Origin of the sequence: Calothrix sp. UHCC 0171, assembly GCF_034931845.1 — a bacterium.
Taxonomy (GTDB): domain Bacteria; phylum Cyanobacteriota; class Cyanobacteriia; order Cyanobacteriales; family Nostocaceae; genus Brunnivagina.
Window position 1 is genome coordinate 115,343 of sequence record NZ_JAYGHN010000002.1, and the last position, 57,671, is coordinate 173,013.

51 protein-coding genes, 2 tRNA genes and 1 other RNA gene (2 of these 54 running past the window's edge) are annotated in these 57,671 nt (G+C 38.8%); 26 read left to right on the forward strand and 28 right to left on the reverse strand.

Features of this window, described 5'->3' with window-relative positions; translation table 11 throughout:
- Both rfbA and VB733_RS02500 read left to right on the forward strand, forming a co-directional pair.
- On the forward strand, positions 1 to 16 hold the 3' portion of the coding sequence (rfbA, locus tag VB733_RS02495) for a glucose-1-phosphate thymidylyltransferase RfbA (RefSeq protein WP_323338534.1). The gene continues 863 nt to the left of window position 1, outside the view; 16 of the gene's 879 nt are visible here — the last part of the coding sequence; its start codon lies off the left edge, out of view; it ends in the stop codon at positions 14 to 16.
- 265 nt (positions 17 to 281) lie between these two features.
- Positions 282 to 752 carry a hypothetical protein gene (locus VB733_RS02500; RefSeq protein ID WP_323338535.1) on the forward strand — a complete coding sequence of 157 codons (471 nt, stop codon included), beginning with the start codon at positions 282 to 284 and terminating at the stop codon, positions 750 to 752.
- 156 nt (positions 753 to 908) lie between these two features.
- On the opposite strand, the gene VB733_RS02505 is transcribed toward VB733_RS02500, so the two are convergent.
- The 3 genes from VB733_RS02505 to VB733_RS02515 all read right to left on the reverse strand — a co-directional run bounded on the left by VB733_RS02505 (position 909) and on the right by VB733_RS02515 (position 4,812).
- Complete coding sequence (locus tag VB733_RS02505; protein ID WP_323338536.1) at positions 909 to 2,543, reverse strand: alpha-D-glucose phosphate-specific phosphoglucomutase; 1,635 nt, start codon at positions 2,541 to 2,543, stop codon at positions 909 to 911.
- 209 nt (positions 2,544 to 2,752) lie between these two features.
- A complete protein-coding gene (locus tag VB733_RS02510) occupies positions 2,753 to 3,745 on the reverse strand; it encodes an LD-carboxypeptidase (RefSeq protein WP_323338716.1) in 993 nt (330 codons plus the stop codon).
- Positions 3,746 to 4,110: 365 nt separating this feature from the next.
- Positions 4,111 to 4,812 carry a M23 family metallopeptidase gene (locus VB733_RS02515; protein ID WP_323338537.1) on the reverse strand — a complete coding sequence of 234 codons (702 nt, stop codon included), beginning with the start codon at positions 4,810 to 4,812 and terminating at the stop codon, positions 4,111 to 4,113.
- A 328-nt stretch (positions 4,813 to 5,140) separates the two neighbouring features.
- Here VB733_RS02515 and VB733_RS02520 point away from each other — a divergent pair, with 328 nt between their 5' ends.
- Positions 5,141 to 5,530, forward strand: coding sequence for a hypothetical protein (locus tag VB733_RS02520; protein WP_323338538.1), 390 nt, complete (start codon positions 5,141 to 5,143; stop codon positions 5,528 to 5,530).
- A 119-nt stretch (positions 5,531 to 5,649) separates the two neighbouring features.
- Here the strand turns inward: VB733_RS02520 and VB733_RS02525 are convergent, their stop codons facing one another.
- Complete coding sequence (locus VB733_RS02525; RefSeq protein ID WP_323338717.1) at positions 5,650 to 6,897, reverse strand: lipid-A-disaccharide synthase; 1,248 nt, start codon at positions 6,895 to 6,897, stop codon at positions 5,650 to 5,652.
- A 556-nt stretch (positions 6,898 to 7,453) separates the two neighbouring features.
- Between VB733_RS02525 and VB733_RS02530 the strand changes: the two genes are divergently transcribed.
- Positions 7,454 to 8,824: a (Fe-S)-binding protein gene (locus VB733_RS02530; protein ID WP_323338539.1), complete on the forward strand. Its 1,371-nt coding sequence runs from the start codon at positions 7,454 to 7,456 to the stop codon at positions 8,822 to 8,824.
- A gap of 62 nt (positions 8,825 to 8,886) precedes the next feature.
- On the opposite strand, the gene VB733_RS02535 is transcribed toward VB733_RS02530, so the two are convergent.
- Positions 8,887 to 9,726, reverse strand: a complete 840-nt coding sequence (locus VB733_RS02535) for a hypothetical protein (protein WP_323338540.1) — start codon at positions 9,724 to 9,726, stop codon at positions 8,887 to 8,889.
- A gap of 558 nt (positions 9,727 to 10,284) precedes the next feature.
- Between VB733_RS02535 and VB733_RS02540 the strand changes: the two genes are divergently transcribed.
- From VB733_RS02540 to VB733_RS02555, 4 genes are all read left to right on the forward strand, one after another.
- Positions 10,285 to 10,521, forward strand: a complete 237-nt coding sequence (locus VB733_RS02540; RefSeq protein ID WP_323338541.1) for an Asr1405/Asl0597 family protein — start codon at positions 10,285 to 10,287, stop codon at positions 10,519 to 10,521.
- 54 nt (positions 10,522 to 10,575) lie between these two features.
- Positions 10,576 to 11,226 (forward strand): (2Fe-2S) ferredoxin domain-containing protein, encoded by a 651-nt coding sequence (locus VB733_RS02545; protein WP_323338542.1) that lies wholly within the window; start codon positions 10,576 to 10,578, stop codon positions 11,224 to 11,226.
- A gap of 825 nt (positions 11,227 to 12,051) precedes the next feature.
- Positions 12,052 to 12,951, forward strand: coding sequence for a 2OG-Fe(II) oxygenase (locus VB733_RS02550; RefSeq protein ID WP_323338543.1), 900 nt, complete (start codon positions 12,052 to 12,054; stop codon positions 12,949 to 12,951).
- Between the two features lie 106 nt (positions 12,952 to 13,057).
- Positions 13,058 to 13,255, forward strand: a complete 198-nt coding sequence (locus VB733_RS02555; protein ID WP_323338544.1) for a hypothetical protein — start codon at positions 13,058 to 13,060, stop codon at positions 13,253 to 13,255.
- Positions 13,256 to 13,380: 125 nt separating this feature from the next.
- On the opposite strand, the gene VB733_RS02560 is transcribed toward VB733_RS02555, so the two are convergent.
- Complete coding sequence (locus VB733_RS02560; protein WP_323338546.1) at positions 13,381 to 14,343, reverse strand: DMT family transporter; 963 nt, start codon at positions 14,341 to 14,343, stop codon at positions 13,381 to 13,383.
- A 314-nt stretch (positions 14,344 to 14,657) separates the two neighbouring features.
- On the opposite strand from VB733_RS02560, the gene VB733_RS02565 reads away from it, so the two are divergent.
- Complete coding sequence (locus VB733_RS02565) at positions 14,658 to 15,008, forward strand: hypothetical protein (protein ID WP_323338547.1); 351 nt, start codon at positions 14,658 to 14,660, stop codon at positions 15,006 to 15,008.
- A 254-nt stretch (positions 15,009 to 15,262) separates the two neighbouring features.
- On the opposite strand, the gene VB733_RS02570 is transcribed toward VB733_RS02565, so the two are convergent.
- Positions 15,263 to 15,334, reverse strand: a tRNA-Thr gene (locus VB733_RS02570).
- 368 nt (positions 15,335 to 15,702) lie between these two features.
- Between VB733_RS02570 and argF the strand changes: the two genes are divergently transcribed.
- The 6 genes from argF (at position 15,703) to VB733_RS02600 (ending at position 22,586) form a co-directional block, all read left to right on the forward strand.
- Positions 15,703 to 16,623: an ornithine carbamoyltransferase gene (gene argF / locus VB733_RS02575; protein WP_323338548.1), complete on the forward strand. Its 921-nt coding sequence runs from the start codon at positions 15,703 to 15,705 to the stop codon at positions 16,621 to 16,623.
- 343 nt (positions 16,624 to 16,966) lie between these two features.
- Positions 16,967 to 17,572, forward strand: coding sequence for a transcriptional repressor LexA (gene lexA / locus VB733_RS02580; RefSeq protein ID WP_096611903.1), 606 nt, complete (start codon positions 16,967 to 16,969; stop codon positions 17,570 to 17,572).
- 171 nt (positions 17,573 to 17,743) lie between these two features.
- Positions 17,744 to 19,318 carry a DNA phosphorothioation system restriction enzyme gene (locus tag VB733_RS02585; RefSeq protein WP_323338549.1) on the forward strand — a complete coding sequence of 525 codons (1,575 nt, stop codon included), beginning with the start codon at positions 17,744 to 17,746 and terminating at the stop codon, positions 19,316 to 19,318.
- Positions 19,319 to 19,815: 497 nt separating this feature from the next.
- Complete coding sequence (locus tag VB733_RS02590; RefSeq protein WP_323338550.1) at positions 19,816 to 19,989, forward strand: hypothetical protein; 174 nt, start codon at positions 19,816 to 19,818, stop codon at positions 19,987 to 19,989.
- A complete protein-coding gene (locus VB733_RS02595; RefSeq protein WP_323338551.1) occupies positions 19,986 to 22,058 on the forward strand; it encodes an AAA family ATPase in 2,073 nt (690 codons plus the stop codon). The genes VB733_RS02590 and VB733_RS02595 overlap by 4 nt, the downstream gene beginning before the upstream one ends.
- 54 nt (positions 22,059 to 22,112) lie before the next feature.
- Positions 22,113 to 22,586 carry a DNA phosphorothioation-associated protein 4 gene (locus VB733_RS02600; RefSeq protein WP_323338552.1) on the forward strand — a complete coding sequence of 158 codons (474 nt, stop codon included), beginning with the start codon at positions 22,113 to 22,115 and terminating at the stop codon, positions 22,584 to 22,586.
- Between the two features lie 75 nt (positions 22,587 to 22,661).
- Here VB733_RS02600 and VB733_RS02605 read toward each other — a convergent pair whose 3' ends face one another.
- Positions 22,662 to 24,254: a DGQHR domain-containing protein gene (locus tag VB733_RS02605; RefSeq protein ID WP_323338553.1), complete on the reverse strand. Its 1,593-nt coding sequence runs from the start codon at positions 24,252 to 24,254 to the stop codon at positions 22,662 to 22,664.
- Between the two features lie 258 nt (positions 24,255 to 24,512).
- On the opposite strand from VB733_RS02605, the gene dndC reads away from it, so the two are divergent.
- The 3 genes from dndC (at position 24,513) to dndE (ending at position 28,857) form a co-directional block, all read left to right on the forward strand.
- The gene (dndC, locus tag VB733_RS02610) at positions 24,513 to 26,240 is read left to right on the forward strand and encodes a DNA phosphorothioation system sulfurtransferase DndC (RefSeq protein WP_323338554.1); all 1,728 of its coding nucleotides are present in this window, start codon (positions 24,513 to 24,515) and stop codon (positions 26,238 to 26,240) included.
- A gap of 191 nt (positions 26,241 to 26,431) precedes the next feature.
- Positions 26,432 to 28,423, forward strand: a complete 1,992-nt coding sequence (gene dndD / locus VB733_RS02615; protein WP_323338555.1) for a DNA sulfur modification protein DndD — start codon at positions 26,432 to 26,434, stop codon at positions 28,421 to 28,423.
- A gap of 41 nt (positions 28,424 to 28,464) precedes the next feature.
- Complete coding sequence (dndE, locus tag VB733_RS02620) at positions 28,465 to 28,857, forward strand: DNA sulfur modification protein DndE (protein ID WP_323338556.1); 393 nt, start codon at positions 28,465 to 28,467, stop codon at positions 28,855 to 28,857.
- Between the two features lie 196 nt (positions 28,858 to 29,053).
- Here dndE and VB733_RS02625 read toward each other — a convergent pair whose 3' ends face one another.
- Complete coding sequence (locus VB733_RS02625) at positions 29,054 to 29,536, reverse strand: hypothetical protein (RefSeq protein WP_323338557.1); 483 nt, start codon at positions 29,534 to 29,536, stop codon at positions 29,054 to 29,056.
- A 314-nt stretch (positions 29,537 to 29,850) separates the two neighbouring features.
- On the opposite strand from VB733_RS02625, the gene VB733_RS02630 reads away from it, so the two are divergent.
- Entirely contained in the window at positions 29,851 to 30,792 is a 942-nt protein-coding gene (locus tag VB733_RS02630; RefSeq protein WP_323338719.1) for an AAA family ATPase, read from the forward strand.
- Positions 30,793 to 30,934: 142 nt separating this feature from the next.
- Positions 30,935 to 31,693: a HEAT repeat domain-containing protein gene (locus VB733_RS02635; RefSeq protein ID WP_323338558.1), complete on the forward strand. Its 759-nt coding sequence runs from the start codon at positions 30,935 to 30,937 to the stop codon at positions 31,691 to 31,693.
- A 44-nt stretch (positions 31,694 to 31,737) separates the two neighbouring features.
- On the opposite strand, the gene VB733_RS27485 is transcribed toward VB733_RS02635, so the two are convergent.
- From VB733_RS27485 to VB733_RS02650, 4 genes are all read right to left on the reverse strand, one after another.
- The gene (locus VB733_RS27485; protein ID WP_416336285.1) at positions 31,738 to 31,812 is read right to left on the reverse strand and encodes a hypothetical protein; all 75 of its coding nucleotides are present in this window, start codon (positions 31,810 to 31,812) and stop codon (positions 31,738 to 31,740) included.
- Positions 31,813 to 31,937: 125 nt separating this feature from the next.
- On the reverse strand, positions 31,938 to 34,712 hold the full coding sequence (locus tag VB733_RS02640; protein ID WP_323338559.1) for a glycoside hydrolase family 10 protein: 2,775 nt from the start codon (positions 34,710 to 34,712) through the stop codon (positions 31,938 to 31,940).
- Between the two features lie 498 nt (positions 34,713 to 35,210).
- Entirely contained in the window at positions 35,211 to 36,551 is a 1,341-nt protein-coding gene (locus VB733_RS02645) for a TIGR03279 family radical SAM protein (RefSeq protein WP_323338560.1), read from the reverse strand.
- A gap of 133 nt (positions 36,552 to 36,684) precedes the next feature.
- Complete coding sequence (locus VB733_RS02650) at positions 36,685 to 37,578, reverse strand: undecaprenyl-diphosphate phosphatase (RefSeq protein ID WP_323338561.1); 894 nt, start codon at positions 37,576 to 37,578, stop codon at positions 36,685 to 36,687.
- Between the two features lie 522 nt (positions 37,579 to 38,100).
- On the opposite strand from VB733_RS02650, the gene VB733_RS02655 reads away from it, so the two are divergent.
- Positions 38,101 to 38,664 (forward strand): hypothetical protein, encoded by a 564-nt coding sequence (locus VB733_RS02655; RefSeq protein ID WP_323338562.1) that lies wholly within the window; start codon positions 38,101 to 38,103, stop codon positions 38,662 to 38,664.
- Positions 38,665 to 38,774: 110 nt separating this feature from the next.
- Here the strand turns inward: VB733_RS02655 and ssrS are convergent.
- The 3 genes from ssrS to VB733_RS02670 form a co-directional block, all read right to left on the reverse strand.
- Positions 38,775 to 38,959, reverse strand: a non-coding RNA gene (gene ssrS / locus VB733_RS02660) — 6S RNA.
- Between the two features lie 53 nt (positions 38,960 to 39,012).
- Entirely contained in the window at positions 39,013 to 40,227 is a 1,215-nt protein-coding gene (locus VB733_RS02665) for a 5-(carboxyamino)imidazole ribonucleotide synthase (protein WP_323338563.1), read from the reverse strand.
- Positions 40,224 to 40,727, reverse strand: a complete 504-nt coding sequence (locus tag VB733_RS02670; RefSeq protein WP_323338564.1) for a pentapeptide repeat-containing protein — start codon at positions 40,725 to 40,727, stop codon at positions 40,224 to 40,226. Before VB733_RS02670 ends, VB733_RS02665 begins: the two co-directional genes overlap by 4 nt.
- Before the next feature lie 115 nt (positions 40,728 to 40,842).
- Between VB733_RS02670 and VB733_RS02675 the strand changes: the two genes are divergently transcribed.
- Positions 40,843 to 40,998, forward strand: a complete 156-nt coding sequence (locus VB733_RS02675) for a hypothetical protein (RefSeq protein ID WP_323338565.1) — start codon at positions 40,843 to 40,845, stop codon at positions 40,996 to 40,998.
- Between the two features lie 751 nt (positions 40,999 to 41,749).
- Positions 41,750 to 42,070 (forward strand): hypothetical protein, encoded by a 321-nt coding sequence (locus VB733_RS02680; protein WP_323338720.1) that lies wholly within the window; start codon positions 41,750 to 41,752, stop codon positions 42,068 to 42,070.
- A gap of 13 nt (positions 42,071 to 42,083) precedes the next feature.
- Here the strand turns inward: VB733_RS02680 and VB733_RS02685 are convergent, their stop codons facing one another.
- The 9 genes from VB733_RS02685 to VB733_RS02725 all read right to left on the reverse strand — a co-directional run bounded on the left by VB733_RS02685 (position 42,084) and on the right by VB733_RS02725 (position 54,737).
- On the reverse strand, positions 42,084 to 43,826 hold the full coding sequence (locus VB733_RS02685; protein ID WP_323338566.1) for an alpha/beta hydrolase: 1,743 nt from the start codon (positions 43,824 to 43,826) through the stop codon (positions 42,084 to 42,086).
- 625 nt (positions 43,827 to 44,451) lie between these two features.
- Positions 44,452 to 45,528, reverse strand: coding sequence for a J domain-containing protein (locus tag VB733_RS02690; protein ID WP_323338567.1), 1,077 nt, complete (start codon positions 45,526 to 45,528; stop codon positions 44,452 to 44,454).
- A gap of 190 nt (positions 45,529 to 45,718) precedes the next feature.
- Entirely contained in the window at positions 45,719 to 46,753 is a 1,035-nt protein-coding gene (locus VB733_RS02695) for a zinc-dependent alcohol dehydrogenase (protein ID WP_323338568.1), read from the reverse strand.
- Between the two features lie 405 nt (positions 46,754 to 47,158).
- Positions 47,159 to 47,359: a zinc ribbon domain-containing protein gene (locus tag VB733_RS02700; protein WP_323338569.1), complete on the reverse strand. Its 201-nt coding sequence runs from the start codon at positions 47,357 to 47,359 to the stop codon at positions 47,159 to 47,161.
- Positions 47,360 to 47,464: 105 nt separating this feature from the next.
- Complete coding sequence (locus VB733_RS02705) at positions 47,465 to 48,532, reverse strand: glycosyltransferase family 4 protein (protein ID WP_323338570.1); 1,068 nt, start codon at positions 48,530 to 48,532, stop codon at positions 47,465 to 47,467.
- Between the two features lie 727 nt (positions 48,533 to 49,259).
- A complete protein-coding gene (locus tag VB733_RS02710) occupies positions 49,260 to 49,475 on the reverse strand; it encodes a Uma2 family endonuclease (RefSeq protein ID WP_323338721.1) in 216 nt (71 codons plus the stop codon).
- A 43-nt stretch (positions 49,476 to 49,518) separates the two neighbouring features.
- On the reverse strand, positions 49,519 to 52,599 hold the full coding sequence (locus VB733_RS02715; protein ID WP_323338571.1) for an NACHT domain-containing protein: 3,081 nt from the start codon (positions 52,597 to 52,599) through the stop codon (positions 49,519 to 49,521).
- 255 nt (positions 52,600 to 52,854) lie between these two features.
- Positions 52,855 to 53,886, reverse strand: coding sequence for a peptide chain release factor N(5)-glutamine methyltransferase (prmC, locus tag VB733_RS02720; protein ID WP_323338572.1), 1,032 nt, complete (start codon positions 53,884 to 53,886; stop codon positions 52,855 to 52,857).
- A 29-nt stretch (positions 53,887 to 53,915) separates the two neighbouring features.
- The gene (locus VB733_RS02725; RefSeq protein WP_323338573.1) at positions 53,916 to 54,737 is read right to left on the reverse strand and encodes a Tic22 family protein; all 822 of its coding nucleotides are present in this window, start codon (positions 54,735 to 54,737) and stop codon (positions 53,916 to 53,918) included.
- 162 nt (positions 54,738 to 54,899) lie between these two features.
- Between VB733_RS02725 and VB733_RS02730 the strand changes: the two genes are divergently transcribed.
- Entirely contained in the window at positions 54,900 to 55,088 is a 189-nt protein-coding gene (locus VB733_RS02730; RefSeq protein WP_323338574.1) for a hypothetical protein, read from the forward strand.
- 240 nt (positions 55,089 to 55,328) lie between these two features.
- Here VB733_RS02730 and VB733_RS02735 read toward each other — a convergent pair.
- A tRNA-Pro gene (locus VB733_RS02735) sits at positions 55,329 to 55,402 on the reverse strand.
- Positions 55,403 to 55,664: 262 nt separating this feature from the next.
- Positions 55,665 to 56,210, reverse strand: coding sequence for a GNAT family N-acetyltransferase (locus VB733_RS02740; protein WP_323338575.1), 546 nt, complete (start codon positions 56,208 to 56,210; stop codon positions 55,665 to 55,667).
- Positions 56,211 to 56,624: 414 nt separating this feature from the next.
- On the opposite strand from VB733_RS02740, the gene VB733_RS02745 reads away from it, so the two are divergent.
- Positions 56,625 to 57,344 carry a hypothetical protein gene (locus tag VB733_RS02745; RefSeq protein ID WP_096613467.1) on the forward strand — a complete coding sequence of 240 codons (720 nt, stop codon included), beginning with the start codon at positions 56,625 to 56,627 and terminating at the stop codon, positions 57,342 to 57,344.
- On the opposite strand, the gene VB733_RS02750 is transcribed toward VB733_RS02745, so the two are convergent.
- Positions 57,333 to 57,500 carry a hypothetical protein gene (locus VB733_RS02750; RefSeq protein WP_323338576.1) on the reverse strand — a complete coding sequence of 56 codons (168 nt, stop codon included), beginning with the start codon at positions 57,498 to 57,500 and terminating at the stop codon, positions 57,333 to 57,335. The genes VB733_RS02745 and VB733_RS02750 overlap by 12 nt on opposite strands.
- Before the next feature lie 21 nt (positions 57,501 to 57,521).
- Between VB733_RS02750 and VB733_RS02755 the strand changes: the two genes are divergently transcribed.
- On the forward strand, positions 57,522 to 57,671 hold the beginning of the coding sequence (locus VB733_RS02755) for an alpha/beta hydrolase (RefSeq protein WP_323338577.1). It continues 756 nt past the right edge of the window; only the first 150 of its 906 coding nucleotides appear in the window; its start codon is at positions 57,522 to 57,524; its stop codon lies beyond the right edge, outside the window.

Here is a 57,671-nt window from a genome sequence, read left to right on the forward strand (position 1 = left end):
TATTAAAAGTCAGTAAAGAAGACTTATCAACTTGGACGGATAGTCGCGTAGGGAGAAACCGGGTTTATCATCAAAAAGTCAGATGATGCTCGATACTTAAATCCAAGAAACCGGGTTTCTTTGGTTTTAAGGTTTACTTTATACATAACCTCTAACTGAACTATATTGCTTTATAAATAGGGTTTAAGTGATTAGGCGAACTTATATCTTCTGAAAACAATCACCCAAATACCTAAATCATCGGATACTATTGTTTGGGATTTAGTGGTGATAGGTTGCTAATGCTGGTATCAAATAAGTATATTATTATTCCTGTAAGCTTAAGTGTGACTTTGTTACTGACTAGTTGTAGCGAAAGTAAAGTTTCTCAATGCGAACGATTGATTAAAGAAGTGAAAGCAGGAACGGCACTTTTGGAGAATAATAAAGGCGCACAGGTGTCAACTAGCCTAAAACTGGCGCAAGACTTAGAGGAAGTTACAAAAACAGTTCGTGAGTTGAATCTAGGAGATGAAAAACTCAAGGAATATCAAAGCCGTATTGTCAAGGTTTTTAATACTCTCAGTCAAAATATTGGTAAAGCTGGTAAAGCACTTGGTTCTGCAAAAACAGCCCAGGCTTCGATTGCTGGACGTGAACGCATCCAAAAAGCACGGGAAAACATTGACTCAGCCCTGGAAACCGCAGCAAGTGCAGCTAAGGAATTTGATAATTCTGTGAACGGGTTGAATGATTATTGCAGCAAGCCATAATTTTAATACTGGTTCTCCAAGAATATTGCGACACCTGAATGCCCGTGTCCCGGCTTCACCTCGTCACATCCTCTCTAGGATTCTTTTGGACTTACGCCAAAAAATCCGGCTCATGCTATGGGCGTAAGTCCTGATTAAAGGTAAGTTCTCAACCCATCATGTAATCACAGTGGGTTTATCCATCCCTGTATTTTCGCGAATTTGGGCAATTTCATCAGCAATGCGAATCAAATCCCCCAATGCTACCTGTGTGTCCACATTTTGCTTCGCCACATCTGCTTCAAAACTTTCTAAATAAAGCCGTAATGTCGCACCTTGAGTACCTGTACCCGACAACCGGAAAACTATTCGTGAACCATCAGTAAAACCAATACGAATACCTTGATTTGTACTCACACTCCCATCTACGGGGTCTGTGTAGCTAAAGTTATCACTATATTCAACTTCGTAATTACCAAATTTCTTCCCTTTGAGGCTAGGCATTGCTTCTTGGACAAGCTTCACAAGTGTATTTGCCCGTTCCGAATCAACCTCTTCGTAGTCGTGGCGTGAGTAATAATTACGACCATAAATTTGCCAATGTTCCTTGACAATTTCTTCTACAGATTGCTGACGTGCTGCCAAGACATTTAACCAAAATAATACAGCCCAAAGTCCATCTTTTTCGCGGATGTGATTGGAACCCGTACCAAAACTTTCTTCACCGCAGAGAGTGGCTTTGTCTGCATCCAACAAATTACCGAAGAATTTCCATCCGGTGGGTGTTTCGTAGCAATCAATTCCCAATTTTGCTGCCACTCGATCTGCTGCTTGGCTAGTGGGCATCGATCGCGCAATTCCACTGAGTCCTTGGGCATAACCAGGAACAAGTTTTGCATTTGCCGCCAAGATGGCTAAACTGTCGCTGGGAGTCACAAAAAACTTGCGACCTAAAATCATATTGCGATCGCCATCTCCATCGGAGGCAGCACCGAAATCTGGCGCATATTCCCCAAACAGAATTTCGACTAAATCATGGGCATAGACTAAATTGGGGTCAGGATGTCCGCCACCAAAATCTTCTAAAGGTAAACCATTTTGTACGCATCCAACACCAGCACCGAGACGCTGCTCAAAAATGCCCTTCGCATAGGGACCAGTGACAGCGTGCATGGAGTCAATACACATTTTGAACTTACCACCTGTTACCAATTGGTGGATGCGATCGAAGTCAAATAAGGACTCCATCAAGTCTTGGTAATCCTGTACCGAATCGATCACCTCGACTACCATATTGCCGATTTTGCTCTCGCCTAATGTATCGAGATTGACATCGTTTGCTTCTAAAATTTTGTAACTATCAATTACCTGGCTGCGAGCGTAGATAGCTTCTGTCACCTTTTCTGGTGCAGGTCCACCATTACTAATATTATACTTAATCCCAAAATCCCCATTTGGTCCACCGGGGTTATGGCTGGCAGAAAGGATAATACCACCCAATGTTTTATATTTGCGGATAATACAGGAAGCCGCAGGAGTAGATAAAATCCCACGATGTCCGACTTTAACCCGGACAAAGCCGTTAGCAGCCGCCATCTTCAAGATAATTTGAATTGCCTGACGGTTGTAGTAACGACCATCACCACCGACAACTAAGGTTTGTCCCTGGCAGTTTTCCAATGAGTCAAAAATTGATTGGACAAAGTTTTCTAGATAATGGGGCTTTTGAAAAGCTGTCACTGATTTACGTAAACCAGAAGTACCTGGTTTTTGGTCACTAAAAGGAGTTGTGGCAACGGTAAGGATGTTCATAGGGTAATCAAAAAGTAGTAAAAAAGCGATCGCGTTTCGTTTTATGTTTTAGCCTGTTGGCAGACATTTCTGAAACCAAGGTGAAATACCAATAGGTAAAACACCCACTCTTAAACAGATACCCTATATTGGTCGATACTTAATATTTAATTTATTGATTAATAAAATTAACAACAACCTATTTTAATTTCGTAGCGACAGGTTAAAGTTCAATTCAGCATTAATAAACCTTTATCCCCATCCAATGTGGCTTTGATGCCCACAGGTAAGGCAGCGTTACAACCATCATGTCCAAAAGCCAAGTCGGAAACTATGGGAATATTTAAATTACCCAAACCTTCCCGCAAGACTTCTGCAATTGTAAAACTAGGGATATTTGCAGGTGCTTCGCATTGACTAAATCTACCCACTGCAATACCCCGCACTTTCCCTAAACATCCGCTCATTCGCCATTGCGTTAGCATTCTGTCAATCCGATAGGGTGCCTCGCCTACATCTTCAATTGCCAAAATGACATTTTCAAATTCAGGTTGATAGGGTGTACCGAGAAGATGGGTTGCCACCGTCAAATTTGCGGGTAATAAAACACCACTAACAACACCACTTCCCCAACCTTTACCCGAAAGTTCAGCCAGAGAACGTCCTTCAACCCAATCAAAAAGCCTTTGTATCGACCATTCCGGTTCTGCTGCTAGGGTAGTTAAAACTGGCGCATGAACCCCGGAAATTCCCACTTTGTAAAGACTCCACAGCAAAGCGGTGATATCGGAAAATCCAATTAACCATTTGGGTTGTAGGGAAGATGGGGAAAAATTATTGGGTATACTATTTCCCCACGTCCCCGCGTTCCCGCGTCCTTCCTGTTTCTCCTCTTCCCAATCCCAACTCCAATTTTCAAGAATTCGGGTACTACCAAAGCCACCACGGGCACATAAAATACCTTTGCATTCTGAATCTTGCCATGCGAATTTTAAGCGATCGCGTCTATCTTGGTCTTTTCCTGCTAAATATCCCCATCTGTCATCTATCTCTGGGATGACTTCAACTCGATAACCTCGATCACGCCAAATTTTGATACCCCGTTGAAAGGGTTCTAATTCCCGTAAAGTGCCACTGGGGGCAATAACTCGCAATAAATCCCCTGGTTGCAGTGGCGGGGGAATAATAATTTGGGATTGGGGGATTTGGGGTTGCGATCGCATGAAATTAATTGTCAAGCTAAAGTTTAAAGGTTAGAAGTGAAAAATAATAAGCATTTTAACCCTTCCTCTTCCCCTTTCCCCTCTAAGGAATCATGTAAAAATAAGTAGTGCAAGCCTCTCGCTTGCTATTTCCCAAAGGTGGGCTTTCTGTCCTCGGAGTTTTCCGTGAAGAACATCTCCCCGGAAACTCCTCTCCACACTACTTGTTCAATTTATTTTTACACGAATACTAAGGAACAGGAATTTAATAACTTACAATTCTGAACGAATATGAAATGGTGCGTGACGCTGCGCTAACAGCACCCTACTTTTGCACTTTATTTCATTCACATTCCTAACCATAGCGAAACTGTGAAAGCATTAATCTAATATCCGGAATCGCGAATAAATTTCGATTCTTCAATTTTGATTTGGGTTTGCTGTCTCTTGATTTGTGATGAAGACTGTCTCACGGCTGGCTGTTGCGCGAACATTGCCCTTAATACATATGCAGGATCGACATGATTGCCATTATATTTTAAACCCCAGTGTAAGTGAGGTCCCGTAGTCCGTCCGCTCATCCCAACGCGCCCAATCCTAACTCCGGCGGGGATTTTTTGACCCTCAACAAGTTGAATTGCCCCCCCACGGTCAATTAGATAACGTATACCATTGGCTGTTGCCATATTTCCTTCCATGTGACAGTAGGTATGCTGCCATTGTCCCGACTGAATTGTTACTTGTGTACCGCACGCACCACCATCAGCCACTTTGGTGACAACTCCTTCCCACCAATTACGAATGTAACTACCTCTTGGGGCTGCAATATCCAAACCACTATGGAATTCCCAACCGTTTCCCCCTGTTGCTGAAGGACGGTAGCCAAAGCCAGATGTGTATGCCTGAAAATTTTCTACAGGGAATGAAGCCGATTGCCAAGCAATACTTGTGGCGACTTGCTGGGTTTTCGCCTGTCGTCCTTTCGCCATTGCTGGTTGAAACACAAAACCAATCAGTATTGTCAGACTTAATCCTAATATAAATAAGTTGGCTACATTTTTCGCTAATTTTTGTCGCCGCTTACTCATCCTTAATAATTCCTTAAAACAATCACTACTGGTCTGACTTTTGCCTGTGTTAATACTAGTTTTATTCTTAACTGTGTATTAATTTTTTCTTAAACTTAACCGTCCATAGCTGCTAAATTCAAGTTTAATTGTATTTACAAAGTTAATACTAGGTATCTAATATATCAAATTCGTCGTAGATTAATAGCCATTATGATGAGACGAAAACAAAAGCATAATGTTTCAAAGTTGTTAAAATTGATGTGCATTTAGCTTTAGACTTTATTAAGCTATTGAAATAAAGCTTTGTGACTAAAGTATTTTAAAATCCTTTCATGACGATAAAGCCATGCTGACGGAGATATTCCCTTTTAGCTTTGAAATAGATAAGATTGCGATCGCAGGTACAACATTATGGTCTTTAGCCCTATATCTTGGTCTTTCCAGCCTCAGTGAAAAGATTATAGAGTTATTGAACCGTTGGTTTAATTTTGCCGAAGGTTTTCTCTACGTCAGCAAAGAGGAATTTGAAAAAACCCGCAAAGCTAGAGAGTCACAAAATGCTTTTTACGCTTCAGTTTTTAGTATTGTGCCGTTTTTGGCTGTGGGTGCATTGGTAAACTGGCTACTCGATTTAGGTTTAGGGGGTAGCTGGGGAATTAGTACGGGAATCCTTGCCTGTATGGGTTGTGGGGTGTATGAATTAGGAAGGAGAACAGCACAATCTGAGGAGGAATGAATTATATCAGGTTCGCCTGAATAATTACGACCAAGCTGCGCCACTGTGGCAGGACAAAAACTGACACCGTCAATTAGTCTCATGGGGTTTATTGGGTTCAAGGCTTGATAAATAGCCTTTTAAGACATCTTCATCACCTCTTCTTTCACAATATTTGCCAATTTCGTGGCTGCCCCAGTTTCACCGCGAACTTTGCGTAAGTCATCCCGTACTTGTGCTAATTTGGTGGGATTGTCTAAATAATCTAAAACTAAATCTGCGACTTCCTGTGGTTTGAGTTTTCCCACTAATTCCGGTACTATCTCTGCCTGTGCCCAAATATTAGGCCATGCTAATAAACCTTTTTTACGTAAAAACCACCAATTAATTAATTTTGCAAAGCTAGAACCAACACCAGGTAAATTCGCCAAAATACCGAGATAACCATCCCACGATCGCATGGCATCAAGTTGTTGTGTTGGTAATAAAACAACCATTGGCACACCAAGGGAACCAAGTTCCGCAGTATTTGCACCGACGGTCGTTAAGCAGATACTACACTGTGATAGTAAATCATGGGCAGGATGTTTTTGGTATAGTTCTACACGTAAGCCCTTGACTGTTTGCAGAATTTGGGTGTCATTTTCTGTAATTAACGAACCACCTTGAAAATCAAAATAATTAGCAACAGGATTGGTTGTCGGGTTCGCAAAACTCTCCAAAGTCGGTAAATCTAAAGTGGGTGCAACAGGGATTACAAAGCGAGTTTGAGGATATTTTACAGAAATATATTCAGCGATCGCAATTGTCAAGGGTACGCCCTGAGCTAATTTAGCAGCCTTGGAACCCGGTAAAATGCCAATAATTTCCCTTTCTCCTTTCCCTTCAACACTTTCCCCCAAATTTGCTTCTGCCATTAAATCACCCACAACCACAAATTTATCTTGATATTTGGGTGATACTTTGGCGGCAACTTCGGCTTTCATTACCCCAAAGCGATCGATTAAATTATGCCAGCGTGCATCCCATTCTGCATAAACTACGGTTTTATATCCCAGTCTTTTACCAATGACTACTGGGAAAAATTGATCGCCACCTAAGAATATAATTACGCCATGTTTTCTCCAATCCCAATTTTCGATAGTCTTTCCCCACAGTAAAAATGACCAGAAATATTCGGCACTTTGGACTCGATTTACTTCTGGATAAGCAAGAGCAATATTAGCTTCTTTACCACTAGCATTAGGACAAGGTGACAGCACAACGGATATGCGAATTTTTTCGCTATCATTACCTAAAATTTCCCGTAAAGCTTTGACAACAGGACGTACCCAAGTTGTAACTTCACCGGGACCATTTGAGAGAATAAGAATATCTATTGGAGTCATCTGATTTTGGATTTGGGTTTGGGTGTTAGGCATTGAATCATTACAAGCCTTTTTCCTTTGATATTATGACTTAAAAGTAGTACAAAAGTAGGGTGCTGTTAGCGGAGCATAATGCACTATTTCCAATCTGATAAATTGTAAATAAATTGTAAATGATTTGCAAAAAAAACTTCAATATTTTCCATAATTGTTTATTGATATCAACGAAAATAATTATTTTTGGAGATGAGGAGATTAGGAAACGAAAGTATAATTAACCGATAGTTAGACTGTAAATTATCCTATAGCTCTGACTCAAACTACAATCATTAACCTTGTCTTCTGCAACTAGCCGTAACTCAATTAGCTGGCATATCATCAAAATTTATAATGACAACCAAAAGATAAAACTTATAGCCGTAAACCGACATTTTTGAGTTGTTATAGTATACAATTTATATTAATTGGGGTCATATTTGAAACTGCTGGAATTATTTTTGTAATATGTATGGGCAGTTGTTGACCACTGTTTTTCAACTTTGTAAATATCAGGGCTAACTCAACACTTCCAAATTGTATGCAAATCTCAGATAATTCTCATAAAACTGCTGAAAATACTGCGGAAATTAAAAATTTAAAAGGCTTTGATGCCAACCATCCACCAGACCCAAAATTAATTGATAGCTGCGTACATTGTGGTTTTTGCCTCTCAACTTGTCCCAGTTACAGAGTTCTGGGTAAAGAAATGGATTCACCACGAGGACGTATCTATTTAATGGATGCAATCAATGAAGGTGAAATCGCCTTAAATGACTCTACAGCACAACATTTCGACTCTTGTTTGGGTTGTCTTGCTTGTGTGACAACTTGTCCTTCCGGCGTACAATATGACAAATTAATTTCTGCAACTCGCCATCAAGTAGAACGTAATTACCCCCGCAATTGGATCGATAAATTATTTCGTAAATTAATCTTCTCCCTATTTCCTTATCCCCAACTTTTACGTATTTTCCTCATCCCCTTATTTTTATATCAAAAATTAGGCTTACAAAAGCTCGTACGTGCAACTGGAATCCTGAAATTAATTTCACCTCGATTAGCGGCAATGGATTCAATCTTGCCAGAAATTACCTTCAAAACTTTCCAAGATAAATTGCCGACAATTATTCCCGCACAGAATGAAAAACGCTATCGTGTTGGTGTAATTTTAGGTTGTGTTCAAAGATTATTTTTCTCCCCCATTAATGAAGCAACTGTGCGTGTTCTCACTGCCAATGGCTGTGAAGTTGTGATTCCGAAATCCCAGGGCTGTTGTGCTGCATTACCCGAACACCAAGGACAAACCGAACAAGCAAAAGCTTTAGCAAGGCAAATGATTGATAGTTTTGCTGATACTGATGTTGATTATGTGATTATCAATGCGGCTGGTTGTGGTCATACTTTAAAAGAATATGCTCATATATTAGAAAATGACCCTGAATATAGTCAAAAAGCTCAAGAATTTGCTGCGAAAGTTAAGGATGCCCAGGAGTTCTTATACAACATTGGGTTAACAACAAAATTATCACCACTGACTGATAAACCTTTAACTATGGTTTATCAAGATGCTTGCCATTTATTACATGGACAAAAAATAAGCGTCCAACCACGTCAGCTATTACAGCAAATTCCCAATCTTAAATTAAAAGAACCTTTAGATGCTGCTTTATGTTGTGGAAGTGCAGGTGTTTATAATATGCTGCAACCGGAAGTTGCTGAAGAATTAGGACAGCAGAAAGTACAGAACTTGTTGAATACTGGTGCAGAGTTAATCGCATCACCAAATCCTGGCTGTGCATTGCAAATCAGTAAACATTTGAAATTACAAGGAAAAGATGTTGCTGTCATGCATCCAATGGAATTATTAGATTGTGCAATTAGGGGTGAGAAATTACATTTAATTGATTAATTGGTTACTTGAATTAACTCATTAATCAACAACTAACTCTAGTCTGAAAATATCAAAAATGATTACCGAAACAAGTACAACTTCCAGGGAGTAATCTCTAACAACCCATTACGCTTGAAGACGACACGAAAATGTGCCAGAGGTTGTTTCTCGTTGGTAATGGCAACATTAGAACCGTGAAGTTCTTGAAACATAAATGGTAGAGGTGTATCGCGGAAATGATCATAAGCTACTTGGTTGATGGGTTCGTAGTCAGTAATAACACCGTTTTTGTTGACGGCAACGCGATATTTTAAGTCTTGTTTGGAACTGGTTTTACCATTCCAATATTGCCTTAAATTTGCACTTAATTGTCGCTGTAATCTATTTATAAGCCTGGATTCAGTAATTTTATCACCAACAACATCAGGTCTTTTACTAAAACCCCACCAAGGACTGATTTCCAATACACCTGATTTACGGAAAACAACCCGAAAACTGGCAAATGTTTGATTTACCGAACCTGGAATGGTAGATGTTTGACTGGCAAACGCGGGTAAAGGTGTTTTTATAACTTGGCTATTTGCTGTTTTATCCAGTGGTTGATAAGCAATGATATCGCCATTGGTGGCGACTGCAACTCGATAAACTAAATCTTGCGTCAGATTTTTACGATCGCTCCAAATTGGGTTAATCTGGTTAAATAATTGCCGCTTTAATAAGTGTAATTGCGAATCATCGCTGATTTCGCGAGGCTGTGATGTGCTGGCGCTTTTCGGTATGGAGCTTACTTTGCCATTATTTGCCAGTTGTTTGACGATTGGCTGCGTTGTTTGCACATTGACAATTACTGGTTTATTTATGACTTGCTGATATTGAGTAGTGATAGTGAGTAAATGGGGATAAATCTCAAATAAAATCATAAGATATGAAATTAATTACTAATTTCGCTAAGTTCCGATTCTTGGCGCAGCCAGAATCATGTAATCGCAGCAATGATTCCAAGAATAATCAGGAATAATATCAATATATACAGTTTCCTACTTTAACGCGATCGCACAAAATCTTGGACTACCAGTGTTACAGTTAGTAACTTATACCAAGCTACTTTCCCCTATGCTACTTTCAGGCTGATAAATTACTTAATTTTTTCTGACTAGATATATATTTCCGTTCCTGAATCACCGTTCCAGCATAATTTCTAATACATTTGGTAACTATGGTTGACAACGGAGACGACTCGTATTGAGAATTTGCGGAAATGGCATGATACGGAGATGTGGTAGTTATTTTTGATGCCAATTTTCCAAAACTCTCATAACTATGCAATCCCCCTTTAAATATTTTTTTTTCAAACTAAATGAGAAAAGTTTGCACTTGAGCTATGCTTGTTACAAGGGCTAATTTTATTATTTATCAATTGTCGAAATTTAATTTCGTCAGCCTTGCTGCAAGCTTATTGCATTTTGTGAGGATTAGTTTTGAGACAAACAGTCATAAAACAAACGATCGCCGTTGATTGGTGCGATCGCTGGCAAGTATTTCACCGCTTGCAGGAATTAGGTATCAATTGCTGGTGTGAGGCAAATCAGCCTTTGATGGTGGAAGTTGAAAGTGCGATCGCGGCTATTCAAGTTTGGAGCGTGATTCGTCAAGTGACTTCTTCCCGCCAGCAGTTGATTTGGGCTTTGGAGCGATGCTGGCATCGGAATCTGTAGTTATTTTTTATAGCGGTTCTCAGTTCTACTATTTGCAAACAGGAGGTCAAGCCAATGAATAAATACCAGAGTACGGAAATCACTCAATTCTGCCTTGAGGGTCGTTTTCTGGAGTTTGTGATTAAGGATGGTTATAAGCTCAAAGGTCTCATGATTATGACTTCGGAAGGTGAATACTACGTTAAATTGGCAAAACATCTGAGGTTTGCCTTTGACTTAAGATTGCCTCCTGGTACCGTGTTGCAAATTTTAGGTACTAAAAAATACTGTACTGAAACAGGTAGGGTGAAACTCAAAGCTGATCGCATTATGGCAGCTACCGGCGAGCGCGAAATTCATCCGACTTCAGTGGCACAAGCTGTAATGGTGAGAGAATCCGACAATCCCAAACCAGAAAAGAAAGCAGTGATTTTGATGTGTCAAAAGTCAGACTGTATGAAACGGGGAGGCAAAGCCCTTTGTCAAGCTTTAGAGAATGAATTGGGCGATCGTAATTTAGATAATGTTAGTATCAAACCGACTGGCTGTATGAAAAACTGTAAAGGTGCGCCAAATTTAGTTATGCCAGATAAAACCCGCTACAGTCGCATTCAGGCGCAGGACGTACCCGCTTTGTTAGATAAACATTTCCCAAAAGTCACTCCCCATAGACAACCTACGGAGCAACTTCAAGAAGGAAATATAGTTGTACCTGTGGTTTGCTAGTTTTTAAGCTTGTTAGTTTTTTCTTTGATTAATGAGAAATACTTACAATAGTATTTCTACCCGATTATTTGCATTTCTTGATGTAACTTTTTGCAAACATGACTCTTTCTCTAATATTAGGTCGGAGTCAGTTTTTTGCTGCGCTTATACTGTGAATAATTAGTATCAAGACTATTAGGAATCATGTAAAAATAACTAGTGCAAGCGTCTCGTTTGCTATTTCCCAAAGGTGGGCATCTTGCCCACTACAGCAACAACAAGATGGGTAATTTCTTTTTTGCAAATTACCTAAGTGAAGCTAGAAAGCCATACTGGAAAGAAAAGTTCAGCATTTCCTGCTTGCTTTTGGGGAAAAGAAGGTGACAATCGGTTTAATAGTTACTTTCTTCAGTTTGTGTTTAAGAATATCTAAGTCTTGATTTTCTGGCGCAGCAAAATACTGAACATGCTCACTTGCTTTGCCCCTCAACTCTTCACATAAGATATCTAAATTTTTGTATTTTTCACTACGTTTTATCTTGTATTTAAGTTCCAGTCCAGGAGATTTTTAGAGAAATAATTTGTAATCAAACTCTAAATTATTTAGCTTGATATTTGCCGTTTATTCCAGATTGTCGAAATAATAAATAATTTTTTCTGCAACCAATATGACTTGTAATCTTACTGGAATTATTTTAATTGTGTAAAATTCATCAAGCAAACGTATAGCTTTTATAAAGATTGTAAGAATTTTTACGTAGAAACAAGATTAACTATTCGACTTTTATAGATAAAATTACTTACAATTAATAAATCAATTAAGTAATTATTTTATCTAGAAAAAATATGGCAAATCTGGTTAAGCAAATCAATCAAAAGATACTCAAACGTATCTATAGGATACCGCCTTTAAAAAAACAGGCGGAGTCAGATTATGAAGAAGCTGTAAAGGGTTATATTGAACATTTACCAAAGCTTGCTCCCGAAGATTTAAATTTAGTAGAGACGGTGAGACGGGAAGGGGTAGTAATAACTTCATTAGATAACTTGTCAATTCCCTCATCAAAGAAAATGTTTGAGGTATCACAGAATTTGATCCCACAGATACCCAGGAATATTCCTGGTAAAAAAAATGAATATGTCGTTCATGCTAGTTCTCAGCAAATGATGGAGAACTCTGAGATTCTTCTATGGGGACTAGAACAACGCATACTCAATATTTCTGAAAATTATCTTGGCTTACCCGTTGCTTTTCACGGAGCTTATTTTCGTCGAGACATTGCTAATCGGATTGAAAAGAAATCGAGATTATGGCATATCGATATTGAAGATTTGAAGGTGCTAAAAGTGATTATTTATTTGCAAGATGTGAATGAAGATAATGGTCCATTTGAGTATATTCCTTTGTCTTTAAGCCATCAAGTCGCGAAAAAACTGAGATATAGGAATGGCTATGTCCAAAATCAGAGGATGCAACGAGTGTTAGCAGATTCGCATTACCAGTCTTGTACAGGTAAAGCTGGAACAGTCATCATTGCAGCGACTGGTAGCGTCTTTCACCGGGGTAAAATACCTATCGCCTCAGATAGATTTGCATTATTTTTTGACTACACATCACGCTTGCCAAAATACTCATTTTTAAATCAGTATTCGATGACAAAAGAAAATTTACTTTTGCTTGCTAGTCGAGTGTCTGAATCCCAACGTCAAAGTTTGTTATGGCAAGAACACGCCTTTTATACATAACCTGACTAAAATTTGAAGCTGTAATTCTGTGTCAAATATTTTTTAATTTTTTGCTTTTGTTTTGGTATTTATTGATTATATGGAATGATTTAGGTGTGCTTTAAGGTTGACAAGCGATGAAAATAATCAACTTAATATCCCTGCTAATATCTGTGTCTTTTCTCTGATACCATTTCACGAAAAATCTGATACAGATGTAAATCCTGAAAGCTTTGCTGCATCTAAGTTTTTTAATTGCGTTAGCGAAGCTCTTCCGAAGGAAGCATTGCGTAGCTTGCTTCTCGCGGAGCGAGTATTGCGTTAGCGTTAGCTCTCCCGCAGGGAGCATTGTGAATTGGTATGAGAGGACAGGGATATTAGTTTTCAGGTTTGTGGCTGATTATGTTCTGGGTGCAAATAAATTCAAGACTAGCAGCTGACACTTACAGGCTATTTAAGATAAAACAGTAATGCAATCCCCGCGATCGCAACTAAAACTCCTGCGATCGCTCTTAAGCTTACCTTATCCCCCATCAACATCGATAATGGTAAGACAAATACTGGACTCGTTTGCAATAAAGTCGAAGCAACTCCCACGGCAGTAAATTTAATTGCTACTTGTTGTAACCAAATACCTAAGTAAGTTCCGCAAAAAGCCGCAAAGCAGGTTGCTAAAATAACTTTTTTTGATTGCCAATAAGGAAAAATAGGACTTGTTCTCGATTGCTGTTGCCGCAAAATCCCAGGTATTAGTACGAATACAGCAGCACCTAATCTCAACAAAGCCGCCCATAATGGGTTGATGTTAATATTCGTATCCGCAAGCGCTGCCCGTGACAAAACAGCGCCCGCAGCATTTGCGATCGCAGCAATTAAACCAAAAGTAATTCCTTGCCATTGGGGAGGTAAAGGCGGGAACAGAAAGAATATAGAATTTTTCTGTTTTTGTCTTTTTCTTTCTCCCCCATCCCCATCAATCTCCAGAGTACGTTCGCTGATTACCCAGGCAACCCCCAGAATCGTTAACAAAATACCGCACCAAGCACTGATATTTATTCCTTCTCGCAAAAATATCCAAGCCAACACAGCAGTAATTGGAGGTGCGAGGGTTTCCAGTAATAGTACCCGTCGCGCCCCCATGCTATTAATAGCTGCCAAAAATGCTGTATCCCCCAATCCAACTCCAATTAATCCACTTAACAACAGCAAACATAGGGGAATTGGGGGCAGTAGAGGGAAGAAGTCTCCTGTAATCACAATTGTCACCACAAGAAAAGCGATCGCAACTATTCCCTTGATCAAATTTAGGTGCAATGGCGGGATATGCGCCCCTACACGTCCGTAAACCACTGACGATATGGACCATAAAATTGCAGCCACTAGAGCCGCAATTTCACCTTCAAAGTTTGTCACTTAATTACAAAAATATAAATAAATTATTAAAAGTAATATACATGTATTTGCAATTTTTGGAAATATTTAATAATGTAAGAAATATCAGATAACAAGGCAATTAAATATTAGCACTCGCAGCCATAAACTGCTAATTTAATATTCGCAATCTTAGCACTCGTGGCGATTAACTGCTAATAATTATTCATTGGTCTATTTGTTGTTATCATCCATCAATCTGATTACTATTTCTCAGGTAAGCGGATTTGATAAAAACCAGAAACATCTTTGAGAAAATCTCACATCTAACCTGATTAACTAATTGGAGCACTGGGATGAAATACACATTTGATATTGTAGGCATATCTCCAGTTTTATCTTTTTTTAATCGCCAGATACAAAGCGACAAAGCTCAGGAAAATTTCGGCGTAGAATACTTAGGCACACATTTGTGTACACTTGATGCATTCATCTCGACAGTTGAATCAGTGCCACCAAAAAGCGCTTGGAATATGGATGAAGTCGTGGCAACAGTAATTGATTTTTGGATCAAAAATTCTGATAGTGTTCGCTACTGGCAATCTCGTCTAAAAGATGCTGGTCAAGATAATCTCATTGTTGCTAGAGTAGCAGATATAAATTCCTTACAATCGGAATTGGAATTATTATTGAATAAAAATTGGTAGCACAAATTTCAGTGAATTTAAGGATGCTGTAGTTACGTTTTTTGCTCATCCGTAACTCAATACGGTTCGGCTAGGGAGGAAAATAATAAGACTTAATCATCCATAAGCTATTGATTCTAAAAGCCAATAGCTAAAAGCTAACCGCTAATAGCCATTTTTGTCTGGCAGAACTGTATTTATGCGTAACTAGCCGTAAGCAACAGTGAGCTTATTTAAAGACGTGCGGTTATTTAACGACTATTTGATTGAATAGAAGCCGGCAGTAGGATTTGAACCAACGACCTTCCGATTACAAGTCGGATGCACTACCACTGTGCTATGCCGGCAAGAGCAGTCATTTAATGGCGTGAGTGTTGAATTTTGCTCACGATTAATGATTATATCATCGTTCTGCTAAATGTAAATACCATATCTCAAAAATATTTGGGTAATAGCTAGCAATAGCTATTATTTTAGGTTTTGCCAATGCCCAATCATAAAATTCTCTGTCTGGAGAGTGATTCCTTGAGGTCTAAAAATATGGTTATTCTTGATAGAGCTAAATTTATTTAAAATATCAAAGAATTTCAACTAGTCGTTGACAGCATCATAAAATCTTGGTTAGACCAAAGTAATACCCAGTCGAACTTGAAGGCTTGATTTCTTCAAGGGACTGGGTATGAGAGTAAAAGTACAATTTTTCAGTGTTAAAAGCATGGCAGCGTTGATTGGACGAGATTTATTAAGTTTGGCGGATTTTACAAATCAGGAAGTGCAAGAACTTCTGACATTAGCAACCCAACTCAAATCACAAAAGGTAAAGTTGCAGTGTCACAAAGTATTGGGACTTTTATTCTCGAAGGCTTCGACTCGCACACGGGTTAGTTTCACCGTCGCGATGTATCAATTAGGTGGGCAAGTAATTGATTTAAACCCAAATGTGACTCAGGTAAGTCGTGGAGAACCTGTACAAGATACAGCGAGAGTTCTCGATCGATATTTGGATGTTTTAGCAATTCGTACTTTTGCACAGCAGGAGTTGGAAACTTTTGCGAGTTATGCCAAAATCCCTGTGATTAATGCGCTGACTGATTTAGAGCATCCTTGTCAAGTTTTAGCCGATTTAATGACAATTGAGGAAAGTTTTGGCGATTTAGCGGGGTTAACTTTGACTTACGTTGGTGATGGGAATAATGTCGCCAATTCGCTAATGTTAGGTTGTGCTTTGGTAGGAATGAATGTGCGTATTGCCACGCCTGCGGGATATGAACCAAATCCAAAAGTTGTTGAACAAGCACGGGCGATCGCTAATAATAAAACTCAGGTGATTATTACTAATGATCCAGAAGCCGCAGTCAAGCACGTAAATGTACTTTATACTGATGTCTGGGCAAGTATGGGACAGGAAGAAGAGGCAGATGACAGAATGCCCATTTTTCAACCTTATCAAATCAATGAAAATTTGTTGAGTATTGCTGACGCAAATGCAATTGTTTTACACTGTTTACCAGCCCATCGCGATGAAGAGATTACCGATGCGGTTATGGAAGGTGCCCAATCCCGAATTTGGGAACAAGCCGAAAATCGAATGCACGCTCAAAAAGCATTACTAGCAAGTATTTTAGGAGCAGAATAAAAATTGGGGAGTGGGAAATGCGGATTGGGGAAACTTCTGATAGTTGAAAGGAAAATTGAACTCTTTTCTATTATCTTCACTGTTCATCCGTAAAAATTCGCCAAAAATAAGCCCAAACTGAACAAATCAAATTGAAAGCTTAAATACATTTATCCCCACCCCCTGTTACAAACTAACGCAGAGTTTCTCGCAGCCAAATCCGAATCTGAACTACACCTCAAATTGAATCTGGAAAATTGAATCTGGAAAATTTCAAAATAAATTTGAAAAAGTGTCCTCCTTAAGTTATTTTTATAGTACTAATGTTCTGAGAACATGGGTATTTTCTTCTCCAATAAATTTTATGGAACGACTTACTGAAGCTCAACAAGAATTGTATGAATGGTTGGCTGAATACATCCGTATCCACCAACATTCGCCTTCAATCAGGCAAATGATGTACGCAATGAACTTGAAGTCACCTGCGCCAATTCAAAGCCGTCTAGAGCATTTACGCACGAAAGGGTATATTGAATGGAACGAGGGAAAAGCTCGAACCATTCGCGTATTAAAAAATAAAAAGCAAGGAGTACCAGTTTTAGGAACCATTGCTGCGGGTGGTTTAATCGAACCTTTTACTGATGCTGTCGAGCATGTTGATTTTATGAATATGTCATTACCAGCACAAACCTATGCTTTGCGGGTGGCGGGTGACAGTATGATTGAGGATTTAATTGCTGATGGAGACTTAGTCTTTTTGCGTCCAGTTCCCGAACCCGAAATGTTGAAAAATGGAACTATAGTTGCAGCTCGTGTCGATGGGTATGGAACTACCTTAAAGAGATTTTATCGTAATGGCGATCGCGTTACACTCCAACCAGCTAATCGTAAGTATACACCGATTGAGGTGAGTGCAGTCAGCGTCCAGGTACAAGGTTCGCTAGTCGCTGTGTGGCGTGGTTACAACTAAACCAACAGCAAGCTCATCGCCAATACTTCTCGGTTAAAGGGAAAAGGGACAAACCTGAAAATGCTCATGACGGAAGGATTTTGATTTTATCATTCTGAATCTTTTTTACTTAACCGAGCAGTATTTATTTCACCCTCTTCCCCTTTTTCTTTCCCTTTTCCCTACTTTTTTATGTATCAAACGCAAACCAGGTTAAAGCAGATACCAGAAGCAGTCGCAACATTTAAACTCTCTACCAATTTATCAATATTTGCGGATAAACCTAACAATATCACTGCCATTGTTAGGGAATCTCCAAGTAACTATCAAACCAATTCGCAATCATTTGGCTGTCCGCAAATGCCAAAATTGTTGCAATTGCGTAGTTATCAACGTCAAGCCATTACTAACTGGTTTGCCAACAACGGTAGAGGAACTTTAAAAATGGCAACAGGCAGTGGGAAAACGATTACTGCCTTAGCAATTGCGTGCGAACTCTATCAACAAATTAATCTGCAAGTATTACTAATAGTCTGTCCTTACCGTCACTTAGTTACACAATGGCAGCGTGAATGTGAAAAATTCAACCTCAAACCAATTTTGGCTTTTGAGAATGCGCGCAATTGGCAAAATGAACTATCAACACAACTGTATAATATTAATTCAAACTCGCAAAATCTTAGCTTTGCGGGAGTATCACCAAGATTCCTCACCATTATTACAACAAACTCTACACTAACTAGTGAAAGCTTGCGATCGCAACTTAAATATTTACCAGAACGTACTTTAATTATAGGTGATGAAGCACATAATTTAGGTGCGCCCAAACTTGAAGAAAGCTTACCTCACGGTGTGGGTTTACGATTAGGATTATCAGCAACACCCGAACGCTATTTTGATGATAATGGCACGCGATCGCTTTTTGATTACTTTGGTGCAGTATTACAACCAGAATTCACCCTCAAAGATGCAATTAATCAAGGTGCTTTAGTTCATTATTTATATTATCCAATCCTGGTAGAATTGACAGAGTCTGAAACTATTGCTTACTCAAAAATAACCCATAAAATTGGCAAGGCATTATTATATAGAGATAGAGAAAAACTTGATTTTGATAATTTAGAAAAGGCAGAAGACATTACATATCTTCTCATGCAAAGAGCAAGATTAATCGGAACAGCCGCAAATAAATTACACGCCCTACGCGAGCTAATGAAAAACCGCCGTGATACGAATCATACTTTATTTTATTGCAGCGATGGTTCCATTGAATCAGATGTATACTCTCACCAAAATCAATCTAACCTACATCAATTAAAAGAAGTTGCTCGTATTTTAGGTAATGAATTAAATTATCGAGTGAGTACCTACACCGCCCAAACACCACTATCAGAAAGAGAAATTTTGCGTCAACAATTTGAACGTGGAGAGTTACAAGGTTTAGTCGCAATTCGTTGTCTTGATGAAGGTGTCGATATTCCCGCAATTCAAACTGCTGTAATTCTCGCAAGTTCCAGCAATCCTCGCCAATTTATCCAACGTCGTGGACGAGTTTTACGCCCTCATCCTGGAAAAGAAAGAGCCACAATATTCGACATGATTGTTTTACCTCCAGATTTGGATAGAAAAACACTAGAGCTTGAGAGAAATTTATTAAAAAAAGAATTACGTAGGTTTGTCGAGTTTGCCGATTTAGCTGACAACTCCGGCGAAGCCAGAATGACATTATTTGATTTGCAGAAAAGATACGGCTTAATGGATATTTGAATTAATATCTGGATTGGATGCAAAAATAGGGTGGAGTTAAAAAAATTATGCACAAAAATTAGTTCTCATTATACATGAATTCGACGAATAAAATATAAATTTTCTCCCTAGTGATAGAGGCTGAATAAATTTAGTTTTCCATTTCAATCACCTAAGTCTCTAGCTCCTTGTCTACTAAGGGAAGAGTTTAGGTTATGTTCATATAATTTATCTTAATCATCATTTATTCGGATAAATTAAGCTGATAAGTCAGCAAAATCAAACAGGAAAATAAATGAAAACTAAAATGTTCAAGTATATACTATTGTCTCTACCATTTCTCCACAAGAATAAAGTAATATCTTTTTAATTCTGCTAAAAATAAATAAAGTTTTATTGAATTTGAACATCATAACTTTAAGCGATTTTAATAATACCGTATTATTTAATGGTGATTTTTAGTTTAAAATAAAATATATACATGTTAAACCTGTTAAAAAAAATAATCAAAAATATCAATGAAAAAAGAACAGAATATAGACGACGTGCAAGAACCAATCAACAATGCACCACCAGAAGTCAAACAAATTATAGAAAGAGTATGGCAATTAGAAAAAAGCCGACTGGATAAAAAAAGCTTTAGCCACATTAATGATGATATTTTGATGATAATTAAAGAATCTGTAAGATGAAGCTGATATCAATAAAGCTTTGTAACTTTCGCTCGTTTTACGGCAAGACACCAGAAATTATTTTAGCTGGTAATGAAGTTGTTAATACGACTATTATTCATGGTAACAATGGTAGCGGAAAAACGAGTTGGTTAAATGCATTTACCTGGGTACTTTACGAAAAATTTAGTGCCGCATTTGCATCAAATGAACAGTTAGTTAATAAACGGGCAATGGCCGAAGCTGAAATCGGACAGCAAGTTGATTGTTGGGTAGAAATTGCATGGGAACACGACAGTAAACGCTACCGTCTGAAGCGCCAGTGTTGCGCTTACAAAACTGAAAGTAACTTTGATACGGGAAAAACTCAACTTTACATGCAAGTTGCAGGTGATGATGGACGTTGGTATCTACCACCTCAGCAACCAGAAGAAATCATTAATCAGATTTTACCTAGTAGCTTACATCAATATTTCTTTTTTGATGGAGAACGTATTGAACAAATAGTTCGTAGCGATAAAAAAGCAGAAATAGCAGAAGCAACAAAAATGCTATTAGGTGTTGAAGTCATCAATCGTTCAATCAAACATTTAGGAGAAGCAAAACGTACTTTAGAAACGGAATTAAAAGCGATTGGAAATTCAGAAGTTAAGCAGCTATTAAAACAACAAGCAAAAATTGAAATTGAAATTGAAAAAATCAAAAATAGACAGCAAGAAATTAATCAAGAAATAGAATATCAGGATAGATTTAAACAGGAAGCTAATACTCGTTTGCGGGAACTTAGCGCTGCCAAAGAATTACAAGAAAGAAGACAAAATCTCAATAGTCAAAAAGCTTCTTTACAGGAACAACTACATAAATCACGTGAGAATATCAAACGTATTATTTCCACACGTGCTTATACAGTGCTACTATCAGAAACCACATTGCAATTTCGTACTCTAATTGAGAATTTGCAACAGCGAGGAGAATTAAAATCTGGAGTTTCGCGAGAATTTATTCATGATTTACTCACCAGAAATAAATGTATTTGTGGTGCTGATTTAAATAATGGTAGTAAACCCCATGAACATGTGAAGAATTGGTTAGATAAAGCTGGTTCTTCAATAGTTGAAGAAACAACAATTAGGATGGTGGCGCAAGTAGATGAGATTGATAAACAGGCTATTAGTTTTTGGGAAGAGATTGATAGAGAGCAGTTAGTAATTAGTGATTTAAGACAGAATATATCACAAATAGAATCAGAGTTAGATAATCTTCACGAAAGGCTCAGAAAAGACCCCAGTGAAGAAATTCGTAGCTTACAAAAACGCCTTGATGCAATTGAAGGTAAAATTTCTGAGCTAATTTTTGAGCAAGGCAGAAATCAGCAGCAAATTGACAATTTAAAATCAGAATTGGACGACTTAAATAAAAAAATTACCAAGCAGAAATTTCATGAAGAAAGACAATCCTTAGCACAACGAAGAATCACAGCAACACAAGATGCGATCGCAAGATTAACAGAAGTTAAAATTCGCCAAGAAAATCATTTTCGCCTGCAATTAGAAAAGCGTGTTCAAGAAATATTTAGTGCAATTTCTCCTGCCCCTTATATTCCTAAAATTAGCGAAAAATACGAACTAACACTAGTAGAAAATACTTTAGGTGTGGAAATGCCAGTGGCGGCTTCGACAGGTGAAAATCAGATTCTGAGTTTATCTTTTATTAGTAGCATTATTGATAAAGTACGCGAGTGGAGCGATAAGAAAAAAATGTTAATGCTACCGGAAAGTAGCACATTCCCAATAGTCATGGATTCACCATTTGGTAGTTTGGATGAAAATTCTCGGCGACATGTAGCTAAAATCGTTCCTCAACTAGCTAATCAACTTGTGATTTTGGTGACAAAAACCCAATGGAGAGGTGAAGTTGCAGAGGAGGTTAGTAATAGAGTTGGTAGGGAGTATGTATTGACTTACTATTCTTCTAAACCCGATTGTGAACAAGATTTTATTGAATTGCGAGGAGAGAGATATCCTTTAATTAGGCAAAGTCCAAATGAATTTGAGTATACCGAAATTATTGAGGTAGATAGAGATGGTTAGCAGATACATGAATTCTAGGTTATCAACTTTGATAATTAAATTAAATTAATTAATATGGCGGAAACAGGTAGAATTAGGGTTGCAAAAGACAAAGCCGAATTAGTGAAAGCATTAACATCCGCAGAGGGTAGAACAGGTCCTTTTCAAACCTTTGCAGATGTCATCGTGTTTGCCGCTACTTTGGGTGTAAAACGTAAAAAACGGGTTGCATTGGGAGAAATATCTAAACGGGAACCTGCACCGATTAGAGTAGAGCATTTTGTATCAATGGGACATGATTGGGTAATTAAATTATTAGGTGTGACAGCAACTCAAGATATTAAAGTAATATCTCCTTTTGAACAAGAGTTTGAAACCCAAAGAAATTCTGTTTTTGAAGAATATGCAAATGGAGGTTTAGAAATCTTACAAAATGAGTTAAGGGGAGCGGTAGACTATACAGAAAGAATTTTGTTGTTACTGAGTTATGAGCGTGATCATAGAGAAGAGCAGAAAGAGGAATTTGATTTAAGTAAATTTCTATCTTGATTTCTGCTAAAGATAAAGTTTTTTATTTATATTTTCCATATCTATAGCAGTCTTAGATTAGATATTAAATTTTACTCAAAGAATGGCAGGAAGCCCGACTTCATTTGGTTTGACTAAATTTCCCTGAAAATCAATCGTTCTATTCTCAAATGTTCTCACTTTTGCCAAATCTTTTCTTAATTCAGCTATTTCCATCGAATCTTTAATTCCACCCAAAATATAAATAACTAACTTCGCCGCTAAATCCTTTCCTGCAACTAAGATTCGTTTCCGGTTTGGGTCATACAAAACCCCATAGAAAATTGAGTTTGGCAACTCTATATTACTAAACCCTCCTTGCTTATCAAACTTGCGAAGTTTTTTAAAAATTTTGTCGAGAGATATTCCCTTTCTAAAGACTAAAATACCTAAAGCTTGTACTAAAGCCACTTGACCAACGGGACGAAAAAGCACATTTCCTTCACCACCATCTTTTTCAAAACTAAAACGTCGTAATGCTGGTGTCCCTTCATCTTCTAAAATTTGATAACTAGGTAAATTTGCTAAATAATCAAACAACTTCTGAAACTCTGCAATTCCCTCTGCTAATTCCTCATTTTCTGGACGCATGGAAATTAAACCTTTCTCCTGTTTCCAATGTAGAAATTTTTGACCTAAATAACGTTCCGACATTTCTTTCAAAGCCTGTAATGTCGTCAAAACTGTGGATTTATTAGCGACTGTGGCGCTATTCCAATTAATGCGGGATTTGCAATTTTCCTTCTGTGCAAATAAAGGATGGGTGACAGCAATTTTTCGGGCGATAATAGAAAATCCATCATCTTCATCCAACTGTGCCAACTGACCTTTAGTTAAAGCAACAGCCATTAAATTCACATGAACAAATATAGACCTAACTCTACGTCTGGCTTCTTCACGAGTTTCACCAGCAGCAACAGCCGAAATAAATTCAATACCGATTTTTTCTTGAGTTAAGCTTTGTAAATAAGCTGGTGTTACTTGATATTGCTCAATCAAATCATCTACTGTTATTGTAGTTTCAGCAGGAGTTTTATCTTTTTTATAGCGTTGGATTTTACCAAACTTTAATAACTCAATTAAACCCTGAATTCCCATTAAACGGTGTTGCCCATCTAATGCATAAATAGTTATATTTTCATGAGAAATATCTAGAACACCGATTTTACCATTTGTATCGATCGCTGTAAAATTACTTGAGGATTTGATGGCTTTTCCCTGACTATCCCATTCCGGTGCTTGCAGATTATCTACCCAGGGTTCATTGATGACAACCAACACAGGTGGAAATTTATGATGCTTCCGTGATGCCAAATACTGCACTAAAGCTGCTTGGCGCGTCCAATCGAGGGGGCGCTGCTGAATTTCATCAATGCTATCAGCGTCAATTTCCACATTATCTGTGTCAGAATTATACTTGTGCTGAAGCATGGGCAAAGATGAAGCGAAATTTACCCGACTCGCGAACCATTCCAATGTGACAGAACCAACATAAGCCTCAGTACCTCCCATTTCTGTTTTCTGCACTGGAAGCTGTTCTTCGCTAGATAGATACTTATCTAGTAATAAAGTTAGTAACTCTTTATGCTTATTTGCCTCAATATACTGACTAGCGATCGCAGCAAAGGCTTCAGATGCATTTTGACTCATACTACTTAAAAAAACACAAAATTTTGCAATAGACTAACTATATACAAAAGTGTTTGTAAAAAAGTTAAGTTTTTAAAAACCTGAAATTGTGCCAAATTATGTAATACTAAATGTGCCCTTGTGTAAACACATGACTCGAAAAATATTTTTTGTCAATATTTTTGGTTGAAATTAAGTCTCAAGTAAGAATTTGTAACAAGTGCAGGTGACTTTTGGTAAATTCTCATGTTCGCAGGCGGTTGCATAGGTAGATAAACAATGACTACAACACAACAGCCAGATAGCAAAAATCAAAATCAACGGACTGTTGCTGAGTTTGTTGAAGATATTCAAATGCTCACCCAGGAAATACAGGAATTGTACTGCTTAGATGCGATTCCTTGGATTATAGGTGTATCTTGGGGCAAAGATTCGAGTACAATATTGCAATTAGTGTGGAATGCGATCGCAGAACTTCCACCTGAAAAAAGAACTAAAACAATTCATGTAATTACAACAGATACTCAAGTTGAAAATCCCATCGTTTCCGCTTGGGTTCGTCAATCGATTCAGCAATTGAAGACGGCTGCGGCATATCAAGGGATGCCGATTGAAGCCCATTTACTGCAACCTGTTGTTCAAGATACATTTTGGGTAAACCTAATTGGCAAAGGATATCCAGCACCTCGCAATCAATTTCGCTGGTGTACTCCTCGCTTGAAAATTAATCCCGCCAATCAATTTATTCGCGAGATAGTGCGCGCTAGTGGTGAAACAATAATTGTGCTTGGTACTCGGAAGGCAGAGAGTAGTAAACGTGCCGCAACGATGAGAAAACACCAAGTCCGAAGAGTACGTGAGCGCCTCAGTCCTAATGCCAGTTTACCTAATTCTTTGATTTACAGTCCCATAGAAGATTGGCGAAATGATGAGGTTTGGCTGTACTTAATGCAGTGGGAGAATCCTTGGGGCGGTAATAATAAAGATTTATTTGTGATGTATCGCGGCGCAACAGTAGATAATGAATGTCCCTTGGTGATTGACACATCAACACCTAGCTGTGGCGATTCTCGTTTTGGTTGTTGGGTTTGCACAATCGTTAATCAAGATAAGTCAATGGAGGCAATGATTCAAAATGATGAAGAAAAAGAATGGATGCAGCCTCTATTAGATATCCGTAATGAATTAGATATTAAAGATGATCGAGAAAAACGAGATTTCCGCCGAATTTGGGGGGATGTGCAACTTTTTGAGCGGAATAAAAATAATAAAGATAAAGAAACTACCGTCGAACCAATTCCAGGTCCTTATACTAAATATTGGCGTGAATATTGGTTAAGAAAGTTGCTGGCAGCCCAAACAAAAATTCGCCGTACAGCACCAGAAAACATGCGCGATATCACTTTAATTACTGCTGAGGAATTGAGTGAAATTCGCCGAATTTGGCTGGAAGATAAACACGAATTTGATGATACTTTACCTCGCATATATAAAGAAGTGACTGGAGAAAACTTTATTGATCCCCGTCCTGGTGCTGGTTACAGTTTACTAGGTAGTGACGAGTGGGCGGTACTCGAAGAAATTTGTGAAGGGGATGCTATGCACCTGGAATTAATGGCAAAATTATTAGACACTGAGTATCAATTTCGCAAGCGATCGCGTCGAGTAGGAATCTTTGATGCCTTAGAAAAATGCTTTGATACCAGCTCGCGATCGCAGGATGAAGCTATCAAAAATGCACACTTAAAAAGAGATTTACGTGAAGCTGTCAGTGAAGGTAATATCGCGAAGGTAAAGCAATTAACTTTAGGTGATGCACTGTCTTCAATTAATAATTATCAAGAAGATAATTTATCTGTAAATATTTCGGAAATAAAGCCCGAAATCAATTCTAATGAATCAGCTTTGATAGAAAAAAATAATATCAAAAACGAATCAAATCAACAAGAAAGAAAAACCCAAAAACAAAACTTTGCGGGAATGAAATACAAAAAAAACAAAAACTAAAAAAATAATACTAATAGCTAATATTATGTGCAGCGAATTTCAAATAAATAAAATTAAATAATATTGATATCAGACTCTATGCACACAATATAGTAAATCCCTGGCAATAGGGAGATAGAAACAATTTTTGCTGTAGTCAAAACAGTCAAATTTTAGTTATTAACCTAGAACTTATTAGCCTTTAATAAAGCATGAAATTTATAGAACTAGTATTACAAAATTTTGGTCCTTACTATGGTCGTCAAGTCATAAATCTTAACCCTAATTTTGATGATGAAAATTCCCATCCTATCATTCTCTTAGGGGGAATGAATGGTGGAGGAAAGACGACTCTCATGGATGCAATTCGTTTAGCTTTGTATGGACACCGGGCTGAATGCTCAACGCGGGGAAATTTAAGCTATGGTGATTTTTTAGTTCAATGTATAAACAGCCATACCCAAGCTGGGGATACACGAGTTGAATTAGTTTTTGAACATCTAGAAAATGATAAACCAATCAAATATCGTATTGTCCGCACTTGGGATCGAAATTTGAAGGAAGGAAAAGAAACTTTAGGAATTTTTAATATAAAAGATGATACTTGGAAATTAGAAGATTTAGTTAATACTTGGGATGATTACATTGAAAATTTATTACCACTAGGAATTTCGAGTTTATTTTTATTTGATGGTGAACAAGTTAAAGAATTGGCAGAACAGGAAATACCACCGCCAACTGTTATTGATGCAATTCGCTCTCTTTTGGGTTTAGAATTAGCCGAACGTTTAGCATTAGATATTGAAATATTGGCGAATCGTAAGCGTAAGGAAGTTGCCGAAAGTCAAGATTTAAAAAACTTAGAAGAACTCGAAGAAAAGCTCACAGATTTACAAGTAGAATATCAAACAATCAAAGAATTAGCAGATTCTCAATTAGAATTAATCCAAAGACTAGAAAAAGAACAAAAAGAAGCATTTGATAAATTTGTTTCTGAAGGCGGGAAAATCGCCGCAGAACGTAATCAGTTAGAAAAACAACTTCATCAAAAAGTCGCAGAAGTTGAAGAAGCACGTCTGGGTATGTGTGAACTTTCTGCCAGTGTTTTACCCCTGGGTTTAATTGAGTCTTTGTTAATTCAAGGGCAAACTCAAGCTGAAAAAGAATTTCGCATTCAACAAGCACAGATAGCAAGGGATATTTTATTTGAACGCGATCGCCGTTTGCTAGAATGGATGCAGAAGCTCAAAATGGAAACGACACAAGTCGATAAAATCAAAGACTTTTTGGAGGCAGATGTGGCAACTTTGAATGCAAATCTGCTGCAACCAGAGAAAATGTGGATGTTAGCTGATGCCGAGGCTTTAAGTGAATTAGGTAATGTTCTATATTACTTACAAAATTCTCGTAATCTTGCCAAACAGCAACTAAAAATTTTCAAAAATAAAGAAGATGAAATCATTGCTTTAGAACGACAATTACAAACAGCCGCATCACCAGAAGAATATAACACTCTACTAAGTGCATTGGAAAAAGTACAAAATCAAGTCATAGAAGCTAAAGCTAATTATGAAAATACAAAACGCCGTTTGTCTGAATTAGATACTGAAATTGAAGAATTAAAAAAAGAACTCAGAACATTTACTACCCAAACAATTGATCGTAAAAGTACCGAACATATTATTAATGCATCAGAAAAAGTACAAGCAACACTCAAATTATTTCGCGAAAAATTAACCTTAAAAAAGTTAAATAAACTCGAAGTCAAAGTTACCGAATGTTTTCGTTATTTACTCCACAAATCCGACTTAGTCCATCGGGTTGCCATTGATACGAATACATTTAGCCTATCACTTTACGATTTACAAGGGAAAATAGTTCCCAAACATCGCCTTTCGGCAGGAGAAAAACAACTCCTAGCAATCGCTTTTCTTTGGGGGCTAGCACGAATTACAGGACGCAGATTACCAATTGCGATTGATACCCCATTAGGCAGGTTAGATTCGTCCCACCGAGGTAATTTAATTGAACGTTATTTTCCCTCCGCCAGCCATCAAGTAATATTACTATCCACTGATACAGAAATTGGTAAAAAAGAAGTCGAAACACTACGAAATTTAGGAGCGATCGCCCAAAATCATTTACTCCAATATGACTCAGCCAAACGTCAAACAACAGTAATTGAACATAAATATTTTTGGTAATTTGTAATTCTTTACATCTCACTCAACAAACATCATAATCTATGGAAGCGCCAATAGACAGAATTAAATTATCACAAACCGCAAAAGACCAATTGATCAAACTCAAGCGCATTACAAAAATTGACCAATGGAATATATTATGTCGTTGGGCATTATGTCGTTCTCTCTCCGAAGTAACAACACCTTCACCTGTTCCAATTAAACTGGATAGTAATGTGGAAATGAATTGGCGTGTATTTGGTGGGGATATCGCCGATATGTTATTAATTGCACTAAAACAACGTTGTTATAACGATGGTTTAGGTACTGAAAAAGAAGTTTTAGCAGAACAATTAATACTACATTTACATCGTGGAATTGGTTATTTAGCTGGTGATTTAAATATCAAGAAAGTTGAAGATTTGATTGAATTGGCGACAAAAAATAGTAAGTAAATAATTAAAATGCTGAGTAATTAAAATCAAAACTACATGCGATCGCAGTCAAATTGGTAAACGTACCCGTGGAGAACTGTATGTCCATATCTCTGCACTCCCGGAACGATCAAATTCGCTACAGTCAAAAAAATAGTTGCAACCCTGTGGAGCAAGGGTTATAGCTGCTAATCAGTTAATCTCAACTATCTCAAAATTAAGCTGGCTCCATTGGTAGAGAATGGCGATACAAAATACCTTTGATTTTTAATTCGCTCAATTCCAGAACCGCTTGAATTGTATCCCACTGATCGCGTTCTAAATCCAAAGCTTCGATTGATTTTTCCAGACTGTTACCGGAACGAAGGAAATGTTCGAGTTGGCGACGTTGGGATTTAGTTAGCACTTGGACAATCTCACGGTTGCGTCCCTGGCGTACAGCTTGTAGTTCTTGGCGTTCCTGGGGAGTAAGTTTTTCTTCGATGAATATATGGCTAGGGTGGGAAAATGCAATTATTGCCGTTTGGTGAATAGGGAACTGGTTCAGATTTATTCTTGTAGGAAAAGCGATCGCCACACCTGGAGTCACCAATATAATCGTCAGGAGAGTGACGACAAAAATTACAATGACGATTTGCAAGGAATGCAGCAAAGCAGACATCACCATTTTCATCAATGATTTTTTGAATTTAGCAGCCATATCAATTCAGTCCTATTAATGAAGTCTACATGTGAAGAAGTCGGTAGATTCGGAAGACATGTAGAGTAGGGGAGGACAAAACACGGAGAAAATTCTTCTTTATCTCTGCATCCCCGCCCCTTTTATCTCCGTTTCCTTCCCCGCGTCTCTCCTTTACTAGAATAGTCACTTTAGTTGATTGAATAATGTTGTCTCTATGACTTACCCCAGAAATAGATAATTAAATAAAATATATCAGTCATATTAAAATTACATTCTTTTATATTTGGCGAATGACAGCTATTATCAAAAGCATCCACTCAGGAGCGATCGCCATGAACAAACAACTACAGGAAAAAGAGGCAATTGGCACAGTTGGCAGCGATAGTACCATCGATTTAGCCGCAGCATTTCAAGAATCCCAAGTGCAGGAAATTTTAGAACAGCTTGATCAAGAATTAGTTGGCTTGCTGTCAGTCAAGAACAAAATCAGGGAAATGGCGGCTTTATTACTAGTTGATCGAATTCGCAAAAGTTTGGGTTTAACTGCCGGTGCTGTGACTCTACACATGACTTTCCTGGGCAATCCTGGCATGGGTAAAACTACAGTTGCCATGCGGATGGCGGAAATTTTGTATCGTCTTGGATATATTCGTCGGCAAAATGTTATGCTCGTCACCCGCGATGATCTAGTTGGTCAAGGTATTGGACAAACTGCACCAAAAACAAGGGAAGTTTTGAATAATGCTATGGGTGGAGTTCTTTTAATTGATGAAGCATACACCTTATTCCGTCCCACTCATCCCGGTGATTTTGGCTTGGAAGCAATAGAAATTCTTATGCAGGTAATGGAAAACCAGCGCGACGATTTAGTCGTCATTCTGGCAGGTTACAAACAGCAAATGGAACATTTTTTCCATAGCAATCCTGGTATGAATTCGCGCATTGGATTACATATTGAGTTTAACGATTACTCAGTAGATGATTTGATGATAATTGCTCAATCTATTGTCACAGAACAAAATTACAGCTTTAGCCCTGAAGCAGAGATTGCCTTTCGAGAGTATCTCGTGAGACGGAAAGTAATGCCGCATTTTGCAAATGCTCGTAGCGTCCGAAATGCAATAGATAGAGCGAGATTGCGTCAGGCAAATCGATTGTTGATGATACGTACAAGACCAATCACAAAGCAAGATTTGATCACTATTGAAGCAGAAGATATTTTAGCAAGTCGTGTATTTAAAGAAGGTGTACCAGATTGTGACCCAGAGAATTGAGTTTCTCTTAATCAACTCAAACTGTGACTAGCTCTTGTAGAGATTTGGGAAGACCTAGTCTCTACATTATTTTTCATCCCACATCTAATATAAAATCAAAAATTGTTGGCAAGATGACGGTTTGTAATGGTAATTTGGTTTTATGTATGACGAAGATGATCTCAGCCTACTTGATGCCGAAGCCGAGCTAGAAAGCCCCCTGGACAAGATTGAGCCTTTGACTAATGAATCAGAGGTTCCGAAACCCGACCCAGACGAGATGCTAGCCCTGCTCGTAAATCCCCTGCCACAGCAGCGAATGCTGGCGGCACGTGCTTTTTGCGACATTGAAGATGCGCGAGCAATTCCCCATTTAATCAACTTATTAACTGATACTTGTCCTCTCGTTAGGGTTAGTGCAGCTTATGGAATTGGGCGTAATCCCAGTGCAGATGCCGTAGAACCACTGGTTTCCAGATTAAATAATGACTGGAATGGCTATGTCCGCAAAGGTGTAGTTTGGGCATTGGGAAATTGTCGTGACAAAAGAAGTTTATTTCCCCTTGCGGATGCTCTCAAAACTGATATTCCCGCAGTGCGGCTGTGGGCTGCAACAGCATTGGCACAAATGGTAGATGTTAGTTATGAATCAGTTGTTGGTGCAATTCCACCATTAATCTCAGCTTTGGTACAAGACTCTGTAGCCGCAGTGCGTAGTAATTGTGCTTGGTCTATCGGACAACTTTGCCGCGAATTACCCTCAAATGTAGTGTATGCTACTGCTATTGACGCTCTAATTCAAACCTTTGCAGAAGATACAGATTTAGGTGTGCGTGAAGATGCAAAAGCGGCAATTTTAGGTGTTGGCGATACGCGCGGACTACAAATGATTGAAACCCTCGAACAAGAAGGATGGTTTTAATTTCAAGATTTTGAGAGAAACTGAATATGATACCCTCTGTGCCTTCACATAAATAATCTATCCTCAATAGATTGACGCACTTCGCTGGTAATGTTTCCTTCCACATCTAAACAATCCATGATTAATTGATTTCAGTATTTATACAGTCACTAATTGTCATTTGTTATTCCCCGCGTCTCCGTCTCTCCGTGTCCGTCTTTGATGCTTGGCGATGAAATTTTTTCATCGGGATTGCCTTCTTGTACTAGCTAAATTTCACCCTTTCCCCATATCTCAACAATCTTTCGATTGCCACCAAACGATTTTCCCAGACTCTCACTTGATAATAATTATCTACAGAATGCTGGCGCATCCATCCCCGAAATAACGATTGGAAGCGTACTAGTGATGACCTCGCTGTTACTAATTTACTGGCATTTGGTTTCTCCGCTAGCTGTTTTAAGGCGTTCTCCAATACACTTGCTTGTTCTTTAAAACTTGCTAATGCCGTGGGAGTTAAACGTAATTGATTGTTTTGTTCAATCCACTGCCATTCCGCTTGCAAGGCAGTATAACGTGCAACAGCACTTTGAAATGGTTGACGGTGGGGAATTGGTTCTTTCTCATTGTCTTGAAGATTACTGGGAAAATTCCCCTGAGTATTATTAAATACTTTCTCTAAATCTCCCGTGAGATTTTCGGCAGCAAATAAGGCATAACCAATCGCTGGTAAATCGCGAATTGCTTGAATTTGGTCGAATGCTCCGGGAGTGGGTAAATTCAGCAAACGAATCCCCGGTACTAATAAGGCTGAACCCAGTTGTCCAAACTGAGTTGAAGTAATCCAAGGTTGCGCCAAGCGTTCAAAACGTGCTGTATCCAATGCATAAGTCATAGGCAAAATCAGGTCAATATCACCTCGTCTTGCCCAAACTTCCCAATGCTGTTGAAGTTTCTGAATCCGTTCCTGTTCAGGCAGAGGAAATACCGCTACTGATAAAGCTAAATTTGGTCGCTTTTGGCGTAATTTCTGGGAAACTTCGGCAACAAAACTATTGACTTTTTCAGTCCGAAATGCTGTCCATTTCTGCCATAAATCTCCCTGGCTAGGCTTGATAGTTGTGGGGTCTACACCGTACTTTTGTTGAAATTGGATTCTGGCGGCTTTGCCATACCCGTAACTACGCCCAGCCGCAGGGTCTTGGAAAGGATAGCGAATATAGTCTAATTGCAAGCCGTCAACATCGTAACGGGTGATAATTTCTTCGTAGAGATTGAGTAAATACTGCCGTAGTTGCGGGTTCGCTGGGTCAAAAAAATGTTTGCCTTGTCCGGGAGGAATCATCTGTCCTTGATTGTCATATCCCGCCCAATCGGGGTGTGCTGCTAATACTGGTCCCGGATAATTAGGGTTAATACCGAGAAGTTCGTTGTGGCGGCGATTCCCGGCGGCAAATACCCAAACCCAAGCGTGTAATTCAATACCCCTAGCCTTAGCGAGTTTGACGGCTGATGCCAGGGGGTCCCAACCACGAATGAGGGGATTTTGTTGAGGTGCTACTTGACTGGGATAGATGGGATAGCTGGCGTTGAGAGTTTCAAAAAATACAGTATTTATGCCCGCTTGGGCGATGCGATCAAAAATTTGTGCTAAGGCTTTTTCGTTCCCCGCTTTGACAATTGTGCCGCGATCGAGCCAAATCGACCGAATTTCTGGTTGTGCCAACCTTTGATTTGTGGGGAACTGCTTCCAGAGTGAGCTTCTGGCTGATAACCATTGCTGGCGAGCTTGGCTATATTGTTTCTGAGCAACTAAACTAGGGAGATTATTAGCGATTTGACGGGCTTGTTCTGGGTTGGGAATTAAAGTTCTAGGGCGGAGGGATGTGTATTCAGCTTGTTGTGCTTTTGTTGAGGAAGCTTTACCAGCGATCGCAGATGCTGATAATTGGGCACTTTCAACACGTCCAATGAGATTTTTTAATTCTTGTTGTAGAGCGATCGCTTCTCTGCTACTAATGGGTTGTTGGGAATTGGGGACAACATCCAAACGTACAGATTGTTCAAGTTGATCGATCGCTTCATCACTTCTGGGTGTGTTACTAGGAAATCGTGCAGCTGTTGTATTTGGAGTGGGATTAGTAGGGGAAGAAAAAATATTGGGGTTAATTCTAATTGCTTGTCTTGGTGGTATTGGCTGAGAATTTTGTTCAGAATTTTGACTGAAGGAAGCAGGTTTTGGTAATTCTGCAATCGATTTAATACAGCTTTTCGCTCCGTTTACCTTAGTAGAAGCTCCTGGCGCTAACTTCATGTGACGAGCAATAGCTGCACGCAACCAACCGACATCTAATTCGCTAGCAGCAGCAGTATCCACACCCCAACGCCAACCTAAAAATGTCGATCGCTCGGTTGTTAAAACTGCTGTCGGACTATCTTTGGCATCCCAAGTCGCCGCAGTTTGTCCGACTGCGCTATCGGCGATGACTACACCACCGCGTACCTTCCCAAATACGCCGCCTTCCTTGACCCAATCTTGGGTAATTTTTTCTGGGGATGGTTGTAGTTTTTGTATTTCATTCCAACTAAAACCCCAATATCCACCGAGTAAAGCTTTCATTAATTGCCTGACTCCAGGTGCAGATAAACTGGCAACAGGACCACTCGCAACTAATCTACCACCCCGACTCATCCATTCTTCTAAAGCGATCGCCTGGGCAGGTGTTATGGTTTCAATATTCGGTAAAAATAAGATTTTGCGATCGCCCCAATCATTTGCTGATTGAATTGTATCTAAAGACACTAAGCAATATTTTACACCCGTAGCTTGCAAGCGGTTGGCGATGCCTGCCCATTGGTTAGCATTTTCTCGACTGTAAACAATGGTTAAATTTGCATCGGAATTGGTGCTGGCGGTTTGAGCGGTAGCAGGTAAAATATTAAAGATACTAAAAGTAAGAAATTGTAAATAAACGAAAAATAAGTTAGTTGTTTTTATCTTGACTTTTGATTTTTTTTGATTTTTTTGTTGAATTTTCAAGCCTGTCCTCCTTTTGCGAATAGTCACTAATGATAAATACTAATTATTTCTTTTTGACTCGTTTTAGATTATTTATTCGCCAGAAGTTAATAGTAGCTAATTACTATTAATTTATCTGGTAAAATTATAGAAATTTATCATTTGCATTCTGGACTTAACAATACAGCAATGTGTGAGAATTTGACAGTATTGAATAATCATAAACACAAAAAAAGTCAGAATAAACTTACTATGTAATAGATGCATTTCTTCTACTTGAGGTGGCGATAATGGTTACGCCAAGTGAATGTTTATATTTACTGATAACCGCAGGCTATAGAAGTAAAAAGATTTGATATAATTGTTTTCCAACCCATATATTTTACTGAATTTACTGAGAACAAAGTGCTGTATATTTACTGAATTATGCCAACGAAGTATAAAATTTAAAAATGACAATCATCGGTGACAATAAATAAATTAATGAAATTTTTCCAGAAATCGTGAATTACTAAATATCTAACCATCTTCACGAATACAGACATTGATTAACTCTTCTACACCTGCGACTGGAGTAATTTTTGTACCCAATCGAGTTGCTACTTCCTCAACGCTCAAGTCATCCAAAAACACTAATTCACCATGCTTGAGCATTACACTTGGTAACAAAATTCCATCCCCAAAATCTTGCCCCTGCAATTTCAATAGCAAATCATGCCCTGTCAATAATCCAGTCACACTAATATTTTGTCCCCAATAGTCGCTTGACAATGCGCGCATCTCCACTGCCAATCCGGCAACTGAATTTAAACGCTGCAAAATTGGTTGAAATGCCAGTTCTACAGCATTTCCCACCACCCAAGTAAACTTTCGCTCTCGTATTTTTGCTGATAACTTCGCTGGTAACAATTTATCTGCGATCGCCTCAAATTGTTTGAGAAACAAGCGAATTGAACCGACACCATTATCAATTTGCGGATAATCCCCATAGTCAGCTTCACATGGCAATTCTTCACCAGCGATTAAAAACCATTCATCTGCTAACCAAACAACTGGATAACCGAATTTTTGACGAAATTCCTGCTGAAGATGCTGTACCTGGATAATTACTTCTTTTGCTTTCTCAGGAGTAACTGGTGTTAACTCATCTTCTGTGGGGCGGAATCGGGTTAAACCAACGGGAACCACCGCTACGGATGTCACTGTCGGCAATTCTTCAGTATAAAATGACGCTAAGTCTCTAATTGTTTGTTCCAAATGTTTGCCGTCATTTATCCCAGGACACAACACTACTTGTGCGTGTATTTGTAGCCTTCGCTCCTGAAACCATTTAATTTGCTCTAATATTTCCCCGGCGCGTTGATTTTTGAGTAGTCTAATTCTGACATCAGGTTCCGTGGCATGTACTGATACGTAAAGAGGAGATAGTCGCATTGCTTCAATACGCTCCCATTCTCGCGCAGTCAAGTTAGTGAGGGTGAGATAGGAACCGTAAAGAAAGCTGAGGCGGTAATCGTCATCTTTAAAATATAAACTGTCCCGTTTACCAGGCGGTTGTTGATCGATAAAACAAAAAGGGCATTTGTTATTACATTGAATTAAATTATCGAAAAGTGCGGTTTCAAACTCCAGTCCTAAATCCTCATCGTAGTCTTTTTCAATTTCGACGTGATGTGTCTTCCCCGATGTATCTAAAACTTCCAGTTCCAAAAATTCATCCGCACATAAAAATCTATAATCAATTAAATCACGGGGTTGACTACCATTAATACTGACGATCGCATCACCAACATCAAAGCCAATTTCGGCAGCGATCGAATCAGATAATACTTTTGTGATACGGGCAGGACGGATAGACATAGAACGGATGCCGGGTAAAGGGTAAAAGGTAAAGGGAAGAAGCTACTTAGATGCTGGCTAACTACCAATTACCAACCAACTACTATGTTAGTATTTATTGCCCCATGACCCATGCCCTATCCTCAATCAGCGATTAATTAAATGCTCTTTGTGAAATCACAATTAAAATTGCCGTTCCAAATGCCAGACGATACCAGACAAATACCCAATTACTGTGTCTTTGCAGGAACTTGAGTAACCAAGCAATCGATAAATAAGAAAAGATAAACGTTGACAGAATGCCAATTGTCAGAGGTAAAAACATCCCCTCAACATTGAGAACATCTTTAGCCTGTACCAAAGTCGCAATTGCCAATGTCGGTAAACCCAACAAAAACGAAAATCTTGCCGCAGTCTGTCTTTGTAAACCAATAAATAAGGCAGTTGTCAGCGTCGAACCAGAACGGGAAGCACCCGGTAGCAGTGCTATCATCTGTCCCAAACCAACAATAATTCCATCTTTAATATCTACTTCTTCAAACCCCCGCTTGCGCGAGCCAAATTTTTCCGCCAAGCCCAAAAGCGTCGCCATCACAATTGACATACCAGCTATCATCAACGGACTTTCTAACTCGACTTTTAAAATTTTTAATCCCAAGCCACCCAATAATGCCGGTAAAGCCCCAATCGCAATCCCCAGAAACATCTTCCATTCGTATCGTTGCCATTCTTGGCGTTTAAATGCCAACCAAGCACCTTCCAAAATATTACGAATATCGCTCCAAAAATACATTAATACCGCAAACACACTACCAAGCTGAATCCCATCAACAGCTTCCTTCTTCCATGCATCCCAATGTAAAATATCCCGAAATATAATTAGATGTGCCGTGCTGCTAATGGGTAAAAACTCTGTAATTCCCTGGACTATACCCAAAATAAAGCCTTGGAAAATTTTCACAATCAAACTTGGTTCGTTTACAGTGACGCTACCAGTAGTTTGCATTAAGTGGTGTAAAAGTTCACCCGCGAAAAATGTTATCCCCATCAACTAGACTCCAGAAACAACTGCGTAACCATATAAAAAGGAATTATCCAACTTTACGTCATCATAGTCAGTTATTCCGGGAGACATATTTTTACACAGGGAAAGAGTTATGGCAATTATCAAAAAGGAAGCTATTGATTCATAGGGGCTAATACGGAGATTAATGTGTCATTTTTAACGTTTAGTTCGACGAACGATCGCACACACAAAAGCGGAGTCACACTGATTGACAAAACTTTGTGACGCAAGTAATACCAATTCACAATTCGCAATACTCGCAGAGCGAGAAGCTAAAGCTACGCAATTCGCAATTAAGAAATCCTGATTTTACAAGGGTTTCAGAATTTGGATATGTTTCACGATTTTAGTGAAATGGTATAAGCAGTAATTGATTTCAGTGAATGACTATGTATGTCCAATGTATCCAAATAAAATACTTACTACTTTACGGTATCTTTTTGCTTCTGGTGTTGCCGTATACTGAGGTATTCTTTCCACTCAGAAAACACAAGATACGGTGAAATGAAATATATCCAGCGTCATTCAAAAGCGATCGAACTCATTGTCGAGGTTGTTTTTTTAGTAGCCTTATTTTTGTTGGGACTATTCCTGGACTATAAATTTGCTACTTCCTTGTTCTGGAAATTTTACTTATTTATGGCTGTTTTAGCCCTAATCTTACTCTTGCCAGTATACGTACAATATCGGCGTAAACAAGAATTGTGGCTTTTCTTCGGTTTCAATATCAGTCTATTAGCTCTGCACTTTTTAGCTCTCACTCCTGTAAAACCTTTCACCAAGTTTTATCTCGATATTAAAAATGGTATGACAATTCAGGAGGTTCAAGGCTTATTTAACCAGCGTTTTCCAAAAGGGGGAAGGTTCCGTCAACCGGAATGGACACTAAGAAATGAGGACGCTAATGATGCAGAAAATCATAGACTTAACAGGAGGCAGTTTTTAGCCACACCTGACCAGAATCTACATTATATTCTTGATCTAACTGATGGTCGTTACAATGCGGAAATGGTGACTGTTTATTTCAAGGATGGCAAAGTGGTGGGAACTAACTATTCACCCGATTGATTCCGATTCTGGAACTCACGTTATTTATTCCAGAAAATGGTTTATGAGACTACCAAAAGTTAAATATCCCCGACTGATTCAACAAATCGGGGATATTCAGGTAGATTGTTTTTATGACCGCAACGCCGTTTTACCTAAGTTTTTGACCTGGATAAACCAGGGTGGGAATCTTTCGCTTCGTTTAAAGTTTCCGAGAACTAAGCCCGGTATACTGCCACAAAGTACAATTAACTCCCATTTTCTTAAAGACATAGATCAAAAAACTTGATGGCAGTCACCAACGTTGCAGCGCAATAAACACATTATAACCTTCAAAAATTATGTTGGCAGTCCCAAATAGAATTTTTTTCAGGTTTGATTTGGATACCAGATTGATTCTACTTGTTGTGCGACTTCGATCGCATGATTACGATTGGAGTTATCTAATAGTATCGTGACATGTCCCAATTTGCGACCGGGACGTGATTCGGATTTACCGTACCAGTGGAGACGGGCATTTTTGAGGGCTGCGATACGCTGGCGTTTTTCTTGGTAGTCACTGGTTCCTTGTTCGTATCCTAAAAGATTTACCATTACCGCACCCGGACAAATCAAGGCGGGGTTTCCCAAGGGTAGCCCACAGACTGCCCGTAACTGCTGTTCAAATTGCGAAGTTTGACAAGCATCAAGGGAAAAATGCCCGGAATTATGGGTACGGGGAGCAATTTCATTTACGAGAACCTTGTCATCTGCCGTTAGGAAGAGTTCTATCCCAAATACACCCACAACATCGAGACTGTTGAGTAAAGTTCGAGAAATATTTTCGATGCTGGCTGTGACTTGGGGGGAAATATCCGCAGGTGCGATCGCTCGACGACAAACTTGTTCTTTTTGTTGAGTTTCTACCACTGGATAGTTGACAACTTCACCGTTTACCGAACGTGCAGCAATAACTGCGAGTTCACGGGTAAATGGGATAAATTCTTCGAGCAAAAATTCAGCGTGGCTAGTTTTGAAGCGTCCATTGTCGATTTGTTTGAGAGTTGCTTGCAGGTGTTGAATATCTTTAATTATGTAAGTCCCTTGCCCATCGTAAGCGTGGCGACGGGCTTTGAGGACAACAGGAAAACCAAATTTGCCGAACTTATATTCGTCACTAACATCTTGTGGTAAATCTAAAGCCACAAATTTGGGAACTGGGATACCAATATCCCGCAGATAGCAACGTTGATGATACTTATCTAATAGTGGCGCAAGGGCTTCCAAACGAGGACGAAAACACACCCCCCGTTCTGCTAAACCGGATAATGCTTCTAAATCAACAAATTCATTTTCAAACGTAATCACATCACTCTTTTTCGCCAGTTCTCCAGTGGCGATCGCATCATCTACACGCGCTTGCACAAAGAAACTGGACATGCTACTCAATATTGTGGAATCGAGAGGATGTTGTTGTTTTGCTAAAATCACTGCGGGATCGTCTGCACTTGGAGTTTGTACAACTAGTTCGATACCTAGCTTTTTCGCTGCACTTCCCATCATCCAAGCTAATTGTCCACCACCAATTACACCAACACGTTTCATCTGCACCCTAGTGAATCACGAGTTTGAACACCTGTTTGCGAATTCACACCACTTGCTTTGACGCATAATTCTTTTACCTGCAATCCATCCAATATTGCATCAGTAAAATCAGCACCTTCGATATTTACATCTGCGAGAGTCGCATACAGCAATAGCGTTTCTTGGAAAATTGCGTCACTTAAATCCGCCCCTGTTAAGTTTACCCGATCTACCATCGCATTCGATAGATTGGCTCCATGTAAGTTCGCTTTTGTCATTACCGAAGCGCTCATGACTGCACCCCGCAAGTCAGCATCTTGAAAGTTGGTAAACTCCATATTGGCATTGGAAAACTCAGATGCTTGTAATTCCTGCCCCGAAAAGTCTTTTCTTGTCAATTCTGCATTACTAAATGACAAAGGATGTGTCCAATCTGCATATGCGGCGACAGTTGGACAAATTAGAGAAACTATATTAACTAAAATTACCAAAATCAATGCTGCCAGTAGCCTCAAAAACATATCAAGTCGCCATGTGAGGGTTTGATGTTTCAATCTATTTTTTAAGCTTATCGCAAAGGAGTGATATTACTCACCATTGTGGGTGATGTCGCAATCTAGATGTGATTTCGGAAGTATGATGTCATATATTTTTGATTTCAGTCTCATTTTAGTCTCCGCAGAGATGGTGACTCAGGCGATGTCAAGTCATGGATTACAAAGATTGACGAGGATTTGCGATGCTGGCATTAGCCTGTATCAATATGAATTGTCTGCGTTTGTGGGCAGCTAGAAAAATCTTATTTCGATAAGTATTTTTAGTGTGATTGAAAACCTGCTTGATTTGAAGTTATTCCTTTTCATTCTCGCTGAAAAGGCTATTTCTCAACTAAACTGGAAGACTCAATCAACTTGGCTGCTGGGATTTAAGTATTTAGCAGCATCCTACTTAGTTGTTGAGAAACTAGTAGTTTCGCAAAGCTAATTTATAGGGATAAAATTCTCCGAATCACTCTCAAGTTCTTAATCTTATTTTCACAAATAGCTAGGCTTTTTCCCACAAAATTAAGCTTTATATTTACTTTAGAAAGTGTCTTTGAACAAATTGATTTATAAGTATTCTTTTAGGTATTATTTCTGATAATTATTTCCTTATTGATGAATTCTTGCTTTCCCTACTTATTCCTGTAGGGGGATTATTAATAAATCAAGTAAATGCATAATTAATTTACATTTTATTAGCGATTGCTGGAAAGAATGTTGCAAAATATTGAGTTGAAAATGCCAAGGTAAAGTTTATTTTCTTTTCAGATAAGCAAAGCTTATTTGCTGTTAGTCTGGTGATATTCAAGGATTGGTGAAAACCAGTCTTAAATGACTCTACAGGTTGGGACAGGATGCTTAATATAAGTTAACAATGGTTGCAAAATGCAATTCAAAATTATTGTTAACGAGCCTTCTTATTAACTTGTCAGAAAGCTATTGAAACATTTATATTCATTCATTAACAACTAATTATGCGAAGCCTAAAACCCCGCACAGCGATGAAGCATTATCACGAGCAATGGATTGAGGATTGGTGCCAAGAAAATGGCTGGACGGATTTGTATATTGAGCGGTGCAATAATTATTGGGCGTTCCCACCCGGTGCAGTCATGCCCGAACCGATTCCTCAACAAGTTTTAAGATTTATTAAAACCGAAAAAGGTATGACATTCGAGGAGAGATTCTGGTCAATTTCGGCGATAGTAGGTACGATCGCAGCAGTGATTTCCACTTATTTATTCAAATGTCCGATGCCGATGATTGTGGCGTTTGCCTTTGATGCCATCACCGCCGCCAGATTAGAAATAGAAGATATGTAATCAGGGGGTTTAGTTAAGGCATGAGTAAACTGCGAATTCCCCTTTTCCCCGACTCCCCATCCATCATTTTTTGCAACTCTTCTGCTGTTAATGACTTAACAAAGCTTAAATTGAGTGGTGCTTGGCTAATATATTGACTGTAAGCTGCGCTTAAGTATGGTTGATACTGTTGTTGGTTGAGTAAATGAGTTTGGAAAAAAGCGACGCTAAGTGATTTAACATAGGTTTGGGCGATCGCTGGGTCGGGACCAACCAACTGTTTAGGAACGGGTAAAACCCCTTGAGAATTGTCCAACTTTTCCGCAGTCGAAAAATGGGTTGCATTTTCAATAGTGGCTAAGTATTTATTCTTTGTTTGCAACCAAGTAAAGGGAATTACCTGTTCGGGAACTAAAGGTGTAATGATATCCTGGCTACCTCCCATCAACATCACCGGAACTTGAATTTTACTTAATCCTTGTTTTCCTAAAACAACGCTATTTAAAGGATTAATCGCCATTACTGCTTTAATTCGTGAGTCCTGTAAATTGGAGACAACAACTCGCTCTTGTAATAATTCATTGGCGCGACACTGTAAAAATACTGATAAATTTAATGATTTGTTAGGGTTACAATTCTTGCGAATACCTGCTTCATCTAAGTTTGCGCCAGCTAAAGTCAAGCCAGTATAGCCCCCATAGGAATGTCCAATTATACCGACTTCACTGAGATTAAATAATCCTTTCCAATTAGCGTAAGACTTCTTATTGCTTTGTAACTCATCCAGTAAGAACTTAATATCCAGAGGACGATTAATCAACTCCCGCGCTTCTGGAGGACTCGACAAACCGGAAAAATATTGCTGAATCTTAGTGGCATCACTACCAGGATGTTCGAGAACTGCAACAGCAAAACCGTAACTAGCAAGATGTTGGGCAGTATAAGCAAAAGTTTCGCGGTCTTCGGCAACGCCATGAGAAATTACAATTAATGGGAGTGGTGGTTTAATTTTTTGCCCAGTTTCGCCTCTTTGTATCTGTGTTTGCGGTAGGTACATATCAACTGCAAACACACGTTTACGGAACAAGTCATTCATTACCACTGGCTGTTTTCGCCAGGTGAAACCCCCAGCAATCCGCAAATCTCGCTGTTGAGCAAAATCTATGTTTGCCTTTGTATTTAGCTGATTTTTGGCTTCAATAGCTGTTAATTCTTTGAGTTGAGCAACGACAGCATCACGCTTATTCAGTAAACTGTTTAATTCATTAGTAATTCCCTGAATTTCGCTAAAATTCAAGCGAATAGTATGAGAAGGATAACGACGAATGATATTGACAATATTTAAACCTTGTGGTTCATTTGCCGATAAAATTAGAGCAGAACGCAAGGCAAAAAAATTACCTGCTCGCGATTCTGTTTGTAACAGCGTCCCTAACCTTTCAACTACCTTTTCACCTAATTGAGAATATGTGAACTGGGAAACTAAAGTCGCATTAACTTGAAAGCGGGTATTTAGTAGCTCGCGAAATTGGCTTCTTTGAGCTTTGGGAATACGGTTAATGTAAAATGCCAAGTCTTCGGTTATCTTCCCTTCCTTGGCAAAGAGTTCAATATCATCTGCGGAAATTGTAAATTCTCCTAGAGGAGGATAATAAAAAGCAATACGGCTTGCACTTAATCCGGGAGTCGCGCTAGCTAGTATGGAAAAAATGCTACTACTGACAGCACTGAGTATAGTTTTGAGGTAGTGCTGCTGTTTGGTGTTTTTCGGTGTCATATGCAAAATACCCTGAATTCGATTCATTCTACGTATTTGTCAGTATCCTCTACCTGTCTCAACCGCAATTTTTCGGATCAGGTAATCATCAAATGGGATTATTTAGTATTTACACTGAAGCTTTTTCAAGGATTTATATTTTATAAAGTAAATATATTTGCAACCTGATAAACCGAAACTATATACCGAAACCCATTTGAGCAATCTTTCCCAAAGTTAGGTTGCTCAAATTATTATTAGCTTAATTATTTACTATCTCCGTAGATTTATTGATAAGTACCAATTTGTGACAATGGGAATTATACATTATATTAGGTTCGTCTAGATACCTGCTATAAACTCTACACGGAGAATTTTGAATCGGAGTGCTGGTTTCGGATATGTTTAGCAGGTGGGTTGAATTCAAGATAAAACCCGCAGTAACTGTAGTACCTTCTCTTGATTGCTTTTGATTGTCACCAAGTGCTTGTAAAACTTGATCTATGTTATGTAGCGAGACGTAATACAAGCTATTAGATTAGACTATCAGACTACGCCAATTAGAAACAGGCGATCGCATCCTCTCTTCATTGCCATAACTCCAGTACATGCGATCGCGCCACTCAACCTCAGAAAATGTTAAAAATCAAAACCTAATTGCACCGCCAAATTCTTCTAACATTTCTTCCAATAGTTCTTCCATCATGTCCCGTTGCAGGGAGCGCAAAACTTCTGGTCCTTCCAGGAATTCCTTGATTGTCAATTTTTTTTCTCGAAAATCTTTGACATAGTCGCGTATTTCTGAGACAACTTCAATTTGCGATTCTAATTGACCTAAGATTTCATCAACGGGATCAACTCCATGTTTCTTGGCTTTCTTACAATCGGCAAGCATCTCACCTTCGGGAGTCTTTTTCACCTCTCGTAGTTCTTTTTTGAGACTTTCATATTGATTTTTCAAAATTTTATTGTTCTGCTCTAAACGAGAACATTTTCGACTCAAATCATCTTGGCTATTACTATCAATTTCTTCTCCGACTTCATATTGTTGTTCAATTTCCAAAAGTCTGGCTAAATCACCTTCTTGATAAGCCTTATTAATTTCTTGCATTATCTCGGTGTGGCGCTTCTGGGTGTCATTATCTTTAGCTCGGTCTGGGTGAAATATTTCTGCTAATCTTAAAAATATATGGCGTATCTTTTTAGAAGATTCACTTCTGATTGCTGAGGGTGACTCTACTTCCGAATCGGGTCGATGATAGTAATAATGATGCTGCGATCGCTGTGACTTAAATTCTTCAGAATCGACTCCAAATTCCTCTTCTAAATTTTCTAACTCTTCTTCTAAATCTTGATCGTCGAATATTTGGAAGGCTTTATGACTAATAATTCCCGCATGTTGCAAACTACGGTAAATTTCTTCTATTTTCCTTTTACTTTGCTTGCCGAGTTTCTTCTTTTCTAAAATTTCTCGAAACAAACTATGAATTTCTTGATCAATTTGCGCCATCTTTTGATAATTTGGCGTGGCTCGACCAAATATTTCTGTAGCAATAGAACGCATTTGCTCGATAAAATTATCAAGTTCCTTACGTTTTTTCTTAATTTGTTTGAGTAGTTTTTGGTGTTCTACTTCTAACCCTTCCATCCGTAGATGCAGTTCGGAAGGTGCAAGAGTTGTCGCGGTAGCGCGTTTATTGGGGGCTGTTTTTGTACGAGGCATGATTTAATTAGTTTTTGAATACTTATCGTGCTTGGTGAGAAATTCGAGAACTGGAGATGCGGCAGGAATTTATTGATAAGTAATCATTTGGGTTTCATAGGATACCTAAAAGTTAGGTTAATTTGTAAAACCAATGAGTAGAACTAGGATGACAGAAAAATTAACAAAAATAACAATTGCAAATAAAAACTTAATAAAAAGGATTAATTGCAACTTTAATCACTTTCCGCTCTCGCATATCCACGAATACTTGTTCCAAATCTGTCAATGGACGCTGTTCGCTAATTAATAATTCAAAGGGGATTTTGCGGCTGGTGATGAGTTCTAGCGCTTGACGAACAAAATATGGAGTGTTATGAAATACACCTTTAACTGTCAGTTCGCTGTAATGTAATTGCTCAGTATTGAGATTAATTGATGTATTTTTGGGGCAGCCACCGAATAAATTGACGGTAGCACCAGGACGAACACAATTAATTGCTGTTTCCCAAACACTAGGTACACCAGTTGCTTCGATCGCAATATCTGCACCCAATCCATCGGTTAATTCTTTGACAACACTAGGGATATCGGGAATTTGATGATAGTTGAAAGTCTGACTAGCACCGAGTTTCCTGGCAATTTCTAATCTGCGATCGCTACCTCCAAAAACAAATACTTCTACATGACAATCAATTGCTAATTTCGCCACAAACATTAACCCAATGGCACCATCACCTAATAAAACTACCCGATCCCCAGGTTTCACATCCGAACGCGCTACCCCGTGTAATACACAAGCCAAGGGTTCAGTCATGGCTGCTAATTCGTCAGGCAAATCATCGGGAAGTGGCAATAAATTATGTTCGACAATTGGTGCAGGAATTTTGAGATATTGGGCAAAAGTACCATTATTCCAAGTTAAATGCGGACAAAGCGAATATTGTTGGCGTTGACAAAAAAAACAATTCATGCATGGTGCAGAATTGTTGGCAACAACGCGATCGCCTATTTTCCAATTAGTTACACCTGTCCCCAGCGCCACTATTTCCCCAGCAGACTCATGTCCAAACAAAGTAGGTGGCTTCAGCATTTTCGCATGTCCACCACGTCGCCATACTTTCAAATCGGTTCCGCAAGTTGTAGCTGCTCCAACTCGAATCACCACCTCACCCATTGCGGGAGTTGGCTCTGGGACTTGTTCGAGACGTAAATCTTCGCGATCGTAAAGTACAGCAGCGAGCAATTTTTAATCTCCTATTTATTAATAGTTAATGGGAATTGGGTAAGAAAGACGCGGAGAGTGGGAGAGTGGGAGAGTGGGAGAGGGGGAGACGCGGTGACAATTTTCTACATCTTTATGATTTCTGAATTTCTGGATTTCTGAATTTGTTATTTCTTGTTATTTCTTTATCTATATGAACACTGCATCCCCGCGTCACCGCATCCCCCTATCCCCGCGTCCCACATTCGGAACTTTCTGACTTCAAAGATAAATTAGCTCCACCTGATTTTATCAGGCAGAGCAGGGGAAATTGTTAACAGACCAGTTGGTCTTATGATTAATTGTTGATGTGAAATTTTAAGAATGTAATATCAAGTCCGGCTAATCAGTTATGATTCCTTTTTCTCCGCGTCGGTTTTATCGTCATTATTCAGGGGAACCTGATATAACAGCTGGTTGAGCAGACACTCCTATATTCATAGAGCCAGTTCCAGCAACCCGATTGACAATCAATAAAGACACCTCTTGGCGGCAAGATTGGCAGAACCAATAAATTTGACCGTGACGGACATGACGCAACAGCATGGAACTACCGCAACAGGGGCAACTGCTGGCTCTCATACTCATACCACTGTTCTCCTTGTGTGTGTTTCTTTGCAGACAATTAATTTCCCCAGTCAGAGGAAATTACAAATTTCTTAAATTCAATTAAAGTCTGTTGAAAAAAGTTAGTTAAAAGTGGATTTTTGCGGCATGAAGATGTCCATTTTGACTAATTCGTTGTTGAATTATCTGCTGGTAAACTTGCTCGTACCCATTAACCATTTGGGCAACGCTAAAGTTATCTTCTACATGCTGCCGACATTGGTGACGGTTAAGTTCCAATGCTTGAGGAATCATTGCAGCCATTTCCTCATAGTTCTGACAGACAAAACCTGTTTCACCGTGGGCAATAACCTCTGGTACGGAACCCATACCGATTGCAATCACTGGCGTACCAGCTGCCATTGCTTCAATCATTACCAAGCCAAAGGGTTCGTGCCAGGTAATGGGGAAGAGTGCCACGGATGCCTTACCGAGAAGTTCTGATTTCTCTGCGTTCTTAATTTCGCCCAGATATTCGATTTGCTTACCGTCTATTTGGGGTGCTATTTCACGTTCAAAGAACTCTGCATCAACTAGATCAATTTTTCCTGCCATTTTTAACCGCCAACCCGTTTTTTTGGCGATCGCGATCGCATGGTGCGGTCCTTTTTCTGGGGAAAATCTACCTAAAAATGCCAAATAAGGCGGGTCTTGAGGTTGAGCAAAAAATTGGTAACTATCAGGGTTAATACCGTTGTAGACTGTACCAATGTAATTTAAATCTACTTGGCGTTGGGCGTTACTAATACTAATAAATGGCTGCTGGCGATGGTGGCTGTATACGTTTTTGTTTTCACTGTTGAAGCTACCGTGCAATGTATGCACCGTTGGAGTTGGTACAAAATTTGCTAAAGCTAATGCCGTAACCCCTACATGGGAGTGAATAATATCGAATTCCGCAGCACGTTGGTACACTTGGCTGAGTTCGAGCGTTTCATACACTGAGTATTCCCGAAATTCCGGGTCTAAACGCAATGCACGGGGACATATAGCTTCCAACTTCGCTAATGTTTGCGAGTCTCCAGACGCGAACAATGTTACATCATGACCTCGACGTACCAGTTCATCGGCAAGGTGACTCACCACCAGTTCGATTCCTCCATAAGTTGGGGGTGGAACTCGTTCCCATAAGGGGGCGACTTGAGCGATTTTCATAACTTGTTTTGGTTCAGCAGGTGAAAAGCCCTGTACATCTTGACTTAAGTTCAGAATTTAAGTTCAGAATTTGAGTTCAGATTTAAACAGATTTGAATTGGTTGAGCAAATATACTCATCCATGTCAAGTTTACATTAACCGAGTCGGTGATCAAAATAGCAATCTTCCATTTGACCTTACTTGACAAATTAACAGCGACTAAGTGCAGCTAGCCAATTTTTGTGATTAAGCAACAACATACGTAACATTACAATCAATAATGATTTCACTTCATCTATCCAGGGGATCATAGTAAAACCAGAAGCTTTGGTCATTGAAGCACTAAATTTAGATGCGGGAGTAATTATTTTGTATGTTTACTAGTAGCCTCAAATAAGATGAAAATCTGCAAATAAACAAAAAATTGTCCAAAAAAGCGCTTTTTTCACGCAAAATTATTTCCTGTAATCATCTCAAATTCTTGGCAATTCTAGCTTTGGCAAGCTTCCCATAAACTTGGGAAAATTACAGAAAAAATTTATAATTAGGCTTTTAAAAATAGGTAAATTGTAGTTTATGTGACAATCTGGAGATTTAAGATTTTTAATATTTATTTAAGATTTTCAGTTAGAGAAATTAGAAAATAGCAATTAATTAACGTGAATTCTGATTGCGATCGCACTACCAATTCTACGAATCCAAGAAAGCGAATTTCTCCCCCGCGAAAAATCTCAATTCAGCATTAACTCAAATCACTGGTGGTAAAATTTCCCTAACTTGTACGTGTAAATCGGGAAATTGTAATGGGCAAATAATCGCATTTTCGTCTAAAACCACTTCGTTACCATAACCTTCTTGAAGGAGTTCTCGTAAGACATATAACTGACGATTTATGACATCTAAAACCCAATAATCCTTAATTCCGGCTTTTGCGTAACTCTTAATTTCTATTTCAAGTTTCAGATCAGCTCAAAATGTAAGAACCAGAAATCGGGGGATATTGGGGTTAATTGGTTGGTTCCAATTTCTGTAACTGTTCCTTCGCCAATTCCCGCAATTTTTCATCGGTGTCATTGATAGAGCGATCGCGTAACAGTGCTAAGGTGTCGGAATGCTTGGGATAATACTTGAGAATTATCTCCAGTGCAGCTTGACGAGGATTAGTTTCAAACTGACCAAATATACCCTCACTATGTTGAAATGGGTCATTAACTGCAACATCGCCAAACAATTCAAAAATTCCTGTTTCATCTTTGAAATTGCGGGCTAACTCCTCTAACGCAGCACCTCGTACAAACGAATTATCATCAGTTTGAGCTAGTTGTTTCAAGATGGGTAAGGTATCGGGGTCATCTTTGAAATTGTGGGCTAATTCCTCTAACACAGTACGTCGCACAGACCAATCATCATCAGTTTGAGCTAGTCGTTTCAATATGGTTAAGGTATCGGGGTCATCTTTGAAATTGCGGGCTAATTCCTGTACCGCAGCACGTCGCACATCCCAATTATCATCAGTGAGAGCGCGTTGTTTCAACCAGAGTAGGGTATCGGGGTCATTTTTGTAATTATGGGCTACTTCCTGTACCGCAGTAACTCGTAAACGTTTTATATTTGAATTGTATGTATATATTATATCTTTAGTATTAGTTAAAGCTAAAGCCTGTTTTTTTAACCAAGGTAGGGTATCTGGATCATCTTTGAAATTGCGGGCTAATTCCTGTACCGCAGCAATCACTACATACGTATCATTATTAGTTAGAGCCTGTTGCTTCAACAAAAGTAAAGTATCTGGATTCTCATTCCATACGAACGCAATTGTTTTTAATGCTAAAACCCGCACTTTTCTAACATTTTCATTTGAGTCAATATAGTCCTCATCATCTAGTTCGTCCTCATAATAAAACCCATAACTAATTAAGTTTTTAATAAGTTCAAACAACTTCCTATCTTGAGCATAAATATCCTGACTTCTCCTTTCCCTGACTTCAGGCAAACATCCCGCAGCTAGAAACAAATTGCTAAACTTATTTGCTTCCCCATCAATTCCCATCAAATGTTCAATAATCTTCGCGACATGGCTAACGTTAATTACCCCAGCAATTAATCTTAAAACCTCATGCCAACTTTCATCATGCCAATGCTTACCAAAAACATCAGTTTTAAGTTCCTCTAAAGTCAAATTTTTTTCTTTTTCAAATTGCCAGCGAAAAGCTTCTGCACAAAAATACTCTAAAAATGTCCGATGCACAAAGGCATAATAATTATCCCCAACATGACACAAAATAAAATTACGCTGACGCAATTGTTCAATCAAAATATTCGCAGTTTCCCTCGCCTCAATCTTTTGTGTTATGAGTGTTTCTAAATATCCTTGAAAAATCTGCTTTAAATCGTTGCCATTAATTAAATTTCCTGTCAAACCTTTTTCATTTGCCTGCATCTGGTAAGCAACTTGTCGCAACATTGTCTGTTTGTCACTTAAATCAATTGCAAATTTAATTCTCGCATCCTTTAAATGTCTTTCCGCATCCCATTGTCCTAACAATACCTCTGATGCTTTTTCATATAATTCACTTCTCTTTTGTGGTAATTCCCGATTCCGGCTGAGTATTGCGATTATTGTTAATAATAAAGGGTTCACAGCTAATTCTTTAATCGTTTTACTGCGTTCTATTCCCCTTTCTAACCGTGCTTTTTTATCTTCTGCATCGGCTTTATCATTAAAAGTTAATTGATGCCATCTTTTGATAAAGTCCTGGATTTGTCCATCATCAAAATCCTGTAACATCAAGTGGCGAAATTCGCTATCCCGAAAGCGTGCATCTTTATAACCAATCACGCGAGAAGTGACAATTACTTGCACGTCGGGATATTCACCAGTAAAGCGAATAATATCGTTAATAATATCTTCCCTTTGGGCTGGCTCAAATACTTCATCCAACCCATCAAACATTACCAAAGCATTACCTTTTTGTAATTCTTCACGTAATCTCAATTGATTTAGACGGCAAATTGTTCCTGATGCATCATGTAAATATTCAAGAAAGTTTTGACAATGCTTCTCATTTAATCGCCGTGCATAGGTTCGCAACTCAATCAAGATTGGAATTGGCTGATTAAAGTAATTAGTTAATGTCGATTCTGCCCAATTTAAAGCTAAAAATTGTAATAAAGTTGATTTTCCCGCACCTGGGTCACCTAATATAACTAAATAGTTGCGATTTTTCTTCTCGTTAATAATATCGATGACAGAACGAATTGGCGCTTCAATGTAACTTTTATAATATCTTTTCAACTCATGTTTATCCGTAATTTTTAATTCTTTACCCGTTTCGTTGCGACATTTTTGATCTTCCTTACTGCGTTCAAACACATGAGGTAAAATCTTCACACATTCACGCACATTCTGAGCAATAAAAACCTGTTGTAATCTCAAAGAATTATATTCATAAGCACTATTATCGAGAGAATCTGAATTAAGATAGCCATACTTTTTACGAATACCTTCTTGATAGCGTCGTAAATCGAAATCAGGAGAGACTCCAACTAGCTCTTGAGTATTATTAGCTGTTTTTTCTAACTGATAAGAATCAAATGCATTTCTTAGTTTATCCGACTCGCGAATAATAGCTTTAACTTTGTTGAGATAAGGTTTATTTAAGCGTTTCCAATCAAAATCTTCTGGTAATGCCAATAAATTTTGGTCATACCAAGTTTTTTCTAAACTTTGAGTATCAATACTTCTACATTCAGGATGGAAAGCACTACCTAATATCTCTTGTACTTGCTCAATACGGAGAAATTCAGTTAAAGACGAATTATATTTTTTAACTTCATCTTCACTACAATCACTATTAATTAATTCCTGCTGAAGAATTTCTAAAAACTCTTTTATTGCTTTCCCAACCGCAATATCAATTTCCTCTTTTTTTAAAGATTGCAGAATATTCCCCGGTAAACCCTTGAGTACATCCTTAAGCACATCTTTGAGTAAATCTTTACCCAAATCCTCTGCAAACTTCTGCATCACAGGAGTAAATAGAAACCCCACCGCAGTTTGAATACCCCACAAAGCTAACCATTCCATAGACAAAATTGATACTGGAGTTTATGTTTAGCGCTTAATATCAAGTTCGGCTAATCACTTACAATTAAAGCTTCTCCGCGTCTCCAAATCCCCGTGTCAGGCTTAATAATAAATACTTAACCACACATGATTATGACTATGAGTATAACGGAATTTTCGATTTCACATGCGTAGAAATGTTACATGTAATCTTATGACTTACTTAATAAATTAATAACTATATAACTATTATCCTTGCAATACCATAACCAAAGCTTAATGCCTCTGGCATATCGCAAACCTTTCAATCCCAGCTAAATCAGCATGAATTTCAATGTTGCAATAATTACCATTATTTTCCAACATCTCGCGGACTATCTCAGTTTGTCCAGCCATCATTTCAATTAACCACACACCACCAAATTGCAAATATTCTGGAGAAACCTGGATCAAATGACGAATGTAATCTAAGCCATCAGCTCCACCATCCAGAGCTAAATGTGGCTCATGATTAGCAACTTCTGGGTCTAAAGTTAACACTGTCTCTCTGGGTATATACGGTGGATTAGATACCATGCCGCTAAATTTGCCTTGGAGATGTGCAAGCGGTTCCCACCAAGTACCTTGATAAAATTTGATTCTTTCTAGAAAACTTAAATTCTCTGCATTCCTCTGCGCTATCTCCAGCGCTGCCATACTAAGATCAACTGCATGAATTACAGCATTGGGAAAAATATCAGCCAATCCAATCGCAATCGCTCCACTACCAGTTCCTAAATCTGCCCAATTACCATTTCGTAAGCTTTGATTATTCTCAGTCGCCGCCAAAGCCAAATCAATTAACAGCTCAGTTTCTTGTCTGGGAATTAAAACTGCTGGTGTGACTTGGAGTTGAAACTGTCGCCAATTAGTAACTCCAGCAATGTATTGTACTGGCAAACGTTCATGCAATCTTCTTTGCCACAGCACATCTAAATCTGCCAGAGGTAGAGACATCTTGATTTCCGGTTGCTCTCTATACAACTCCAAGCGCAAATTTAAACTATCCAAACCAGCTATTTCTCGCAATAGCCAATCGACTTCCCTTGTTTGAATATTATGAGCGATCGCACTTGATATTGCTGCATTTCGCCACAGCCAAAGTTCTTCACCGGATACTAAATTGGGGAATTGGGCATTGGGCAGTGAAGGAGACGGGAAAATAGGAGAATCAGAAGATGGGGAGGGAGATGATTCTTCCTGTTTCTTCTTACCCTCGTCGCCGCATCCCTGTGTTCCTAAATCTTCCTTGTCTTCCTTGTCTGCCATTAACTTATGCCCATATGCCAATATTTATCTTACTTTTTGGGAGCAGCAGGTTGAGTGGCTGGTTTTGCCCCAGGTTGTTGTGGTTTATTGTTTGCCAAGGTACGAATGTATTCTCGTGCTTCTGGTGATGGGAAAAATACCACCTGTTTGAGCCATTCGTCGTTTTTATCTTGTAGGGTTTTAATCACACCATCGACATCAACAACTTGAATGTCAGCTTTGGCAAATTTTGGTTTAACCTGACCAAGTAAGGCGACTGCATCCTGTTTGCTGGTAAACATGGGGATATACTCTTTCTTGTCTGTACCAAGTTGAATGGGTACATATCCCTTATCAGGAGCAAATCGTACCATAAATACAGGTACACTTCTAAATTGTTCAACCTTCTGACCACTAGCTTTGAGTAATTCAACAGCTCCTTTCACATCTTGATCATTTGGTTTAAAGGCGAATTTCAAGCTGTCAGGTTTGTTTTTGCTTTCCTGTAGCTGTTGGTAAATACTTCCTAAAGGTACGGCAGTTGCTTGCAAGCTTTTCAACATTTCTGCCATTTTCGGATCGGGATTTTTGACTGCTTGCAGTTCTTTAATAAAAGCTTGTGCGTCTTGGCGGCTCATGTAAACCCCAGTAACCGAACCTTTCGATTTTTGAGCGTTTTGAGGATCGGGTAATTGCCGACTAAGTGGTAAACCTTGGGGGTTAGTGATTAACCAAACAGGAACAGAATCTAACTTTTCTTTAATTTGCTGTTCTGGTAACGCAAACACTGGGGCAATTCCGCTAACAACTGTTGCCAACAGAGTACTCCCCACCAAACCGAATGTTGTGCCCCAGCGAACCAATGATTTCATGACTTCTCCTAACATTAAAACTTTAAATCAAATCAGACAGATGTTTGACTTAGCTTGGCAATAAATAGTTGTAGCTGTCGAAACTATCCGTAACTAATTGCCTATGCGGTTGTTTGTCAATTTCGTGTTTGCTTTTTGGTTAGTTATTGCGAAATTGTTTACATGTATGACTGTCTGTCGTCTGCTGATGGCGAAAGTTCCTTGTTTACGCATAGTGACAAATGCTATTTTATTGCCTTTGTCAGTTATAATCGACGCTCTCCGATTGCGATCGTTCCACCCCAATTTGGACAAAGTGTGATTAAATCTACAGCTTTTTACGGTACTGAGGATTTGTTGCTCGCAGTTTAAATTCACTCACAGCATACCGAAAAGGTATATTGCTTGTATTTACAAACAATTGCGTAATATTATAAATTTGTGACTTAAAAACATGTGGCATTACCCGGAAAACCCGTAGTTTTGATTAGATAAAAATAAATAAAAATTTTGTTAAGTTTTGTATTGACGTTTCCGAAGGAATAATAAAAAAACCCAAGTAGGTGACTACATTTTGGGTCTGAAAAGGTATTTTTGACATTTAGTCAAACATCGGGATGACAGGATTCGAACCTGCGGCATCCTGCTCCCAAAGCAGGCGCGCTACCAAGCTGCGCTACATCCCGGAATATGATTTAGTCCCATATCATTAAGAATTAATACTTTAGGACACGGAATTTCAATTATAACTAACAATAGCATATCCAGTTGCAATTGTACAGAAGAAAAGACAATGTTTATTCATCCTGACCCTTGACCAATTATTCCTTGATGGTATAAGCCCCTAAATTCATTGATGGATAGATAAATTTTAAACTTTGTTTGGTAATCGCTTTCGCGAAAGCGAGTATTGCCAATTGTGTTGACTCTCACATTCTTCTCATCCCCTCATTGCGGATACCAAAACATACCCTTAATGCCTTCAGGGTCGCACATAAAGCCCAAGCCACGATAAAAATCGACTACATGAGGATCGGCAAAGAGGGTGACATTGCTAATTTCCTCGCTTCTGAGCTTTTTGAGTACGTATTTCATTAAGGCTTTACCTAGACCTTTGCCTTGAAAATCTGGATGAACAACCACATCCCAGATTGTGGCATTGAATGCATGATCTGAAGTCGCACGGGCAAAACCGATTAACCGACGTTGATTTCCTCGTACTTGCCACATCGACGCAACGAGAAAACTATGTTCGATCGCTTTTTTGACTTTTCGTAAGGGACGACGGGACCAACCCACAGCATCGCAAAGTTCTTCGAGTTCGTACAAATCAATGTCGCGCTCGGTACTAAAAACAATACGAACTTCTTTAAGGGAGGATTCGCGATCGCTACCAGTGGTGGAATTACCAGAGGTGTCCACATACTCTTCAAATGGAGTTGTGCGGGTTGTCGCAGTATCGGAGGTACTAAACCAAGTTTTCCAAAAACCCATGCCAGGTGGTTCGGGAGTATAACAGAATTGGCTTCGATTGAAATAGTGTGAATACACAATCGACTTTCTAACACATCTATGACATCTCGCACTTAAACTTATGTAAGCATTAGTCGATTTTGCAGTTGACGTTAGTCAGTAATGAGCGTGTTTTACACCAATCAATCTCAACTTTAGCACTTTGTTGCAAAGGCTAGGAGAATATTTCACCTAACCCAGAGGATTTGTCTTGAATTTAGAAACAATTATCATTTTTTTTGATATTTTCAGCTACTTGTCCTGTATCACTTAATTTCCTAAACCCTAAGTAGTTTTATACTCAAGTAATTTATCCTGGTTAATTTAACAACCACAACTCAATTCCCAATTCCTAATTCCTAATTAACTAACCAATAACCAAGAATACAAAGCATGATGGCTTCTGGTTTAAAAACTTCTACCCTCGAACTTCTCAAACGCTTTAATAGAGCTTTTCCCCAGTTTTATGAGCAATTTGTGAGTAGCGAAATTCAACTGCAAAATTTACGTCTTGCCTACCGTCTATACAAAACTAGACGCGCAGTCATCGAACTCAAACCCGAAGGTAGTAAAAGTGCCCTGCATTTTGCCTACCGAAACCAATCTTTCTTACTCAGCGATATCTTCGGCGTTTTAGCAGCTTATGGACTCACAATCCATTCACTAAGTCTTTACGGGCAAATAAAACCGCCGATGCTGGTATTTATCAAGCTCATCATATCCCGTGGCAGTAAATCCCTGACTGACAAAACCGCCGAAAACGTCTGTCGTGCAATCCGCGAAGCCCTTGGTGGCAGATTTGAAGTTGAAGAAATGCTAGCTGTGGAATTTAATTTAGATGCTGGCTTAGAACAGGTTCAAACCGAATTTTACGTCGATCCGGTTTTCCACTTACCAGCATTGGTAATTGAAGCCGACAACCAACCCGGCTTATTTTACAAAGTTATGTACGCAATCTGGCAAGAAGACCTTTTGGTTGTCAATGCCAATTTATTAGTTTGGCGTGGACGTACCCGACTCATACTTTACCTCCTGGGACCGAACGAAAGTTTAATACCAGAATATCTGGGGCATAAAATTGCCGAAGGTGTACGACAGAGGTTACTAGGCAGGTAATAAGCAGATAGCAGCATCAACAGGCAGAATAATAGTTTTATTTTTGCAAATAAAAATAGCAAAAGGACAATAAAGATCAGCAAAAAATCTGTTATTTTTACTTTTAACTTCCACTTTCTCTGGTTCTCTTTTGCAAATGAATTCAGCCGCAGCCATCCTTAAGGGTACGATAGAAATATGGCAACTATCGAAATCTTGGGCGTTCCACACGCGTACGAACTCACAAACCCGACATCAAACCCAGATACTTTAGTTTTTGTCCACGGTTGGCTAAATAGTCGTGGATACTGGCAACCTGTGATTTCTCTTCTCAAAGACGATTTCCAG

Excerpts from the sequence above, each read along its gene's own strand:
- argF (WP_323338548.1), top strand. The coding sequence starts at position 15,703 with ATGGCAGCGTTGATTGGACGAGATTTATTAAGTTTGGCGGATTTTACA.
- VB733_RS02595 (WP_323338551.1), top strand. The coding sequence starts at position 19,986 with ATGAAGCTGATATCAATAAAGCTTTGTAACTTTCGCTCGTTTTACGGC.
- dndC (WP_323338554.1), top strand. The coding sequence starts at position 24,513 with ATGACTACAACACAACAGCCAGATAGCAAAAATCAAAATCAACGGACT.
- VB733_RS02740 (WP_323338575.1), bottom strand. The coding sequence starts at position 56,210 with ATGGGTTTTTGGAAAACTTGGTTTAGTACCTCCGATACTGCGACAACC.
- VB733_RS02705 (WP_323338570.1), bottom strand. The coding sequence starts at position 48,532 with ATGAAAATCGCTCAAGTCGCCCCCTTATGGGAACGAGTTCCACCCCCA.
- VB733_RS02535 (WP_323338540.1), bottom strand. The coding sequence starts at position 9,726 with ATGATTTTATTTGAGATTTATCCCCATTTACTCACTATCACTACTCAA.
- VB733_RS02650 (WP_323338561.1), bottom strand. The coding sequence starts at position 37,578 with ATGGGGATAACATTTTTCGCGGGTGAACTTTTACACCACTTAATGCAA.
- dndD (WP_323338555.1), top strand. The coding sequence starts at position 26,432 with ATGAAATTTATAGAACTAGTATTACAAAATTTTGGTCCTTACTATGGT.
- VB733_RS02725 (WP_323338573.1), bottom strand. The coding sequence starts at position 54,737 with ATGAAATCATTGGTTCGCTGGGGCACAACATTCGGTTTGGTGGGGAGT.
- VB733_RS02690 (WP_323338567.1), bottom strand. The coding sequence starts at position 45,528 with ATGCCTCGTACAAAAACAGCCCCCAATAAACGCGCTACCGCGACAACT.
- VB733_RS02515 (WP_323338537.1), bottom strand. The coding sequence starts at position 4,812 with ATGAGTAAGCGGCGACAAAAATTAGCGAAAAATGTAGCCAACTTATTT.
- VB733_RS02665 (WP_323338563.1), bottom strand. The coding sequence starts at position 40,227 with ATGAAACGTGTTGGTGTAATTGGTGGTGGACAATTAGCTTGGATGATG.
- VB733_RS02730 (WP_323338574.1), top strand. The coding sequence starts at position 54,900 with ATGTATGACTGTCTGTCGTCTGCTGATGGCGAAAGTTCCTTGTTTACG.
- VB733_RS02630 (WP_323338719.1), top strand. The coding sequence starts at position 29,851 with ATGAACAAACAACTACAGGAAAAAGAGGCAATTGGCACAGTTGGCAGC.
- VB733_RS02600 (WP_323338552.1), top strand. The coding sequence starts at position 22,113 with ATGGCGGAAACAGGTAGAATTAGGGTTGCAAAAGACAAAGCCGAATTA.
- VB733_RS02635 (WP_323338558.1), top strand. The coding sequence starts at position 30,935 with ATGTATGACGAAGATGATCTCAGCCTACTTGATGCCGAAGCCGAGCTA.
- VB733_RS02700 (WP_323338569.1), bottom strand. The coding sequence starts at position 47,359 with ATGAGTATGAGAGCCAGCAGTTGCCCCTGTTGCGGTAGTTCCATGCTG.
- VB733_RS02520 (WP_323338538.1), top strand. The coding sequence starts at position 5,141 with ATGCTGACGGAGATATTCCCTTTTAGCTTTGAAATAGATAAGATTGCG.
- VB733_RS02715 (WP_323338571.1), bottom strand. The coding sequence starts at position 52,599 with ATGGAATGGTTAGCTTTGTGGGGTATTCAAACTGCGGTGGGGTTTCTA.
- VB733_RS02585 (WP_323338549.1), top strand. The coding sequence starts at position 17,744 with ATGTATCAAACGCAAACCAGGTTAAAGCAGATACCAGAAGCAGTCGCA.
- dndE (WP_323338556.1), top strand. The coding sequence starts at position 28,465 with ATGGAAGCGCCAATAGACAGAATTAAATTATCACAAACCGCAAAAGAC.
- VB733_RS02745 (WP_096613467.1), top strand. The coding sequence starts at position 56,625 with ATGGCTTCTGGTTTAAAAACTTCTACCCTCGAACTTCTCAAACGCTTT.
- VB733_RS02675 (WP_323338565.1), top strand. The coding sequence starts at position 40,843 with ATGATGTCATATATTTTTGATTTCAGTCTCATTTTAGTCTCCGCAGAG.
- VB733_RS02670 (WP_323338564.1), bottom strand. The coding sequence starts at position 40,727 with ATGTTTTTGAGGCTACTGGCAGCATTGATTTTGGTAATTTTAGTTAAT.
- VB733_RS02565 (WP_323338547.1), top strand. The coding sequence starts at position 14,658 with ATGAAATACACATTTGATATTGTAGGCATATCTCCAGTTTTATCTTTT.
- prmC (WP_323338572.1), bottom strand. The coding sequence starts at position 53,886 with ATGGCAGACAAGGAAGACAAGGAAGATTTAGGAACACAGGGATGCGGC.
- VB733_RS02530 (WP_323338539.1), top strand. The coding sequence starts at position 7,454 with ATGCAAATCTCAGATAATTCTCATAAAACTGCTGAAAATACTGCGGAA.
- VB733_RS02550 (WP_323338543.1), top strand. The coding sequence starts at position 12,052 with ATGGCAAATCTGGTTAAGCAAATCAATCAAAAGATACTCAAACGTATC.
- VB733_RS02655 (WP_323338562.1), top strand. The coding sequence starts at position 38,101 with ATGAAATATATCCAGCGTCATTCAAAAGCGATCGAACTCATTGTCGAG.
- VB733_RS02525 (WP_323338717.1), bottom strand. The coding sequence starts at position 6,897 with ATGACTCCAATAGATATTCTTATTCTCTCAAATGGTCCCGGTGAAGTT.
- VB733_RS02625 (WP_323338557.1), bottom strand. The coding sequence starts at position 29,536 with ATGGCTGCTAAATTCAAAAAATCATTGATGAAAATGGTGATGTCTGCT.
- VB733_RS02605 (WP_323338553.1), bottom strand. The coding sequence starts at position 24,254 with ATGAGTCAAAATGCATCTGAAGCCTTTGCTGCGATCGCTAGTCAGTAT.
- VB733_RS02750 (WP_323338576.1), bottom strand. The coding sequence starts at position 57,500 with ATGGCTGCGGCTGAATTCATTTGCAAAAGAGAACCAGAGAAAGTGGAA.
- VB733_RS02590 (WP_323338550.1), top strand. The coding sequence starts at position 19,816 with ATGAAAAAAGAACAGAATATAGACGACGTGCAAGAACCAATCAACAAT.
- VB733_RS02500 (WP_323338535.1), top strand. The coding sequence starts at position 282 with ATGCTGGTATCAAATAAGTATATTATTATTCCTGTAAGCTTAAGTGTG.
- VB733_RS02510 (WP_323338716.1), bottom strand. The coding sequence starts at position 3,745 with ATGCGATCGCAACCCCAAATCCCCCAATCCCAAATTATTATTCCCCCG.
- VB733_RS02680 (WP_323338720.1), top strand. The coding sequence starts at position 41,750 with ATGAAGCATTATCACGAGCAATGGATTGAGGATTGGTGCCAAGAAAAT.
- VB733_RS02545 (WP_323338542.1), top strand. The coding sequence starts at position 10,576 with ATGAATAAATACCAGAGTACGGAAATCACTCAATTCTGCCTTGAGGGT.
- lexA (WP_096611903.1), top strand. The coding sequence starts at position 16,967 with ATGGAACGACTTACTGAAGCTCAACAAGAATTGTATGAATGGTTGGCT.
- VB733_RS02685 (WP_323338566.1), bottom strand. The coding sequence starts at position 43,826 with ATGACACCGAAAAACACCAAACAGCAGCACTACCTCAAAACTATACTC.
- VB733_RS02505 (WP_323338536.1), bottom strand. The coding sequence starts at position 2,543 with ATGAACATCCTTACCGTTGCCACAACTCCTTTTAGTGACCAAAAACCA.
- VB733_RS02645 (WP_323338560.1), bottom strand. The coding sequence starts at position 36,551 with ATGTCTATCCGTCCTGCCCGTATCACAAAAGTATTATCTGATTCGATC.